Source organism: Victivallis sp. (assembly GCF_048170485.1).
In the GTDB taxonomy this organism is placed as follows: domain Bacteria; phylum Verrucomicrobiota; class Lentisphaeria; order Victivallales; family Victivallaceae; genus Victivallis.
On sequence record NZ_DBEXAY010000105.1, the window covers coordinates 1 to 49,825 of the forward strand.

The window sequence follows — 49,825 nt, forward strand, 5'->3', positions numbered from 1 at the left end:
GCGGAAGTTCGAATATCCGCCTCCGCCCCGACCGCGCACCACAGAAGCCGGAAATTCCCGCCACAGTACCGCCCTCGCCCATCCGAAGAGGCCTGGAGTGCACCCATCTCTCCCGCTCCCCACGCCCGTTATTTCACCGTCGTTTCAGCCGAAAATGACGGATTTTATCGTTATTTCTGCGGAAAAACGGCGGATTCCTGGGATCCGTCAGTTGCGGTTGAGCATCAGAATGGCGGCGCGATCGCCGGCGGCGGCGGCGGCGGAAAGCAGCTTGGCTCCCTCTTCTTCGTTCTTTTCGACGCCGCGCCCTTCGAGAAGACAGCGGCCGAGATCGCGCATCGCTTCCACATTGCCGCGGCCGATCGCACTGCGGAACCAGTAGACCGCTCCGGCCGGATCGGCCGCAATGCCGGTGCCGTCAAGGTAACAGCGGCCCACACGATATTGACAGCGGGGCTCACCGGCACGCGCACCTTTGGAAAACTCTTCGAAGGCGCGCACAGGATTCTTTTCCACGCCGATTCCTTCGGCATAGGCGTTGCCGAGCTTGAAGAAGGCGGGCGGATAGCCCGCATCCGCGGCACGGCGGAAACACTCCACCGCGCCGCCCGGATCGTGCGGCAGATGGTCGCCGGTGAGCTTGTAGTCCCCCAGACGCAGCAGGGCGGGGGGGGACCCCGCCTCCGCCGCCTCTTTCGTCAGCCGGAAGGCCTGCTCCGGATCCGGCCGCCGCCCGTGCCCGTATTCCAGAATCCGGGCGTAGAGCGCTTTCGCATCGGCATCGCCGAGCATCATCGCCCGCTCCACCGCGTCCGCGGCATGCTCCATCGAAGGGGAACCGCCGACGCCGTCGCGACGGCATTCGGCCAGTAGAAGCAGAGCTTTCGGCTCCGGATTCGGTTGCGCCGCGTACTCTTCCAGCCGGGCGCGGAGTTCCGCTGCACAGCTTTTCCGCCGTTCGCGGTCGCTCGCCAGAAGCCGCGCAAGTTCGAATTTAGCCGGAACGAAATTTTCCGCCGAGAGCCGGCGCAGTTCGTCGAGTGCCTTTTCCGGTTCCGCCGGAATTGCCGGACGGGTTCCGGCATCCCCCTTCTCCTCCTTTACGCCGGTGTAGAGCAGCCGCGCCCGGGCAAGGCGCGCTTCCGGGCGGCCCGCTTCCGCCGCACGGGTGTAGAAAGAAAAGGCCTGATTGGCACTCTGCACAGCTCCCCAGCCGCGTTCGAGACAGACCGCGAAGTTGTAGGCCCCCTCCGGACTGCCCTGCTCCGCCGCCTGGCGGAACCAGTAGGCCGCCAGCGTCGGATTGCGCGGACGGTTGCGGCCGAAAAAGAATTCGTTCGCCAGCTGAAGCTGCGCGGCGGTCTCCCCCGTGCGGGCCCGGTCACGCAACGGGTCCGGCGGAAGTTCCTCCTCCGCGGCGGAAAGAGACAAAAAGAGCGGCAATGCGCAGAGTCCGAACAGGAGGTTCCGGATGTGCCGCATTGCCGCCATTTTTCGAAAAACAAGCGTTATTTGGACGCCTTGAGCTCGGCGATCTCCTTCCGGAGCGCCTCCACTTTGGCGGAGAGCTTTTCAAACCGGCTCGGCAGAGTGTGGCGCGCCATGAATTCGCGCTGGGATTCCGCCGGGGTGCCGAGGGCGATCGCGCCGGCCGGCAGGCTCTTGACCACGCCGCTGGTTCCGGCGACCTGAACCCCGTCGCCGAGGGTGATGTGGCCGTTGACGCCCGACTTGGCGGCGAGCACGACGCCGCGGCCGAGTTCGGCACTGCCGGCGATGCCGCACTGGGCGACCAGAATCGAGCTTTCGCCGATCACCACGTTGTGCGCGACCATCACCTGATTGTCGATCTTGACGTTGCTCTTGATCCAGGTCTTGCCGAAACGGGCGCGGTCGATGGTGGTGTTCGCGCCGATTTCGACGTCGTCGTCAATCTGGACGATGCCGGTCTGCGGCACCTTGACCAGCCCCTGCTTGGTCGGGATGAAGCCGAAGCCGTCGCCGCCGATCACCACGCCCGGGTGGATCACCGCCTTGCGCCCGATCACGCAGCGGTACATGACCGTCACGTTGGGGTAGAGCAGCGAACCCGCGCCGATCTTCACGTCGTGGCCGATGTAGCAGCCCGCGCCGATCACGGTGCCGTCACCGATCTCCGCGCCCGCTTCGATCACCGCGTTGGCGTTGATGCTGACCCCCTGACCGAGCTTCGCGTCAGGAGAGACCACCGCCGAGGGGTGGACTCCGACCGGCCACTTCGGCGGCTCCTCCGCGAAGACCGCGATCACCTTGGCGAAGGCGTAATCGACGTTGTCACAGACGATCAGAGTGCGGTCCACCGCCGGAGCATCGGCGAGGTCGGGGCAGACGAGCACCACGCCCGCTTTGGTGCTTTCGAGCTGGTGCTGGTACTTCTTGTTGCCGATGAAGGAGAGCTGATCGCTCTGCGCATCCCGGATACCGGAGACGCTGGAGATGGTGCGGTCGGGCGAACCGATCAGTTTGCCGTTGACCATTTCCGCGATTTTCGCGGCGGTGAGAGTGACGTGGTTCATACAATGCTTCCTTCCTGAAGGTTAAGGTTTGCTGACAGGTTCCGGCGGCGCCGGTTTCGGGGCGGGGGCGTCGACCTTCTTTGTCCTCGTCCGGTTCAGTTCGGTGAGAACGGCGGCGGTGAAGTCGCTGGAGGGCGGGCAGAGCAGCAGAGTCGGCTGTTCGTTCATCGTCTTGCCGGAGCTGTCGAGCACGAACGCATACCCTTCGGCCGCCGCCCGGCGGCGGATTTCCTGGTAAATTTCCGCCATGATCGCTTCGCGCTTCTGCTGCTCGACTTTGCGCAGAGAGGCGCTCCCTTCGGTGGCGTAGAGTTCGATCTCCGCCTCCTTCTGGGAGACCTGGCGCGCCTTGGCGTCCGCCTTGTCGACCGCGGCTTTGCGGTCCGCTTCGGAGAGCGCCAGATTCTGGCTGTTGAGCCGCGCGGCGCGCGCCTCCTCCTTGAGGGTGCGCAACTGGTCGTTGAGCCGCATCAAATAGGTGCGGTACACCTCCGCCTGCTGCTTGATCGCATCTTCGGCAATCCGGCTCTTGTAATATTCGCGGAAGATCTTCTCGAGATTGACCACGCCGATCCGCCCGTTCTCCGCCGCTCCGGCGGCGAGCGCCGAAACGAGCAGCAGCGCGGCCAGAATGTTCCGGATCATTCGCATGAGGCGCCGCCTTTCCGTTCAGTTCGACGCGGTGTAGTTCGGGGCGTCCTTGAGCATGGTCACGTCGTGCGGATGCGCTTCGCGCAGTCCGGCGGCGGTCACCCGGACCATCCGCGCCTTCTCCTGGAACTCCTTGACCGTCCGCGCGCCGCAGTACCCGAAGGAGTAGCGCAACCCGCCGACGAACTGGCAGATCACATTCTTCACCGGACCGCGGAAGGGCACCATCGCCTCGATGCCCTGCGGCACCAGCTTGGAGTCGTCATCGACATCATCCTGACCGTACCGTTCGCGGCTGCCCTTGCCGGTCTTCATCGCCTCCAGACTGCCCATGCCGCGGTAGGAGACGTAGCTGCGGCCCTGGTGGAGGATCATTTCGCCGTTGCTCTCGCTGGTACCGGCCAGCGCGGAACCCATCATCACGCAGTCGGCTCCGACCGCCAGCGCCTTGGCCACGTCGCCGGACTGCTTGATTCCGCCGTCGGCGATCACCGGAACATCCGCCGGAACCGTCTTGGCCACTTCATAGACCGCGGTCACCTGCGGCACGCCGACGCCCGCCACCACGCGGGTGGTGCAGATCGAACCGGGGCCGATGCCGACCTTGATGCCGTCGGCGCCGGCGTCGACCAGCGCCTTGGCCGCTTCCGCCGTCGCGATGTTGCCGGCGACGATATCGACCCGGTCGCCGTAGCGCTTCTTGAAGAGCTTGACCGTCTCCATGACCCCCTTGGAGTGGCCGTGCGCGGTGTCGAGCACCAGCACGTCGACTCCGGCGTTGACCAGCGCGTCGGCGCGGGCCTCGTCATAGGGTCCGATGCCGGCGGCGGCGCGGAGCTGGTGGTGGGAATCGCGGTTGTAGTCCGGCTCGTCCTTTTCGATCAGGGTCTTGACGTCGAGGAAGCTGTAGAGGCCGGTGAGTTTACCGGATTTGTCGACCATCGGCAGTTTGCCCACTTTGTTTTCGACCATGATCCGGTAGGCTTCGTTCATCGAAACCGAATCGCTGGCGGTCACCGGGGTGCGGGTCATCACGTCGCTGATCCGGATGTTGTAGTTGGTGAGGAACTTGATGTCGCGGCTGGTGATGATGCCGACCAGCTTGCCGGAGTCGTCGACGATCGGGAATCCGGAGAAGGAGTACTTCTTGCGCCGCTTCTCCTCCATCATCTCCGCCACGGTCTGATTCGGGTGGAAGACCACCGGGGTGCGGATGACGCCGTTGAGATAGTACTTGACTTTGCGCACCTCTTCGGCCTGCTTTTCGATGGAAAGGTTTTTGTGAATCACACCCAGACCGCCCAGCTGCGCCATCGCGATCGCCATCGCGCTTTCGGTGACTGTATCCATCGCCGCGCTGACGAAGGGGATGTTCAGCGTGACGTTCCGGGAAAACCGGGTCGAGACGTTGGCGTCGTGCGGCAGAAAGTCGGCGTACTGAGTCACCAGGGAAATGTCGTCGAACGTGAGCCCTTCGAACGGAAAAGCGGCCATGAATTGATCGATGTAGCGCATGATAGAATTCCTCAAAGCTGAATTTTGGGTGTTATTTTACTGTGTAATATACCCTCTTCCGGCGGCAGGTTCAACCCGGAATATGAAAAAATCCTCCGCTTTCCTGCGATTTTCCCGCCCTTCCGCCTCTGTTGCCATGGAATTTCCGGAAAAATCTCCGGCACCGCTTTTGCCAAAGTGTCAAAGCGGTGGTATTGTATGAAAAATGTTTTTTCCGGAGGAAACTATGAAAACGATCTTCTCTGCTCTCTTTGCCGGTGCGGCGATGCTTCTGCTCGCCGGGTGTGTCTCTGTTGAAACCGCTCCTGCCGCCGAAACCGCTCCCGCCGCGCCCGCCGGGAACGCGGTGGAGAACCCCGTGAAAAAAGAGGCGGAAAAGGCCGCGCCCGCCCGTCCCTCCCGCGGCGCCGCCGAGGAGGAGGCGATCCGCTTCGCCGGGCCCGGACGCAATCCGGTGGTGGTGTTCGACGCCGGATTCAGCTCGAAACCGGCCGACCCGGAGTGCGGCGGCGCGATGAAGCAGCTGGCCGACGCCGGATACACCGAGCTTTTCCGCTTCTCCTGCGATCCGAAGCTGGACATTCCGGGCAACGCGGCGAAACTGCATGAGTTTCTCTCCGGGCTGCGCGCTCAGCTGCAGAAGAAATACGCTGAAAAGTACCCGAAAACGAAGTGCGACATCCGGTTCGACCTCTTCGCGCCCGGCGTCAGCGGTCTGCTCGCCCGCTACTATCTGCGCTACGGCGGGCAGCTGCTCCCGGAGAACGGCATCTCGCTGCCGCTGCTCGACTGGCGCGGCGCCGGACTGGTGGACAAGGTGATCCTGGTCGGCACGCCCAGTGACGGCACGCTCGGCGTCTTCGCCGAAATGGTCGGTAGAACTCTGCCCGACCCGGCCGCGCCGGTCCTTTCCGGCGTTCCCGCCGCCGCGTCGCCGGCCGCCTATCAGATGTTGCCGGGCGTGAACGGCGGCACGGTCCACTACGCGGATGCGCCCGACGGGCCGGCGCTTGATCTCTTCGACCCGGCGGTCTGGAGCGCCAACCGCTGGGGACTCGCCGATCCGGCCGTGCAGGCCGCTTCGAAGGACGCCGCCGAACGGCTGGATCTCTATCTGCGCCGTGCCAGACAGTTCCGGACCGCGATGGACACCCCCGCGCAGCCGCCGAAAAACGTCGCGCTCTTCCTCTTTGTCGGGAACGGGGTGCCGACGGCCTCCCGGCTGCTGGTCGACCGCCGGACCGGCCGTCTCTCCATCGCCGACTACGCTCCGGGCGACGGCCGCGCCACGGTCGCCAGCGCCCGTTTCGACCGGCGCGGCGGGAAGGCGGAGCCGCCGTTTTCGCAGTCGCCGATCCTCTGGCAGGCGGTCACCCATCTGCCGGTGGGGTATGCGGACTACTTCCGCTCCGACAGCTTCTGGGATGATGTGCGCTACTATCTGCTGATGTTCCCGACCGACCGGCAGCGCGAACTGTATCACCTCAACCGGAAGTGACCGGGAGGCGCGCGTGGACAGAATTTTTCTCTCCGGCCTCCGGGTCAATCCGGTCATCGGCGTCTATCCGGCGGAACGGCTCCGCCGCCAGGCGGTGGTGATCGACGTCGAAATCAGCCTCGATCTCTCCCGCGCGGCGGCGAGCGATGCGCTGGAGGATACGGTCAATTACGCCGAAATCGAAGAACGGATCACCCGTCTGGCTTCGGAATCGAGCTTTCTGCTGATCGAACGGCTCGCCGGCGCCATCGGAGAACTGGTGCTCGAATATCCGCCGGTGGAGCAGGTCCGTGTGCGGGTGGAGAAACCCGGTGCCGCGCGTTACGCCCGCGCCGTCGCCGTCGAAATCACAACCGGGCGCAGCCGTTAGGCGGGGAGAGGTACGATGCTCGGAAAACGTGCCAAACGACCGATCGGACTCGACGAGTTCGATGCCGGAATTTTTTCCATCTGGAACAGAAGACGCATGTTGCTCACCTCCGGGGAGTTCGTCACCGGAATGTTCAACGCGATGCCGGTCAGCAGCGGATTTTTCGGTGAACTGTGGGGCGTGCCGGCGGCGATCGTCTTTGTCCGCCCCCAGCGGCGGACCTTCGAATTTCTCGAAGAGTATTCCACCTTCACGCTCTGCGGATTTTCCGACCGGAAATATCAGGAGGTGGTCGAACAGCTCGGCAGCGTCTCCGGGCGCGACGTGCCGGACAAGATCGCCCGCGCCGGACTCACCCCGGTCGCGGCGAAGAAGGTCGACGCCCCGATCTACCGCGAGGCGGAACTCGCCGTGGAGTGCACCCGGCTCTGCCGCGGCAAGCTCGACGGCCGCAATTTCTTCCTTAAATCCCTGGTGGAGGAGCACTACCCCGACCGCGATTACCACAGCTTCTACATCGGCCGGATCGAAGCGGTCACCGGAATCGGCAAGTACGTGAAGGAATAGAGGGGGAACCGGTCCGGATGGAAGAGAATCTCACCCCGATGATGCGGCAGTACCGGGAGGCGAAGGCGTCGATCCCCGCCGATGCGGTGCTGCTCTTCCGGCTCGGCGACTTCTACGAGGAGTTCTTCGAGGATGCCGAGCGGGTGAGTTCCGTGCTCGAACTCACCCTCACCAAGCGGCAGGGGGTGCCGATGTGCGGCTTCCCCTACCACGCGCTGGAGAACTACCTCCCCCGGCTGGTGGCGGCGGGCGTCAAAGTCGCCATCGCCGAGCAGATGGAGGACCCCAAGCTGGCGCAGGGAATCGTCAAGCGGCAGGTGACCCGCATCATCACCCCGGGCACGATCATCGACAACGCACTGCTCAACCCGGCCTGCAACAACTATCTCACCGCCCTCGTCGCGGGGCGCGACCGCAGTGCGCTGGCCAGTCTCGACATCAGCACCGGAGAGTTCCGGGTCACCGAAACCGCGTCGCCGGAGAAGCTCCGGACCGAACTTGATCGGCTCAACACCCGCGAATGCGTCATCTCCCACAAGCTCGCGGCCGAGTTCCGCGCCAACGACTCCTGGCCGGAGACCCGGAACAAGATCCTCTGGACCGAGCTTGACTCCGACGAATTCGAATTCGAACGCTCGGAATCCTTCCTCAAGGAACATTTTCAGGTCGCCACCCTCGACGGATTCGGCTGCCGCGACCTGCCGCTTTCGGTTGCCGCCGCCGGCGCGGTGCTCCGTTACGCCACCGAGAACCTCCGGCAGGACGCCGCCCACATCAACCGGCTCGAACTCTATTCGCTGGACCATTCGCTCGAGCTGGATTCGATCTCTCAGCGCAACCTCGAACTGGTCGAGACCATGTTCGGCTCCGGCAAGAACGGCTCCCTGCTCGGCGTGCTCGACCACACCGTCACCCCGATGGGCGGCCGCCGTCTGCGCGGCTGGCTGCTCCGGCCGCTCTGCGACCACGACGCCATCGTCGCCCGGCTCGACGCGGTCGAACAGTTCACCCTCGACCCGCTGACGCTGGCCGAACTGCGCGAGACCATCGGCGTCGTCCGCGATCTGGAGCGGATCGTCGGCAGACTCAACGTCGGCAGCGCCGGGCCGCGCGACCTGCAGACGCTCTCGGCTTCGCTCCGGGTGCTCCCCGGCGTCAAGACGCTGCTCGGCGTCTTCGCCGCGCCGCTGCTCGAACAGCTCAACTCCCGGCTCGAACTCTTCCCGGAACTCACCGAACGGATCGATGCCGCGATCGCCGACGAGACGCCGGCACTGCTCGCCGACGGCGGCGTAATCCGGGCGGGATTCTCCCCGCAGCTCGACGAACTGCGCGCCGCCGCCACCGACGGCAAGAGCTGGCTTTCGCAGATCCAGCAGCGCGAACAGGAGCGCACCGGCATCAAGTCGCTCAAGGTGAAGTTCAATTCGGTCTTCGGCTACTACATCGAGGTGAGCAAGGCCAACCTCGCCGCGGTGCCGGAGGACTATATCCGCAAACAGACGCTGGTCAACGCCGAGCGGTTCATCACGCCGGAACTCAAGGAGCTGGAGAGCAAGATCCTCGGCTCCGAGGAGAAGGCGCGCGCGCTCGAATACCAGCTCTTTCAGGAGCTGCGCGAATATGTGCTCGGATTCACCGCGAAGATTCAGAACGCCGCCGACGTGCTTGCCGAGGTCGATGCGCTCGCTTCGCTGGCCGAATGCGCCCGGCTCCACCGCTACTGCCGCCCGCGCATCTTCGAGGATGACCGGCTGATCATCCGCGGCGGCCGCCATCCGGTGCTGGACGCGCTGCTCGGCGCGGAAAAATTCGTCCCCAACGACTGCCTGCTCGACGGCGACCGCAACCGGATGATGATCATCACCGGCCCGAACATGGCGGGCAAATCCACCTACATCCGCCAGACCGCCCTTCTGGTCATCATGGCGCAGATGGGCTCGTTCATTCCGGCGGAATCGGCCGAAATCGGGCTGGTGGACCGCATCTTCACCCGGGTCGGCGCGGCGGACGATCTCGCCCGCGGGCAGAGCACCTTCATGGTGGAGATGGTCGAGACCGCGAACATCCTCAACCATGTCACGCCGAAAAGTCTGGTGATTCTCGACGAGATCGGCCGGGGCACCAGCACCTTCGACGGGCTGTCGATCGCCTGGGCGGTGGCGGAGTTCCTGCACGACGACCCGCAGTGCCGCTGCCGGACCCAGTTCGCCACCCACTACCACGAACTTACCGAACTGGCGCAGACCCGCCGCGGCGTCAACAACTACAACGTCGCGGTCAAGGAGTACGGCGACCAGATCATCTTCCTGCGGCAGATCGTCCCCGGCGCCAGCGACCGCAGCTACGGCATCCACGTCGCCAAGCTGGCGGGGATTCCGGCTCCGGTCATCGAACGGGCCAACGTGATTCTCGAACTTCTGGAGAAGGCCGCCGACGCGCCGCGCGACGCCATCGCCCAGCTGCCGCGCAATACCGTCCGTTCCCGCCGGCGCAAGGGCGCCGCGGAGGAAAACGATGATATGATCCAGCTCCGGCTGCTCTGACCGGGCGGCGGGGAAACGATGTGAGGGGAACCATGGCCAACATTCTGTTTACTCCGGTGAAGATCAACACCATGACCGTGCCGAACCGCTTTGTGCGGTCGGCGACCCACGAAGGGGTGCTCGGTCCCGACGGACTCTGGAACCGGCGCCTCGAAGAGATCCTGATCGGACTGGCCGACGGGGAGGTCGGGCTGATCGTCTCCGGCCACGCCTTTGTCGCCCCCGCCGGACGGGCCGGACGCAACCAGGCTTCCGCCGCGACGGACGCCTGCATCGCCCCCTGGGCGGAGACGGTGGAAAAGATCCACCGGCTCGAGAGCCGGATTGTTCTGCAGCTGGCTCACGCGGGGGGATTCGCACTCGATCCGGAGACCGCCGCCGGTCCGTCGCCGTTTCAGGCTTCGTCGCGCCGCCCTTCCTGCCGCGCCCTTTCCTCCGGAGAGATCGGACAGCTGGTCGAACAGTTCGCCGAGGCGGCGGTCCGGGCGCGGGAAGCCGGATTTGACGGCGTCCAGATCCACGCCGCCCACGGGTATTTGCTGAGCCAGTTCCTCTCGGGCCACTACAACCGCAGAACCGACGAGTACGGCGGTTCGCCGGAAAACCGCTCCCGCTTCCTCTGCGAGGTGGTCGCGGAGATCCGGCGGGCGGTCGGCCCCGCGTTCCCGGTGCTGGTCAAGATCAACAGCGAGGATTTCGTCGCCGACGGCTTTCAGGCGGCCGATTGCGTCGAACTTTGCCGGAAACTCGAAACGCTCGGCGTCGACGCAATCGAACTCTCCGGCGGAGTCCCCGCGGCGCCGCCGGAACTCGGTTCGGTCCGCGCGGTCAATGGCGGCCCCTACTACGTCGACACCGCCTGCCGGGTGCGGAGCGCGGTCCGGATTCCGGTCATTCTGGTCGGCGGGTTCCGGGAGTTCTTCACCTGCATGGAGACCGTGACGAAAGGGGTGTGCGATCTCATCTCCCTTTCGCGGCCGCTGATCCGCGAGCCGGAGCTGGTGCTGCGCTGGCACACCGGAGAGATGGCGCCCGCCGCCTGCGACCGCTGCAACGGCTGCTTCCGGCCGATCGTCGCCGGGCGCTCCTTCGGCTGTCCGCGCCGGAAGTGACCCTTTCGGCTACTTCCGGTTCGCGAGGAAGGAATCCATCCGTTCGTTGACCGGCCACTCGACATCCGCCGGACAGCGGGAGATCTCGTGCTCCAGCCCGTCGTAGAGGGGCATGAGCTCCGCCTGGGTCATTCCGGTGGCGGCGAGGATCTTCGAATTGTCGATGATCCGGTCGAAGAGCCGGTCGTATTCGAGCTGCCACCGGGCGCCGAAGCTGTACGGGTCGGGATTCAGAATCGAAATGTACTCCTCCTTGTCCACCCAGATCGACTGAAGGTTGCAGATCTCCTTGTAGTAGTCGGCGATCTCGCCCCAGGTGCGGTGTTCGGAGGTGGAGACGGTGTAGGTCTCGCCGCGCGCCTGATCGAGGAAGAGCAGTCCGGCGATCATTCGGGCGACGTCGCCGGCCCAGCTCATGGTGGCCTGCACGTTCTTCGCCTGCTCCGGCACCACCGCCGCCTTGCCGGCGCGGGCACGGCCGACGGTGTTCGGGGCCTCCAGCGTCACGAGCTGATAGCGCATGAGCGAATAGGTGATGGCGGGGCGGATGATGGTCCAGTTCTTCCGGGGGAAGCTGCGCAGAATGTTCTCGCCGCGCGCCTTGTAGATCGAATAGTCGTCCGAGTTGCGCAGCACGATGTTTTCGGAGGCGTCGATCAGCCGGGGCGAACTCTCGCGGATCGGATGCTCCTTGTTGTCGTAGATCCGGTAGCTGGAGAGGTAGATGTAGTGACCGGTGTGGTCGAGGAAGCAGGCGAGGCGGCCGGGCAGCTCCCACGAGGAGTAGATCATGAAGTCGACGATGCCGTCGTAACGGTTCTCCAGAAGGCGCGGCAGGACCCCCGGCTCCTTGACGTTGGCTTTGAGGAAGTTTACGCCGGGAACCGGCTCTTTCGGGTCGACCAGGGCGACCGCGTCCACCTGATAGCCCATCGAGGCAAGGCGGGGAACCAGATACTGCCCCATCGCGCCGGTGGCGCCGAGAACGAGAACTTTTTTCGGATGATCCATCTTCTTTCACCTCAAAAACGAATTGAACCGCGCCGGCTGCCGTGTGGCTGGAATTCCGGCTCTTTTTTCAAGATAGCGGCGGAAGCGGTTTTCTCAAATCCGCCCGGCGGCTTTTTCTGTAAAAGAGTGTGCAAAGAGCCGGGCGGTTTCGAAAAAACGGAACCTTTTATGCAAATGAATCAAGCCCGGTTCAGAGGTCGTTGCCGTGCGGTCCTAGGATGCGCCCGCCGTCGATGGTGTAGTCCACGCCGGTGATGAACGAGGCGTCGTCGCCGGCGAGGAAGAGGAGCAGATCCGCCACCTCCTCCCCGAGGCCCGTGCGCCCGATCCAGGTGTAGGGCGTGGATTTGATGTCGTCGCCGATCATGCCGGGGGAGACGCAGTTGACCGTGATGTTCTTTTTGGCCAGCTCCATCGCCATCACCTTGGTCAGCATGATGACGCCCGCCTTGGCGGCGGAATATCCGGCATAGCAGGGCAGACCGACCTCTCCGGCGATGGAGCCGAGCTGGAGGATCCGGCCGTAGCCGTTTGCCAGCATCGACGGCAGAAACGCCCGGGTGACCCGGAAGGTGCCGTTGAGGTTGATGTCGATCATCCGGAGCCACTGTTCCTCGCTGGTCTCGGAGACCAGTGACGGCAGCCAGACGCCGGCGTTGTTGACGAGGATGTCCACCTTGCCGAAGTCGGCCAGCACCTGTTCCGCCATCGCCTGCACGCTCTCGGGCGCCTGCACGTCGAGGGAGTAGGCGCGGGCGTTTCCGCCCTTCTCCCGGAGGGAGGCGGCGACGGCTTCCGCTTTTTCCGCCGCGAGGTCGGCCAGCGCGACGGCGACGCCCTCGGCACAGAGTTTTTCCGCGAGAGAGCGGCCGATTCTGCCGGCCGCGCCGGTGATGACGGCGACTCGATGATCGAACTTCATGATGTCCTGTTCCTTGATGTTTGCCGGTTTTTTTCAGTTGCAGAAGGTTCCGATGTGCCAGGGAATGATCTCCGCCACGCTCTTCATCGACCGCACCGAGGGCTGGGTGAACCCGATGTCCGCTTCGAAATTGTGGACCGCGAAGGTGATCGAAACGCCGAGCTTCAGCCCGAGGTAGCGGTGGAGCCGGCCGAACCGGCCGTTGCAGAGGTGGATGAACGGCGTCTTGAGCTCCCGGTGGAGAAGCATGGTCGCGCGGACCGTCTCGGTGAACTCCTCGTCGGTGTCGGCGGTGGTGACGATCTTCACCACATCGACGCCGCGCTGTTCGAAGGCGCGGAGCTGTTCGAGGATCGCTTCGGCGCTCATCGCCTTGTTCGGGTGGGAGGACATCACCACCTGCGCGCCGATCTCGTGGATTTTGGCGATCAGCTGTTTCTGTTTTGCGATCGCCGCGGGGTTGCGGGTGATCTCGTTGGGGGAGGGGTCGTAGAGGTCGCCCATCACGTCGATCATGCCGCCGCCGGCCTCCGCCGCGGCGAGCAGCAGCCCCTGCCGGCTCTCGTCGTCGTTGGCGATCTTGTGGCGGTCGTTGCGGTAGAAGTAGAACATGAAGGGCAGATTCACGGCGTTGATGACCCGTTCGAGCGACTCCCGGTTGCGGAACTCCGGCCGCAGGTCGCAGAGATCGACGGCGATGGCGTCGGCGCCGTCGAATTCGGCGCCGCGCGACTGGCCGATCAGGCTTTCCGGCGTCTGGCCGGTCATGATTGCGGTGATTACGGTTGCGTTGGGTTTCTGGAAGAATAACCGTCTCATTTCGATACCTCCGGATGCGACAGGTTGAGTTTGTTCCCGCGATTTTCCGCTTCTGCAGACGTAATATACGGTTCTTTTTCCGGAACGGCAATGGCAGAAAACGGTTGTTTTATTGCATTTTTCTCTTATTTTACTTGCAATTCCGCATGGGGGTCGATATATTTTCCCCCATGGGAAACACCGAGATACATCTGCATATGCCGGAACCGTGGATGTGGTATGAAAGTATTTTGTACCCAAAGCCTTATACTACCGCAATCCACCGTCATTCCGCCTGGCAGCTGACCGCGTCGCTGCTGGGGGAATTCCTCTTCCGTATCCCGGATGGGGGGGAGGTGCTGATCCGGCCGGGGGATTGGATTTTACTCTCTCCGGAGCTTCTGCACGACGTCGGGAGCGATTCGCCGCGGTCGCGGGCGATGCAGATCTTCTTCCGCCGCTTTCCGCCCGACCAGCTGCCGGAACCGGCGGAGCGGTTCAATCTGCGGCGGGGAATCTTCCGGACCGGACACGCGCCGGTCGAGGAGTTCGAACGGATTGCCCGCGCCTTTCTGGAGAATGCCGCCGACGACGCGCCGCTGGGCCGTTCGTGGCGGAGCGTGCTCGGGCAGGAGTTCGTCATCACCGCTCTTTCGCACCTCTCCGACCGGCGGGAGCGGGGGCGGAGGATCCATCCGGAGATTGTCCGGATTCTGGAATATATGGAGCTTCACTACTCCGAACCGCTCAGCGTGGCGGATTTCGCCGGCAACGCCGGGTGGTCGGAGAGCCGTTTTTCCGCGATCTTCCGGGAGGAAACGGGCAGTTCGCCGATGCAGTTCTTCAACGCGGTCCGGCTGGGGCGGGCGCAGGGGTTCCTGCTGGACGGGGCGACGGTGGAGGAGGCGTCGCGCCGGAGCGGATTTTCATCGGTGCAGTATTTCTGCCGGATTTTCCGGAAACACACCGGAGTTTCGCCCGGCAGTTTCCGCGCCGCCCCCTTCTCCCACCCGTAGTGCGAAAGAAAAGTGCACTCAGGAGGTGATCCGGTCGTAGACCGCCTGTTCCACCTCGAGCGGTTCGGCCTCGGTGTGGCTGATGAGCTTGATCGTCTTCCATTTGCCGGACTGGAACCGCCAGAGGAAGATCATCGCGTCGATGACGCAGACCATCGCGACGAAGCTCCAGACCACGTAGATGGAGGCGCGGAACACCAGGGTGAGCAGGAGAGTTCCGGGAACCAGCAGTCCCCATGCGGTGAGGGAGTTGAGCAGAAAGATCGCCACCGTGTCCCCGGCGCCGCGCATGGCGCCCATGAAGACGAATTTGATGCTGTCGCAGGCGTTGAAGAGCGCGGCGGCGGCGAGGACGCCGACGCAGATGTTGCTGACCTCGGCGAAATCGACGCTGCTCTGCTGCGCGGGGGAGAAGAATTCCGCGAGGGTGCCCGGCAGGAGCATGTAGACGAGTACGCCGCAGAAGGCGTAGACCGCGGAGATTCTCCAGGCGCGGTAGGCGGCCTGCTGGGCGATGCCGTGGCGCTGCCGGCCGATGTACTGGCCGACGACGATGGCGGTGGAGTCGGAGAGTCCGAGCAGCGGCACGAAGTAGATGTTGTTGATCGACAGGGCGATGACGCTGGCGGCGAGCGCGGCGGGGCCGAGGTGTCCGATCAGGAAGGAGACCATGGTCCAGGCGCCGACGTCGATGAAGGTCTGGAATCCGGCGGGGGCGCCGAAGCGGATCAGTTTCCCGATCAGTTCGGGGCGGAACTCCCACCGTTTGCGGGTGGGGATCTTGCGCTGGTTCTGGGCGTAGAAACAGATCATGGCGGCGGCCATGATGCAGAAGCAGCAGATGCTGGTGGCGATTCCGGCGCCGAAGATGCCGAAGGCGGGCAGTCCGCACTTGCCGAAGATGAAGATGTAGTCGAGAAAGATGTTGAGAAGGCATCCGGAGATGTTGATGACCGCGACCGGAATGGTTCTTCCCTGCCCGGAGAAGAAGGCGAAGCAGGGGGCGGCCATGCAGAGGAAGACGCCGCTGGGCAGGAGGCTGGAGAAGTATTCCAGTTCGCGCGAGATGAGTTCGGCGGGGTGCCCGCTGTGGAGGATGCAGAACCTTCCGATCGGCGGAATGAGGAAGGTGATGATGACGCCGGCGGCGACGGCGAGGGTCTGCCCGGCCCAGACGGCGTGGAGGACGCTGGAGCGGTCGTTGGCGCCGTGGTACTGGGCGACCAGGGCGGAGGTGTAGTTGCAGGTGGACATGAAGAAGGCGAAGAGCGTGAAGTAGAGGATTCCGGCCGGCATGGAGGCGGCGACGTCGAGCGTCGAGTTTTCCGCCAGAAACTTGCGGTCGACGAACTGCATGATGCTGTTGCTCGCACTCATGATGATGAGCGGATAGGCGACGCGGCAGATTTCCAGATAGCCGCCATGGCCGAAAAAATTCCGGCGGCTGAAAGATTTGCGTATTCCGAAGAACTCCATTTTCATCCCTTGTCAAAATTGAAATAGCGGGTAATATACACGCGCCGGAGCAGAAAGCAACTGGATTCCCCCGGAATTGCGGGCTTTTTCCGGGGGGAGACGAGTTCAAAGGATGGCGACGCTGTCGCGTTCGATGAGCTGGTATTCGACCAGAATGTTTTTCTGATGGGGGGTGCCGTCCATCAGGTGTTCGAGCAGATTGAGGCTTTCTGCGGCGAGTTTGGGGAAGTTCTGCGCGAGCGTGGTCTGGCGCGGGCGCAGGAAATTGGAGAGCTGTTCACTCTCCCACCCGACAATCGAGATATCCTCCGGGACCCGTTTGCCGAACTGCTGGAGAATGCCCTGAACCCGGGCGCCGGAACTCTCTCCGTCGGCGGCGAAGATGGCGGTGACGTTCTTGTCGAGCAACGCACCGAGGGCGTTGTAATCGCTTTGCGTGTTGTACAGTTCCACGAAGGCGGTGGATTCCAGCCGGTGTTCCCGCATGGCGGCGAGGAAGCCGGTCTGGCGGCGGATGTCCTTCCAGAATTTCGGGCTGAGGTAGCGGAGAAATCCGATCCGGCGGTGTCCGCGGCTGACGAGGTAATCGACTGCGAGTTTCATCCCCTGCAGTTCATCGGAGGCGACGCTGTAGACCTGGTCGAGGTTGTTGGGGAGGTCGTTGAGGCAGACCAGCGGCAGCGATTTGATGTGGGGCCAGTGCCTGCCGATCCGGCCGAGAAAATCGAAGGAGAGGACGCCGTCGACCAGCGTTTCATTGAGCAGTTCGATATCTTCAAACGAAAGGATGATGGAGCGGTAACCGCGCCGGTAGATTTCCAATGTCAAAGCTTTCTGAAGGGTTGCCGTGTAGGCATCGAACCTGGGGACCTCCACGGAAGGCAGGACGACGCCGATGGTCTTGCGGTGGTTTCCGCTCCGGTAGCCGAGCTCCTCGGCGAGATGGATGATGCGGCTCCGGGTCTCCCTTCCCACTTTGGGCGCGCCGGAGAGCGCCCGGGAGACGGTGGCGATCGAAGTCCCGGCGGCTTCGGCAAGGTCGCGTATGGTGACAGGCTTCATCGTTCTCTCCGTGCTGATTATGTGAATACTATACTGGATGAAAAGAAAAAAGCAACCGGGATTTACATTTTGTTACCCTGATTTTCATCTGTTTTCCTTCAAAAAAATTTTTCCGGGGTTGTTTTTCCAGAGGAGTTCAGGCATAATTATAAGCAGAAAGTTTCACCATGGAAACGGGAAAGGGCAGTGTATGAGAAGAAGAAGTTTTACCCTCATCGAACTCCTCATCGTGATCGCGATCATCGCGATTCTGGCCGCCATGCTGCTGCCGGCACTGAACAAGGCGCGGGACAAAGCCAAAGCGACCGGCTGCATGGCGAATATGAAGCAGATCGCCTTCGCACTCGACGGATACATGAATGACAACGCAACCTGGTATCCCCGTTCGCTGTACTCCTGGGGGAAGCCGTACAATCAGGTGTGGCATGATATGCTGAACTGGCTCGGCTACACCGGATACCGGCGGCAGACCAAGACTCCGCAGGAGACGCCGGAAGGGCTTTTTGTCTGCCCCGCCGATCCGTCTCCCTGCAAGCACGCACTCTCCTGGGGCGGGGATGATTACCAGTCGTTCCGTTCGTATGGAGTCAACGGCCTGCTGAGCGGACACCAGACCTGGTATCCTATGAACGGCATGTCGCTCAAGCAGACGATGAATATCAGAAAAAGCTGGAATCCATCCATCTATGCCGTTGCGGCGGACAGCGCGGGGACGTCGAACAGTGCATCGATTCTGGCGGGATACAATCAGGCAAATTCCATCTTTGACTTGAATGCGCCGCCTTACCACGTTGCAACCCGTCACTCGAAAGGGGCGAATTTTCTGTACGCGGATCTCCACGTGAAATGGATTCCCGCGCCCTACCCGACCAACCTGATCGATGTGCGGTACGGATCACCCTGGAATGTGCCGCACTAATTCGCGTCGGAATCTGTTGTCCGGAAGAAAATTTGTTTTAAGAGAGAAGATGGAATGAAAAGATCTTTCAGCGGTATTGTTTTTCTTTTCGCGCTGATTGCCTGCGCGGAGCTTACTATTGACGAAAAAAAATCTTCGCCGATTGAACCGGCTGCGTCGTGGCGGCACAATCTTTTTCAAATCAGTTTACAGAAACTTATTCCCGGGAATTATGATCTTTCGTTTGAAGTGAAACTGGAAAACGGTACGGAGAAAACCTCGCTGCAGGCCATGTTTTTTGCCGGAAAAGAACAGAATCTGCTCCCCGTACGTTATCGCCCCTGGTTTCAGAAGCTGCGAATTCCGCTCAAGATCACCAGGGAGTCCACCGCCTTGCTCCGATTCAACGGAGTACCGGCCATGAGCGCGCCCGGCAGGCTGCTGCTGCGAAATATCCGGCTCGTCCCTCTCCAACCGGAATCCGCGGAAAATCTGCTGCCGGAGCCGGAGTTCAAGTTCAATCCGGATGGGAGTTGTTCCGGAGGCTGGGACGCGCTCAAACATGCGAAAACCGGCTCTTCCGCCGTTGCGCTCTCTCCCCTGCCGGGGGGAGGAGTCAAAATCCCCGCCAACAGCAGCTATTCCCTCTATTCGCCGATGCTGATCCTTCCGGAAAATTCCCGGTTGAAAACGTCCGTGCAGATCAAAGGGCAGGGCAAGATCAGATTTTATCTCACCTCCGCCCAGTGGAAAAAGGTGGATGGATGGAAGGCGACCCATACCACTTCGCCGGAGATTCACACGACAGATGAGAGCAACGTCTATGAATTCATCTTTCCCGCCTCCGCCGACAATCAGTATTACCGCTGGCGGGTGGATATCGAATCGGCGAAACCGATGGAACTTTCTGCGCCCCGGCTGGTGTCTGCCGGAGCGGCTGACGGCGAAAAAGAGAGGATTCAGAAGGTGGAATTGATTTATGAGAATGACTTCCGGACGCCGCTTCCGAAGAATTCTTTTACCGATGTCCGGGTGAAGGAGGACCCATTTCTGGGGCCGTGTGCCGAATTCTTCTCCGGGAAGAGTGTGCTGAATTTGACGTTTGATGAAAAGAAAAATGTGAGGTCCGGCGCACTCTCCTTCTGGGTGCGCTTTGACCGCGACTATAAATTTGATCCCCGGAGAGAGGGATTCTGGCGTCTGGAACGAACCGGCAACCGTGCGTTTCTCGCACACGCCCGCCTCTATTTTGGCGCGTCGATGTATTGCAGCGTTCCCGCCCAGATGTTCAAAGATGAGTGGCATCATGTCGCCTATGTGTGGGACAACAGTCGGTATCGGAAGATCTATTTCGACGGGAGGCTCGTCTTTTACCGGGAGTGGATGAGCGGAGCGGAGACCCTCCGGTCTCTGCATTTCGGGCGCGAAGAGGCGATGTCGTCGTTTCAGGGGGCCATTGCCCGGATCCGCCTTTACCGGAATGCGCCGACGGCGGAGGAGATCGCACGGCAGTATTGCGAAAAACGGCCGGTCACTCCGTTTCTGCTGGATCTCTCCGCCGTTGCAGGGAAAAAAGCGAGTGTCCGGGTGGGATTTGACAACGGCACGGCGCAGGAGCTCTCCGAGGCACGCCGGGTCTCGGTCTATGCGCCGGATGGTTCCCGGGTGGCGGAGGCGGAGTTGTCCGCCGCGGTGCCGCCCTGCTCCCATGCGGTTCGTGAATTCTCCTGGACCCCGGCGGATGCCGGGGATTACCGGATTGAGCTGAAGAGTTCCCGGGGAGACTCTTTTTCGGCATTGTTTCCGGTGGTTCACGGCGGAAAACTCTCTCGTCAGCGGGCCGGAGACACCATCGAAAAGGAGCTGATCGCGGAGATCGACTGCGCCGCGCCCCCCGTTTCCGGTCGTTATGCTGACGACGGAAACTGCCGGATCGGGACGCTGAATGGAACCGCCTTCCGGGAGACCCTCGGCAGGGCGCCCAACAGCGGATTTACCTACCGCATGGCGCTGAAGAATCCGGGGAAGATGCACTGGCTGGAGTTTGAGTACCCGGATGACCGGGTGCGGACATTCTACTGCGGAATTTCTCAGGTCTCCGGCGATTCCTTCTCCTCGCCGTTCCTGGATGCCTGCGGCGTCATTACCGGCGACAACTTCCCGCTTTCCGGAAAGATTCAGAAGAGAGGATTTCTTTTTGCCACCGCGAAAAACCGTCCGGAGATCGGCGTGATTTTCGGTTCTCACTTCAACCGCAACGGTGAAAGCGGGCCTGCCGTGTCTAAAATCCGGCTTTACGAGATCAAAGGAACGCTGCCGGAAAATCCTCTGAATCCCGCCGGTCGGAAAATCATGAACTGGAACGAGGACCCCACAATGTTTTCCTACACCTGGTTCAACCAGTACCAGTGGAACGCCGAGACGAGCAACTATGACTTCTGGCGGGAGAAACTCGACCTCATGGTACAATACACCCGTTACATCGGCTGGAGTATGTGGAGCACTCTTTTCTATGACTATGGCGGCAACAGCGCGCCCGGGGACCGGCGGCTGCTCGACAGTCTTTACTCGGCTGGCCACTTTCCGCCCGCGTTTCTCGACATGTTCGCCCGGACCGCCGATCGGGAGCAGATTCCCTACTATCTCTCCTTGAATCACCTCTCCGGCTGGAGCAACGGCAACACACCGACCGGCTTCGCCATGGAGATGGGCGAGGTGTATTTGAGCCGGGATTTCGACGAGGCGGAAAAACGGGGGAAGGATGCTCCCGAGCTCTTCAGTGCAGACAATACGCTCGCAATCGTGCGGCACCGGGCCATTAATCCGATTCATCCCCGTTCGATTGCGACGTTCCGGAAGATTTTCCGCGCCTGTCTCGAGCGCTACCAGACTTCGCCGATGTTTCAGGGGATCGATTATCAGGCGACAGAACCGCTTCACTTTTCCAGTCCGAAGTTCGGTTACGGGGATTACAACGCCTCTCTTTACCGGGCGGAAACCGGGTCGGCACTTCCCGAATTTACCGGCCGGGACCGCTTTCAGAAACGGTATCAGTGGCTTCGCGAAAATGAATGGTCCGCCTGGCTTGAGTGGCGCTGCCGGAAGGTGACGGCTCTGACCGCTGAACTGGTGCGGGAACTGAAGGGGCGAAAACTGATCCTCCGGGTGTCCATCGGCAGAGTTGCTCCGGCGATGGCGGAGGAGCTTGCCCGGGGGCTCCTGCCTGATCTCAACCGCCACTACCGCGAACAGGGCTTGGATCTGAAGGCGCTGGCGGCGATTCCGAATCTGATCGTTTTGCCGGATATCCGCCCCAATTACACCCGGGTGGTGAACAGCAGAAATGATGAGCGGGTGCTCAACTTTTCGGATGCGCTCTTTTCTCTGTGGAAAATTCCGGGAATCCGCAACGTTCAGATTACGTTGCACGACAATCTGGAAATGTGGCAGGGCGGCGGCCATGTTCCCACTTCACGCGGGACGGAACCGCGCAATCTCATTTCCTTCTCGACTCCGCTGCCGGATGAGGAATTCGTACTGGAAAACCTTGCCTGGCTCACCGCGCAGTGTGATCCGCTGATGATCAACCACGGCTGGTGGGGCAATCCGGAGACCGGCGCCTATGAGAAGTTCCGCCGTTTCTACCGTGCTTTTTCGGAGATTCCGGAACAGTCGTTCGCTCCTGCTCCCGGGGTAAATGATCCGGTTTTCGTGCGTCAGAACGGGAAAATTCTCTATCTGGTCAACCTCTGTGCCTGGCCCGCCCGGGTGAAGCTCGCCGGAGCGCGGCCGTTCCACCTGACGGATGCCGTTTCCGGGGAGAAGATCGAAGCGGCCGAACTCGAAATCGGCGGTTACGAACTTCGTGTGTTTCATCAGGATCAGGCCGTTCCGGTGACGCGCGTTCTTCAGGAGCCGCCCAGGCAGCTTCTGGAGAAGGTGGAGGAACGGATGAAGCGGCTGCCGAAGAGCCTGCCCGCCGCGCTTCATGCCGCACAGCTCTATCGTCAGAACCGGCCGGCTGCGGTCTGGTATGCGCTGCAGCATGCTACGCTCAAGCCATATTTCGCCGTGCCGGAACTTTCGGTCAAACACCGTTTTTCGCCAGACGGGAAGGCATTGACGCTGTACGTTCGAAACCCCGCCGCTGAACCGGTGGAGAGTACCTTTTCTCTGGTCGATCTGCCGAAGGGATGGCAGGTCGAGGAGAATGAGAAAACGGTGAAACTTCCCGCCGGGGCGGAAAAGGCGTTGCAGTTCCGAATTCAGCGAAAAGAGTCCCGGGCCGGCGAAGCGGGTTTTCTGCGACTTCGCCGCGTGACGACGGGGAAGGAGGAGCTGTTTTCCCTCCGGTTCCAGCCGGTCATCGCAAAACGGCTGCCGCTTGCTTCGCAGAAATTTTCGATTCCTGATTCGGAGGTTCGGTATCCGTTGACCTGTGTTCAATCCGCTCGTGAATTTGACCGGAACGGCAATTTTGCCGCGAACTGTTCCGTCGGCTGGAGTCCGGAGGGAATCGCCGTGACGATCCGCCTTGCCGACCGGGATTTTCTGCCGCCGCCACCGGGAAAGGTGTTCTGGGAGTACGATTCGGCAGTCGTCTATTTCAATCAGAAGGAGAATGCCCGGGAAGGACGCAAATCCTACGATGCGGATGACCTTGTTTTCCGCATTGCCCAGGTGGCGGGGAAGCCGGTTGTTCTGCAGGGGGAAGAGCAGCGCCGGTGCGACCGGGTGAGCGTGCGGATTTCCCATGGGGGCGGCCGGACGGAATATGCGCTCTTTTTTCCGGCGGAACTGTTCCATGACCTGAAACTGCAGCCAGACGCCCGATGCGGATTTTCTCTGGAGGCGATCAACCGCGACCGCAACGGACGGCGCGCGGTCTTTTCCCTCTCGCCGGAGCACCCGCATCAGAATCCGTTTGTCTGGAGCAATCTCATTCTGACGGAGTGAGTGGATATGAGAGAAACAGGGTTGCTGTGTGTCGGAATCGGTACGCTTCTGCTGCTGGCTGGGTGTTTTTCTTCTCCGAAATCGGAGGAGAGGCTTCTCGCGGAGAAGTTCGATTACGACTTCTACCTCGCGGGGAAGAACACTCCGGCCGAATATATGGTCAACCAGATCGCCGCCGCCGACTCCTCCCGGGCCAAGGCGATTCTCACCGGGCGGCTGATCCCCGCCGACCCGGAAGAGGTTGCCCGCGCAGGAGAAACCATCCGGCACCTGGATTCCGAAATCCGGAAGGGGCTGAGCTGGCCGGAGAAAACCCCGCCCGCCGTCGCGATTCCATTTGCCTCCGTCGCGCCGTCGATCGACGGCGCATGCGACGAGACCGCCTGGAACCATGCGCTCACCTTCCGCGATGAGTATCCTATTTCATCCAGAGAGAAGGTGCCGAGCGGAACCGTCTGGCGTGTGATGTGGGACGAGACTTTTTTCTACGTCGGCGTCACCATCCGGCAGAATTCTCCGCGTGCGGAACCCTACAACCCCGCCGGCGGCGGGGCGCCGTGGCACGCCGATGCGGTGGAACTCTTTCTCGGGCCCGGAATCCGCTTCCGTACCTACTGGGAGATCGTCGTCGCTCCGGATGGTTCGGTCTATGACGCACTCGGCCAGAACAACCGGTGGGGTTCCTACCTCGTTACGCCGGAGGAGTCGGTACAGGGACTGCGGGCCGCCGCCCGGCGGACGGAGCAGGGGTACTCGGTGGAGATCGCCGTGCCGTGGCGGGAAGTTCCCGGCTACCAGCGGGGAAATCCGCCGCGGCCGGGAGAGGAGATCAACTTCACACTGGTCCGTTGCCGGAACGGCATCCAGAGCGCCTGCCATCCACTTCTCTATGGCGGACACAACCTCTTCGGGCACCTGCGCGGCACGCTGGCGCGGTAAACCCTGTTCCGGCGGAGAATGTTACTGCATCGGTTCGGCGTCGTCCAGCGGCATCGCCGACTGGATCACCGGGCGCTTCGCCGTCGGCTGGAAGCGCAGCAGATAACCTTTGTTTTCGCTCAGGTCGTTCACCACAATCCCCTCCCGCTTGCTCAGAAAGGTGTAGTAGAAGTTCCAGAGCTTGGCGGTCTCCCGATCCATGTCCGGACGAATTTCTCCGGCGCTGGTGAGCTCATATTTCCCCGCCCAGTCCCAGTAGGACGCCCGGCCGTTGTAAAGCTCCGGCGCCTTGATGTGCAGGAAGATCTTATCCTGGTAGACCACCGCGTAATCCTCCCGCCCGGAGTCCTCCGCCGCGTATTTCCCGGTCGCCATCACCGGAATCGTGCATCCCGTGGCGAGAAAAGCAAGGGCGAGTGCGCCGAAAAGCGCCGTAACATAACGATGAAATTTCATTTTCCGTTTCCTGTCGGTTCGCTGGATTTTGACTTTCCATACTTATAACCGCTTTTTGAAAAATTTCAACGTCCCGGAACGGAATAATCCGCAGATTTCCCCGCGGAACGATTGACAAATCCGCCCCGGTCCGTTACATTATGAGACGACGGATTTTCATCAACCCATTCATCACGGAAAAGCACATTCTGCAAATGAAATACGAAGCGGTTATCGGCCTTGAAGTGCACGTCCAGGTGCGGACGGCGAGCAAGATGTTCTGTTCCTGCCCCAACCGGTACGGCGCGGAACCCAACACCCTGGTCTGCCCGGTCTGTCTCGGCTACCCCGGAACCCTCCCCGTGCCCAACCACGAGGCGATCCTGAAAGCGGTCCGGGCCGGACTCCTCACCGAGTGCACCATCGCCAAATTCAGCAAGTTCGACCGGAAAAGCTACTTCTACCCCGACCTGGCCAAAAACTACCAGATCAGCCAGTACGACCTGCCGTTCTGCACCGCCGGGCGGCTGCGCCTCTCCGGCAAAGGTTTCTCCGGCGCGGAACTGCCGGAGAAGTACATCGGCATCACCCGCATCCACCTCGAAGAGGACCCCGCCAAGCTCACCCACAGCGCCGGCGCCTCCGGGGCGGACTACAACCGCTCCGGCGTGCCGCTTCTCGAAGTGGTCAGCGAGCCGGATATGCGCAGCGCCGACGAGGCCTACGCCTACCTCACCCGCCTCAAGGAGATCATGCAGTACGGCGACATCAGCGACTGCGATATGGAAAAGGGGCAGATGCGCTGCGACGTGAACATCTCCCTCCGCCCGGTCGGGCAGAAGGAGTTCGGCACCAAGATCGAACTCAAGAACCTCAACAGCTTCCGCGCCGCCCACCGCGCGGTCGAATATGAGATCTGGCGGCAGTCCGACATCCTCGACAAGGGCGGTTCGCTCCGCCAGGAGACCCGCGGCTGGAACGACGACAGCGGTGAAAGCTACCTCATGCGCACCAAGGAGCAGGCCCACGACTACCGCTATTTCCCCGATCCGGACCTGATGCCGGTGACCTTCACCGACGAGGAGATCGACGAAATCCGCCGCTCCCTGCCGGAACTGCCGGAGGCGAAGCGGGCCCGGTTCGTCGAGAGTTTCGGGCTGACCGCCTACGACGCCGAAGTCCTGACGCTCGACCGCGCCGTGGCCGCCTACTTCGACGAGGCCGCGCGCCAGAGCCGGGCGCCGAAACTGGTGGCGAACTGGATCATCTCCGAACTTCTCCGGCTGCTCAGCGAGGAGAAGGTCGCGATCAACGAGTGCCGGATCGCCCCGAAATCGCTCGCCGAACTGGTCGATCTCATCGAGAACAAGACGATCAACGGCAAGATCGCCAAGGAGGTGTTCGCCGAGATGTTCGCCACCGGGGAGTCCCCCGCCGCCATCGTCAAGGCCAAGGGGCTGGTTCAGGTCAGCGACGCCGGCGCCATCGCCGCGGTGGTCGCCGAGGCGATCAAAGCCAATCCGGCGCAGGTCGAGCAGTACCGGGCGGGCAACGAGAAGGTGCTGCAGTTCTTCGTCGGCCAGACGATGAAGCTCAGCCGGGGCAAGGCCAACCCGCAGCTGGTGATCGCTGAACTCCGCAAACAGCTTGCCGAATAGGAGCGTGCCGCGCCGTGGTGATTTCGACTCAGCTGATCGTGCTTTCGAAGCAGTCCTACCGGGAGAGCTCTCTGCTGCTGGCCGGGCTGAGTCCGGACTGCGGCAAACTCAGTCTGGTGGCGAACGGCGCGCAGAAGCTCTCGGCGAAAAACTTCCCCGCCGTCGATCTCTTCCGCGAACTGGAGGTGGAGTTCGACGACGGCGGCAACAGCGACCTTCACACCGCGCGCCGGCTGGAAATCGCCACCGAATTCGATGCGATTGCGTCGAATCCGCGCCACTTCCAGATGGCGGGGCGCATCGGCTCCTTTCTGCTGAAGAATGCCGTGCCGAACGTGCCGCTGCCCTACACCTATGACGCGTTCAAATCGGTGCTCAGCCAGCTGTGCGCTCCGCCGGGGACGCCGGATTGCTGGAACATGGTTCAGTGTTCGGTGGTGATCAAGACCGCCTACCTCTATGAAAACGGTCTGCTGCCGGAGGCGACCGATCCCCGCCAGAACGACTTTCTCGAGAATCTCGTCGCCGCCGGAATCGAAAATTCCGCGCTGCCCGCCTGCCGCCCCGATTACTGGAAGTCCCTCAACGAGTGGCTCTCTTCGCTGCTCGACTTCCACCATCTGGCGCGGTGAGGAAGTCGGGGGAGCGTTACATCTCCAGCACCTCCCGCACGGTGATGCGGTCCACCTTCCACCTGTCGTCGATCCGCTTGAGAGAGCAGAAGAGGTCGCGCACCTCCGAAACGGTGCGCCCGTCCTTCATCCTCCCTTCGAGGATGCCGGTGAAGACGGCGCTGGCGGCGTCCGGCGGCTCGACGGTGATCTCCAGCCCGCGCATTTTTACCGAGACGGTGGAGAAGAGCGCCCGGAAGCGGGCCAGCGTCGAGGCGATCTCCGTATCCGAAAGTTCGCCCGAGAACATCTCATGCTTGAAGTTGAAGTGACAGCGGGGGGCGAAGAGCGACTCCACCTGCCGGATTTTCAGCAGTCCGGAGGCGGCTTTCTCGCCCGACCCCTTGGTGGCGAGCGAACAGAGATCCCGCAGCGTGCGGCGGATCTTCACCTCGTCGCTGTCGCGCAGGAAATACCAGGCCGCCGCGCCGCCCGCGGCAAGCACGAGTACGAGGATGGCCGAAATGAGAATGCGCTTGTTGAGTTTCATCGGTGAAATACACTTTCTCCTGCCGGGTCAGAAAAGGGGCGACCCGGCGATTTTGCTCGCGAGCACCTGCCCGAAACGGTGCTGTTCGATCGGCTGACTGCGGTTGTCGCCGACGACGTAATAGTGGCCGGGTTCGACTTTGCGCGGCGGCAGGTTCCAGTCGCTGATGTAACGCACGTACGGCTCCTCCTGCGCCTTGCCGTTGACGTAGAGCGTGCCGTTGCGGAATTCGATCGTATCCCCCGGCAGGCCGACGATCCGTTTGAGAAAGTAGACCCGGTCGGCGTAGCGCAGAATCACCACGTCGCCCCGCTTCGGTTTGCCGAAGAGGTATTTGCCGCGCCAGCAGAAGGTGAACCCCTTCGCCGGATAGGTCGGCACCATGCTTTCGCCGTTGATGACGCACGGAATCAGCACGAAGCCGAAGAGCACACCCGCAAACAGGGCGACCGCGAGCATCCGCAGAAAGAAGCCGCGGTTGAGCCGGGGCAGGAAGAATTCCGTCACCATTCCTGCCCCGGTTTCGTCGTCGGAGCGATGCGCCCCGGCGATCTTCGCCCAGATGCCTGCCGCCCGCCTGAACATGGCTCTCCTCCGGCGTCAGCGCTTCTTCTTGTTGTTGAGCGGAATCCCCTTGGCCGCGGCCTCCTCCTCTTCGAGGAAGGAGAGGAAGCGGGATTTGTCGCTCGCCTTCATGTAGGCCTCTTCGGCGGAGATGTTGCCGGCGTCGAACTGCTCCTGAATGGAGCTGTCCATCGAGCGCATGCCGCGGCCGCCGCCGGAGTCGATGATCGTGCGGATGTTGGAGATCTGCCCTTCGCGGATGGTGTTCGGCAACCCGTCCGCCCAGAGCAGAATCTCGTGGACCGCGACCCGTCCGCCGTTCTTCTTGCGGCAGAGCAGCTGCGAGACGATCGCCTGGAGACATTCCGCGAGCATCGTGCGGATCTGCGCCTGCTCATCCGCCGGGAAGGCGTCGATGATACGGTCAACCGTCTTCGGCGCGTTGTTGGTGTGCAGCGTGGCGAAGACCAGCATGCCCATCGCGGCGCAGGTGAGGCCGAGGCGGATGGTTTCGTTGTCGCGCATTTCTCCGATCAGCACGATGTCCGGGTCGGAGCGCATGGCTCCGCGCAGGGCGCGCGGGAACGATTCGCTGTGGATTCCCACCTCGCGGTGAACGATCGTGCAGTTCTTGTTCTGGTGGACGAACTCGATCGGGTCCTCGATGGTGATGATGTGCTTGTGAAGGTTGTCGTTGATGTAGTCGATCATCGCCGCCAGCGTCGTCGATTTGCCCGAACCGGTCGGGCCGGTCACCAGCACGAGGCCGGATTTGTAGTTGCAGATCTCGACCAGCGTCTCCGGCAGTTTCAACTCCTGCATCGTGAGGATCTTGCTCGGAATCTGACGGAGGACGCACCCCATGCCGTGGTAGTTGTAGAAGTAGTTGCAGCGGAAACGGGCCAGCCCCGGAATTTCGTGCGCGAAGTCGAGGTCGTGCGTCTCCATGAATTTGGTCCACCGCTTGGGGGGCAGGCAGATCTCCTTGAGCATCTCCTCCATCACCTCCGGGGTGAGAATGACGTCGTCCAGCGGCTGGATGTTGCCGTGGACACGCGCTTTGGCCGGGAAGTTGATCGAAAGGTGAAGGTCCGATCCGCCGAGACTGAGCATCTGGCGGAGGTAGCGGTTGATTTTCGGTTCCTGTTCCATGATCGTTCGTCTCCTTGAACGTTACCGGGCTTGCTTGAGTTTGCGGGCTTCGCGGGTCGCCCATTCGGCCTGCAGCTGCGAGATGACCGACTGGTCGCGCATCAGCCCGAGCGCGACCTCATGGTCGATCAGGTTCTGCTTGTATTTTTCCAGCAGGCACTGGTCGAGCGTGCACATGCCCTGCTTGCTGCCGGTGGCCATCGTCGATTTGAGCCGGAACGCCTTGCCTTCGCTGATGATGTTGCTGACCGCCATCGTGTTGATCAGCACCTCGTAGGCGACGGTCAGCCCGCCGTCCGCCGCCGGAATCAGCCGCTGGCAGATGATGCCGCGCAGACTGCCCGCGGTCATCGCGCGGATCTGCGGCTGCTGTGACGGCGGGAAGACGTCGAGCAGACGGTTCAGGGTGTTGGCCGCGTCGCTGGTGTGCAGTGTCCCGATCACCAGGTGTCCGGTTTCGGATGCGGTGATCGCGTTTTCGATCGTTTCGAGGTCGTGCATTTCGCCGATGACGATGATGTCGGGGTCTTCGCGGAGAGCGGCCTTGAGCGCCGTCCGGTAGCTGATGGTGTGGCGGCCGATTTCGCGCTGGGTCACCTGGCAGTTCTTCGACAGCTGGAGGATTTCGATCGGGTCCTCGACGGTGATGATGTGGTCGGTCCGCTTGTCGTTGATGATGTTGACCATCGCCGCGAGCGTGGTGGTCTTGCCCGACCCGATCGGGCCGGTGACCAGCACCAGGCCGTTGTGGTAGTCGAGCAGCCGCTTGATGTGGGTGATGTCGGAATCCATGAATCCGAGTTCCTCAAGCGTGCAGATGTGGTCCGGAACCAGCCGGTAGCTGCCCTCCATGCCGTCCTTGTGCATCATCAGGCAGACGCGGAAGCGGTCCTTGCCGACCTCGAGCGCGAAGTTGATGTCCATATCCTCGTAGAAGCGCGCCTTGCGTTCGGGCGAGAGGAGCACGGTGTTGAGCCGTTCGGCGTCCTCGGCGGGGAGGACGTAGTCGTCGATCCGTTCGATGTTGAGCATCCGCCGGACGAACGGCTTGGCGCCGGCGGAGAGGTGCAGGTCGCTGCAGCCGAGGGCGCGCAGACAGGTGAGCAGCAGGATCATCCGTTCGGCGACCTGTGCATCGTCGAGCTGGGAGATGTCGCGCAGGGTCGGCAAATCGGCGTAGGAGTGGATCTGGGAGAGATCGATGTTCGCCCCTTCGAACCGGGTGGCGGAGTCGGCGACCAGGCCGGTCCGCTGTTTTCTCCGGCGGCGGGAGCTGTCGTCGTCGTCCTCCTCTTCCTCGCGGGGGGCGGCCGCCGGAGCCGGAGTTGCCGGCGTCTCGTATTCCGGCGCGATGCCGGTTTCCGCCTGTCCGACGGCGTAGTCGATGACGGCCTGAATCTGCTCGAGGACGCTCTGGGCATCCTCCTGCGAAAGGCCGGCGACCAGCCGGTCGAGGACGCTCTGGGCGTAGGCGGTCAGATCGGGAGAACCGAGCGAAGCGTAGAGCTGTTCCGCCTCCGCCCGGGTGAGCGCGCCGTTGGTGACCAGCGCGAAAATGAACCATTGGATATCAAGCGGCATTTCTCTTCTCTCTCTTGATGAAAACTTGGATTTTTGTATTATAGCCCGTTCTCGCCGATTTTTCAAGGAATTTCCCGGAAATTTCAATCCGCAAATCCGGGCGGTTTCATTTTCTTTTTCCGGAAATTCCGGGGAAAATTGCAAAATTCCTTTCGAGGTGCTATGTTAAGCGAAACGCTCCCGTAGCTCAGTTGGATAGAGCGAACGCCTCCTAAGCGTTAGGTCACCAGTTCGATTCTGGTCGGGAGCACCATGTCAAACGCAGCAAGGGCCGTCGATTTTGGAACAGCGTGAGAAAGAGAGCCAGGTGAAATACCGCCAGATCGCCGATATCCTGCGGGAACGCATCCGGCGCGGCCGCTACAAACCGGGCGAGACGATCCCCTCCTATCCGCGACTGCGGGAACTCTTCGAAGTGAGCGACATCACCGTGCGCAAGGCGGTGGCGCTGCTGGTGAACGAAAATCTTCTGCGCATGGAGCGCGGCCGCGGCAAGGGATTCTTCGTCATGCCCCCCGCGCCGGCGCGCAGTTCCGGGCGGCGGCTTCACCGCCTCTGCATCCTGCCGGTGAACCTGCCCCAGAGCGACGACCCCGCCATTCAGAAGGGGATCACCGCCGCGGTCGAGGCGGAGTTCGGGAGCCTCATTCTGCTGCCGGACTTCGCCGACGCCGACAGCCGATTGCGCTGTCTGCGGAGCATCACCGCCGCCGAGGCCGCCGACGGATTTCTGATCAACGGCCAGCTCTTCGCCTCCGATCGCGAGGCGGCGGGGGTGACGGAGTATTTCGACTCCTGCGGGATGAAGTATGTGGTGATCTATTCGTGCGAATGCCGTTCCGCGTCGGAGTTTTTCGCCGCCGGGCGCCCCGGCGTGTTCATGAACGAGCGCGACGCGCTCCGGCGGGCGCTGCTCCGGGCGGAGAGCCGCGGCAACCACCGGCTGCTCTTTCTCGGCATCGACGGATTTTCGGTGCGCCGCTCGATCGAAGTGGCCCGCGCCCTCGATCTCGCCCAAAAGTTCGAATTTGCGGAAATCATCCTCGACGAGCTGGAGGTCAAGAACCTCTTTCACTCCTTCGAGCGGGTGCTGGAGGAGGCGGTCCGCCCTGGAACCACCGTCGTGCTGGAGGGGAGCAACCTGCCGCTGAGCTATTTCGACAGTCTGCTCGCGGCGCGCCGCCTCCGGCCCGGCCGCGACGTCTCCTGTTTCTTCTTCGAGCACTACTGCAACCTCGAGTCGGTCTTTTTCAGCAAGTACTCCTCGATCAGCCGCCCCTATTTCGACCTCGGGTTCAAGGCGGGCGAACTGCTCCGGCGGATGGTCGCCGCCGGAACGCCGGGCGAGACCATCACGCTTTCCGCGGCCTTCAACGACCTCGGCACGATCTGACGGGCGCGCCGTCTCCGCCTCAGGGGAGGGGTTCGGCGATGACGAAGGCGGGCAGCCCCGGAATCTTCCAGTGCTCCAGCACCCGCCGGATCGCCGGGTCGTTGAGATTCTCCGCCTGGAACTTCACCACGACGAATTTCTCCAGCGCCTTCTTCACCTCAGGCTGCGGGAAGACCTCGCGCTCCATCGCGCGGCAGTTCTTGCACCAGGTCGCCCAGAAGTCGATCAGAAGCGGTTTGCCGGAGCGGCGGGCTTCGGCGATTCCGGCTTCCAGCTGGGCGGCTTCGGCTTCGGGGGAGAACTTGCCGGGCAGCAGGGTGTATCCGGTCCAGCCGTAGTAACAGGCCGCGGCGAGAATGATGACGCCGAAGAGGGTTTTGACCGCCACCATGAAGGCGCCCGGTTTCGGCAGGACGCCGAATCCGGCGCCGGCCAGCGGCCACGGCAGAGCCATGCCGACGCCGAGCAGGAAGGGGAGCGCCAGCGCGAAGTAGTTCCCCGCCTGGTACCGTTCGGCGGCGAAGAGCAGCACGCCGATCACCACCGGGGCGACGCAGGCGCCGGCCAGCAGTGCGGCGAGCGCGCCCATGACGAAGGCGACGACGGTTTTGCCGCCCTTGATCCGGCTCGGCTTCACATTGAGTTTTCCGGAGAGGTCGACGTTGAACACCCCGAACATCGCCAGTGCGAGAATCAAAAAGACCGCCGCAATGACGAAGTTGAACCAGCTCGAGGCGTTGAGCGAGCCGAAGCGCGCCCCGGTGAGGATGACCGCCAGTCCGAGGATGCCGTAGGCGGCGGCCATGCCGGTGCCGTAGGCGAGGCCGCGCCGGAATCCGGTGCCGCGCCCGGCGCCGTCCGCGCCGATGATGGCGAGGTTGACCGGAATCATCGGCAGTACGCAGGGGGTCAGGTTCAGCCCGAGCCCGCCGAGCAGGGTGAGGAGGATGATCCACCAGATTCCGGCGCCGTGGAAGAGCGGCTTCTCCTCCGGAGCCGCCCCGCCTTCGGCGCGGTCGAGGAAGCGCAGAAATCCTTCGGCGGAGAGGGTGCCGGTGGTCTGGCGGAGCGTCTTCAACCGGTCGAGTGCGAGCGGCGCATCGACGGCCTGGTCGAGAAGTGTTTCGGCGGGCGGGGTGCCGCCGGCGAGGGTGAGATCCTCCGGCATGTAGCACATGGCGGGTTCCCCGCCGTTCGCGCTCCGGCATCCCTGGTAGGAGACCGTCGCCCGGAAGGGCGGGACTCCCTCGAAGAGCCAGACATGTTTCCCGGCAGGGTAGATCTGTGTCGCGCCGAAGAACTCATCGTCGTGACCGACCGGTTTCGGCGCCGTTTTCGGCGAGAGGGTTTTGCCGTCCGCGCCGGAGACCTGAATCTCCAGCGTTCCGGCGTAGAAGTAGTGCTGCGGGGCGACGGTCGCGGTGATCGTCAGCCGGGATCCCTCCGTTTCCGCCTTCCACTCGAAGGGGGCGGCGGTCACGGCGGCGGCGGCGAACAACGCGCCCAGCAGGGAGAAGAAGCGGTACAGCATGCAAAGCTCCCGGGATTATTTTTTCGCCTTGTCCAGCTTCTGGACCTTTTTCGCCAGCTGTTCGATGTCGCGGATGTATCCTCTGGCGTTGCGGGCGGTCACTTTGCCGATCGTTTTGCCCTGTGCGTCGAGCAGCAGCGACGTGGGGTAGCCCCTGACGCCGTATTTCTCTCTGAGCTTCTTATTCTGCTCGGTGAGCTTGGCGTCGAGCTGTTTTTTGCGGGGGAAGTCCAGATAGAGCAGTACGACGTTCTTCTCCGCGAACTTCTGGAACGAGGAGTCCTTCAGCACCTTCTTCTCCAGCTGGACACAGTAGGGGCACCAGTCCGAACCGGTGAAGAGAGCGAGCACCGGCCGCTTCTCTTTGGCGGCGCGGGCGAGTGCCGCGTCGTAGTCGGTGCCCCACCCTTTGGGCACATCCGCGGAAAAGAGCGGCAGCGCCACGACGGAAAGCAGTGCGAGCAAAACAGGGAAAACCATCTTCTTCATGTTCATCTCCTCCTGATGTTGGCTTGTAGCGATGAGAAAGAAAAATACTCTGTTCACACTGTAGCATCGGTTTGCTTTTTTTCAAGATACAGTTTGCCCGGGATGCGAAAATAAGCTATATTACGCAAGAGCGTGCAGAGGAGGGCCGCCCACGCGCTTTTTCGGGGAATGACGGAACAATGACGGATAAAGAACGGAAAAGTGACGGATGGGTCTGTTTTTTTCTGCAAGAACTTGCTGCAAAACAAATTCCGATATTACAGGAGGCCGTTTTTATGAAAAAACTTGATTCACTTTCGCCCGCGCCGGTATGGGAAATTTTCGAGCTGATCTGTTCGATTCCGCACCCCTCCGGGCACGAGGCGGCGCTGGCGGAGGCGCTCTCCGCCATGGCCCGCGAACGGGGGCTCGCCGTCCGGCGCGACACGGCCGGAAATCTCCGGATCGACCGTGCCGCCGCGCCGGGATTCGAATCGGCTCCCGCCGTCCTGCTTCAGGCGCACCTCGACATGGTGCCGCAGACGGCGCCGGGGGTGAAGTTCGACTTTCTCACCGACCCGATTCTGCCGGAAATCCGCGGGGAGTGGGTGGTCTCCGGCGCCGGAACCACCCTCGGCTCCGACAACGGAATCGGGGTCGCCGCCGCGGTGGCGCTCCTCTTCGACCCGGCGTGGCGCGGCGGCGCGCTGGCGGGGGTGTTCACCGTCTCCGAAGAGGTGGGGCTCAACGGCGCTCTGGCGCTCTCGCCGGAGATGCTCGAAGGGACCTATCTGCTCAACCTCGACTCCGAAGAGGAGGGGGAGCTCTACCTCGGCTGTGCCGGCGGCGCCCGGCTGACGCTCACCTTTGACGCGGCGTTCCGGCCGGTTCCCGCCGGGATGACGGGAGTCCGCTGCACGGTCGGCGGCATGGCCGGCGGACACTCCGGCTGCAACATCGCCGACCGGCGCGGCAACGCGATCCGCCTGCTCGCCCGCCTGCTGAAAGAGTCGCCCGAACTTCAAATTGCCTCGTTCGACGGCGGCACCTGCGACAACGCGATTCCGCGCGAAGCGGTGGTTTCGGGCGCTCTCCCGGCGGAGACGTTCGAGAGCTTCCGCCGCCGGGCGGAGGCGTTCGAACGCGAGGCGGCCGGGGAGTTCGACGCGCCGCCGGAGTTCCGGATCGAGGTGGAATCCGCGCCTCTGCCGGAGCGGGTCTGGACCGAGGAGTTCCGCGACCGGATGCTCGATGCCCTCACCGGCTGCCCCGACGGTCCGACGGCGTTCGATTCGGCGCTCGGCGTGGTGCGGACCAGCTCCAACCTCGCCGCGGTGCGGAGCGAAGGGGAACGCCTTGTCGTCGCCACCAGCCAGCGCAGTCAGATCGACGCCGAACGCGCCGCATTGACCGAAGCGATTGCGGAACGGTTCCGGGCGGCGGGGGCGACGGCGTCGGTGAGCCACGCCTATCCCGGCTGGGAGCCGCGGCTGGATTCGCGGCTCTTCTCGACCGCGGCGTCGCTCTATCGCGAACTCTTCGGGAGGATGCCGGAGCCGAAGGTGATCCACGCAGGGCTGGAGTGCGGCATCCTCTCCGGAATCAATCCGAAGCTGGAGATTCTCTCCTTCGGCCCGACGCTGGAGAATCCGCACAGTCCGGGCGAACGGCTCGACATCGCGTCGGTCGGCCGCTTCTGGAAATTTCTGCGCGAACTTATTTTGCGGTTGCAGAGCTCGCCGCGGCCTTGAGCTCCTTCTGGAGTTCGGGGAGCCCCTCGGAGAAGCGCCGGTTGGTGATCTCCGAGAGGGCGGCGCCGATCCGGGCGTCGGCCTGCGCCTTCTTCTGCCCGAGCGGGGTGCGGTAGAAGGCGATCAGCGCGCGGAGTTCGTCGGTGGTGTAGTTTTTGAGGTAGATCCCGGCCAGCTCCCCCTTGAGCGCGTCGAAGGCGAAGCATTTGCGCACGAACCGCTCCACCGCCGGACGGGTGGGATCATCCGGCGCGGAACCGAGCTGGCGGAGCGACGCTTCGACGGTCGCCTCCAGCGCCTGCCGGGTGCCGTTGATCTGCAGCAGCTCTTCGGCGAGGGCGCGCGCGTCGCGGCCGGCCGCGGCGGCACAGCAGCAGAAAAACAGCGCCGCCGGAAGGAAAAGAAGTCGTTTTTTCATAAGTTTCTCCCGATGATCTGAATCGAGCCGAGCGGACGGTTGAGCCGTTCGGCGACCACTTTGCACTTGACCCGGAGCAGGAAGTAGACCGGGCGGGTGAACTCCTCGTCGAGCGATTCGAAGTTCCCCTGCCCCTTGGAGATGACCAGGTCGGCGCGGGAGAGCGCGTCGAGGATCTCCGGCGAACTGTGGCGGAGCGACACCCCCGGCGCGCAGTCGCCGGTGTCGATGATCGGCGCGAAGTCGATTCCGGAGAGTTTCGCCTCCCGCCGGGTGACGTCGTTCAGCACCGGAAGCCCCCGCACGCCGATGGTCAGCTTGTCGGCGTAGGGCTCCATCAGCAGCCGGTCGACCACCGCTTCGCCGCAGTTGTCCAGCATGTAGAAGATCGACTTCGCCCAGTCCATCCGGCGCTTCAGATCGGCGCATGCCTCGCGGTCGAACGGCAGGTCGAACACCTCGCGGATTCCGGCCTCGGCCTCCAGCAGATTGAATTCCGGGTTGACGCCGTAGTCGATGATGTTGCCGCCAATCGCCAGGCGCACCGCCGCTTCGAAGGGGGCGCTGCTTTCGGCGACGAGCTGCCGCAGTTCGGGCAGAAGCTCCAGCCCGAGCTGTGTGGATCTGTCCTTGACCTCCCGGTAGGCGTCCTCGATGCCGGAGACCTCGTTGACGATCCGGTTGAAAAAGCTGGCGAACTCCGGCGGGGTGGTCCGGTCGTCGGCGTCGACCACCTTGCGGAGCATGCGGCGCACCAGTTCGTACTGCCGGTCGAGGTCGGGCGTGGCCATCTTCGCCAGGCGGGAGAGCTGTGAAAGAATGCAGGGGTAGCAGTCGATTTGAACTCGCATGGTCACGCCTCCGGCCAGTGTTGTTTCAGCAGTTCCGCCGTCGCCTCGAGCGCCTCCGGCACACAGCGGATGTCGGCGAGGACCGGCATGAAGTTGTTGTCGCCGTTCCAGCGCGGCACGATGTGCATGTGCAGGTGGTCGGCCACGCCGGCTCCGGCCGCCTTGCCGATGTTGCAGCCGATGTTGAACGCTTCCGGCGCCATCGCCCGGCGGAGCGCCTCTTCGGCCGTCGCGCAGAGATCGAGAAGTTCCGTCCGCTCCTCCCGGGTGAGCAGTGCGAGGTCGCCGACGTGCCGGTAGGGGGCCGCCAGCAGATGCCCGGTGTTGTAGGGGTAGCGGTTGAGCATGACGAAACAGTGTGTTCCGCGATGGAGGATCAGCGGCTCCTCGGGCCGGTCTCCGGGCTCTTCGCTGCCGCAGAGAAAACAGCGCTTCTCCTTCGGGCCGCGGATGAATTCGATGCGCCACGGCGCCCACAGCGGTCGGTTCTCTTCTCTCATGATGTCGATCCTTGTTGCCTGGCAAGTCGCAGGAGGCGCTCCTTGCGTTTCCGGTATTGAATCAGCGCGACGGCGGCGTGGAAGACCACGAGCGCCGCCAGCACTGCGATGAACCATTCGCCGTGCCGGACGAAGAAGGTCTCCGCCGGTTCCGGCTCGACGCCGACTCCGACGGTGGCGATGCCGCGGCCGCGGCGGAGTTCGAGCCGCGCTTCCGGACCGGGCACCTCCAGAATCTGGGTGAACTCTCCCAGCGGCGTCACCACGCCGGAGCCGCCGTTGTTGCCGCAGCGGACCATCGGCAGGCCGGTTTCGACCGCGCGCATGACCGCGTTGGCCAGGTGCTGTTCCGGCTCGCTGCTGACGGGGTACCAGGCGTCGTTGGAGAGCACCACCAGTACGTTGGCGCCGCGCCGGGCGAACTCGCGGGTGAGGTAGCCGAACACCCCTTCGTAACAGATCGCCGTTCCGGCGCGGACGTCGCCGCGCAGCCGGACCGGATTCGGGTTGACTCCCGGCGTGAGGTCGCGGTTCATATCCACCGCCCGGATCAGGAACTCCGGCAGCAGCGAACGGAAGGGGATGTACTCGCCGAACGGCACCCGGTGAATTTTGTCATATTTGTGACGCAGTTTCCCGTCGGCGGAGAAATAGAGCGCGCTGTTGGTCACGCCGGGAGGGCCGCCGCCGGGGAGCGTATCTTCGAAATCGATCGAACCGATCAGCATCGGCAGTCCGGTCCGGGCGATCAGCCGGGCGACGCCGAACCGGAAGGAGGCGCTCACCGGATGGGTCGAGCGGAACGGCACCGGCACCGCGCTCTCCGGCCAGACGATCAGCTCCGGTTTCGGCGCGAGCTGCGGCGCCCGGCAACTGAGGGCGAGGTAGACGTCGAGCGCCTCCTGCGCCTCGGCGAGCGAGGCGTTGCGCCGCTGGGAGATGTCCCCCTGCACCAGCGCCGGGAACCAGTTCGGGCGGACCGGTTCGTACTGCACGATTCGCAGGAGGCCGCCGAGCATCGTCAGCGTGAGAAGGAGCAGAACTGCGAGCATCACCCGCAGTCCCGGCCCGCGGAAGCGGGTGCGGCAGGCGGCGAAGATTCCGGTGTTGGCCAGCGCGACGAGAAAGTTCACGCCGTAACTGCCGGTCAGCGCGGCGATCTGGAGCATCGCGGTGTTGCGCCACATGGTGACGCCGAGATCGTTCCAGGTGAAGAGGCGGGAGCGGGTCCACTCCAGCAGCGTGAAGAGCGCGGCGCTGCCGGCGGCGAAGAGAAGCAGCCGGAAGAACGCCGCGGAGGAGTGGAGAAACTTCTCCCGCGCGGCAAAGCCGCCATCCTCCGCGCCGGCCGGGAAGAGGCTGTTCCGCCAGAGCCACGGCAGCGCCGCCGCCCAGACCGCCGGCCAGAGCGAAATGACCGGCGCGAGCAGCCACGGTACCGCCGGGTGGATCTCCCGCAGGAAGCGGAAGGCGAAGAGCGCCCACCCCAGCCCCCAGAGCCATCCGGCGAACGCCGCCGCGCGCCAGGAGCTGTTCACTGCGTAGAGCAGAAGCGGCACGAGAGTGAGGAAGGCGAGGAGATTCCAGTTGAGAGGCGGCAGGGCGGCCGCGTAGAGCGTTCCGCCGAGAAAAACCAGCAGGAGCCGCAGCAGGCGGCACTTCCGGGAGACCCGCGCCGATTCGTCGGGCGGATCGCCGGCGCCGGCGGGGGGCGAAATCATGAAAATATCGGGTAAATGCGTCATTGCGATTCAAAAATTATTGAAATCATGGTGCTTTTGGTGTAATTTACTACACATTTACAACCGAGGCAATTTCAAAAGCCGGTTTCGCATACATTTTTTTCCGGATTTCGACAGGCGCGGAGCCCGCTTTTGAAAGTTGCCTCACAACTGCGGGAATTGGAAAAATGAGAATCAACGAAACGGTGCAGTTCGACCACATCGTGGTCGGCAGCGGTCTGGCGGGGCTCTCCAGCGCCCTCCATCTGGCGCGCTCCGGGCGGAGCGTGGCGGTTTTGACCAAGCGGGAGATCTACGAGTGCAACAGCCGTCTCGCCCAGGGCGGCGTCGCCTGCGTCATGGACCGGCTGGATTCCTTCGATGAACATGTCAAAGATACTCTCACGGCGGGGGCGGGGCTCTGCGACGTCGGCGCGGTCCGCACCATCGTCGAAGCGGGGCCGGCGGCGATTCAGGAGCTGATCGAGCTCGGGGCGAAGTTCACCACCCGCGGGGAGCTCGGCTACACCGACGAGGCCGAGGAGTTCGACCTCGGCCGGGAGGGCGGCCACCACAAGCGCCGGATTCTCCACGCCGGAGACATCACCGGCGCGGAACTCGAACGGGTGATGATCGAAGCGGTCCGTTCGATGCCGAACATCAAGGTGTTCGAATACCACGTCGCGATCGACCTGGTGGTCAGTTCGCGGCTCGACCTCGGCGGCCCGAACCGCTGCTTCGGAGTTTACGTGCTCGATGTGAAGAGCGGGAACATCCTCACCTTCCTCGCGCCCTCCACCACCATCGCCTGCGGCGGCGCCGGCAAAGTCTATCTCTACACCAGCAATCCGGATGTCGCCTGCGGCTCCGGCATCGCGATGGCCTACCGGGCCGGGGCGAAGATCGCCAATATGGAGTTCATCCAGTTCCACCCGACGATTCTGTACCATCCGACCATCCGTTCGTTCCTGATCAGCGAGGCGCTGCGGGGCGAGGGCGCGGTGCTCAAGTGCCGCGATTCGCGCGACTCCGAGCCGGTCGAATTCATGCAGAAGTACCACCCGATGAAGAGCCTCGCGCCGCGCGACGTGGTCGCCCGCGCGATCGACTCCGAAATGAAGCGCACCGGTGAGGAGTGCGTCTATCTGGATATCCGCCACCTCGACGAGACGACGCTGCGCCGCCGGTTCCCGAACATCTTCGCAAAGTGCCTGGAGGCGGGCATCAACATGGCGCACGATCTCATTCCGGTGGTGCCGGCGGCCCACTTCGTCTGCGGCGGCATCAAGACCGACGTCAACGGCGCGTCGAGCATTCAGGGGCTCTACGCGGTCGGCGAATCCGCCTGCACCGGACTGCACGGCGCGAACCGTCTGGCGAGCAACAGTCTGCTTGAAGCGCTGGTGGTCTCGCGCTTTGCGGCGGCGGACATCAACGCCCGGTTCGAGGAGTTCCGCCAGGCGCGGCCGAACACCGACGCCGCGCTCAACTGGATGACCGGCAACGCCACCGACTCCGACGAGCAAGTGGTGATCGCCCACAACTGGGATGAGATCCGCCGCTTCATGTGGGACTACGTCGGCATCTACCGCACCAACAAGCGCCTGGAGCGCGCCAAGAACCGGATCAAGCTGATCCGCAAGGAGATCGAAAAGTACTACTGGGACTTCCTCGTCACCGCCGACCTGGTCGAACTGCGGAACATCGCCACCGTCGCCGAACTGATCATCGACAGCTCGCTGAAGCGCCATGAGAGCCGGGGACTTCACTACAACGCGGACTACCCCTACCGCGATCCCGAACTCGACTGCGTGGACACCATCATCCAGAGGGAGCTGTGACGTGCCTGCGATGAAACATGAACTCCCGGTTGAGAACCGGGTGATCGAACTGATTTCCACCCTGCAGGGGGCCGGGTTTGAGGCCTATATCGTCGGCGGCGCAATCCGCGATCTGCTGCTGGGCCGCCGCCCCAAGGACTACGACATCTCGACCGCGGCGACGCCGGAGGAGGTGCGCAACGTCTTCGGCCGCCGCTCGGCCCGGATCATCGGCAAGCGGTTCCGGCTGGTGCACGTCCGCCACGGCGGCGAACTCTTCGAGGTGAGCACCTTCCGTCGGGCTCCCTCTCCGGAGAGCGCGGCGGTGGGGCCGGACGGGCGGAAGCACGAGGAGCTGCCGGAGCACATGATCCTCTCCGACAACTCCTTCGGCACCGCCGAGGAGGATGCCTGGCGGCGCGACTTCACGGTCAACGCGCTCTTCTACGACCCGGTCCGGTCGGAACTGATTGACCACACCGGGCAGGGGATCGACGACATCCGCTCCGGGGTGGTGCGGGCAATCGGCAATCCGCGCCTCCGCTTCGAGGAGGATCCGGTGCGGATGCTCCGCGCGCTCAAGCTGGTCGGGCAGTATGACTTCTCCTTCGACGCGGCGACGGAAAACGCGCTCTTCGCCATGCTGCCGCTGATCCGTCACGCCGCGCCTTCACGCCTTTCGCTGGAGCTGGAGAAGATCCTGAGCTCCAGCTACGGCGACAAGCATCTGCTCGCCTTTCACGACTATGGCCTTCTGGAGTATTTCCTGCCGGAGATCGACACGGCGTGGGGCAGCCCGGTCTGCGAATATGCGCTCAACCTCTTCAACGAGCGGAACTGCCGGGTGGCCGAGGGAATCTACCGCAACAGCATCTCGCTGGCGATGGCGACGCTCGCGCTGCCCTTCGTCGAACAGCAGTGCGGCAGTCCGGTCGGCACGCTGTGGAAGAATTCGCCCGACGCGCGGGCCGCGATTGCCGGCGTGCTGGACCGGCTGTTCCGGCCTCAGACGATGATGAACCGCATGACGCTTTCGGCGGAGCGGGTGCTTCAGCTGCAGGCGCTCTTCGGCGAACCGAAGAGCCGGCCGGAGCAGTTGATGGAGAGCCGCTCCTACGCCCATTCGCGCGAACTTCTGCTGATCCGCACCGCGGTTCAGGAGGGCGACGTGGCGGAGCTGGAACGGCTCTGGCCGCCGGTCGGAGCCCGCCGTCGCGGCGGTCGTAACGACGGCCGGAATGCGGAGGGCGAAGGGGGCGGAGGGCGCCGGCCGCGCCGCCGCCGCCACCGTTCCCGCCGGGGGAAGGAGCCGGAATCGTGAGGCGGCTCCGGCGGTTTGCCGCACTGGTGCTGCTGCTTTCGGCGGGGCTGTTCCCCGTCCGCGGCGGCGCGGAGGTGCTGAACGACCCGACGACCGGGCGTCCGGTCCGTTACGCCGGGAAATTCTCCTCTGCCAGAGTGACGCTGCCGGACCACTACCGCGCCAAAAGCCGGGAGTTCCGCGGCGTCTGGGTGGCGACGGTTGAGAACATCGATTTTCCGCGCCACGCCGACGCGGCCTCCTTCCAGCGCGACTTCATCCAGCTGGTGGAGAATCTGCGCAAGGCGAACTTCAACGCGATCTTCTTTCAGGTGCGGCCGATGTGCGACGCCTTCTACCCGTCGAAACTCAACCCCTGGTCGCGCTGGATGACCGGGCAGGAGGGGCGCAGTTACGGGTCGTTCGACCCGCTTGCCTTCATGGTGGAGGAGGCGCACCGCCGCAATCTTGAATTTCATGCGTGGATGAATCCCTACCGGGTGCACGGCGGCACGCCGCTGCGGCGGAATGCCTATCTGCGGACGCTTGCCCGCGGCAGTTTCGCCCGGCGGAATCCCGCTCTGGTGCTGGAGTCGAAGCTCGCCAACGGCCGCTATTCGCTCTTTCTCAACCCCGGGGAGCCGCAGGTGGTCCGCCACATCGTCGATTCGGTGAAGGAGATTCTGGCGCGCTACCCGGTCGACGCGATCCATTTCGACGACTATTTCTACTTGTACACCGACATCGGCAACATCGACCAGGCGACCTTCCGGAGCCGGAATCCGCGCCGTCTTTCGCTCGCACAGTGGCGGAGGAGCAACGTGGACAACGTCATCTACGGGGTGCGGCAGGCGGTGGATGCGAGCAACCGCGCGACCGGACGGCGGGTCGCCTTCGGGGTCAGCCCCTTCGGCATCTGGGCGAACAAAAGCCATCTCGCCTCCGGTTCGCTCACCGGCGGGAAGGAGTCCTATTTCGCGCAGTACGCCGATTCGCGCGGCTGGGTGAAGAAGCACTGGGTGGATTACATCGTGCCCCAGATCTACTGGCCGTTCTCGCACGACGTCGCGGCCTACGCGGCGCTGACCGACTGGTGGAGTTCGGTGGTCGCCGGAACCGGAGTCAATCTCTACATCGGCCACGGCGTCTACCGGCTCGGCTCCGGCAGAAGCTGGCCGGCGCGGGAACTGGCCGATCAGCTCCGCTACAACAGCGCCCGCCCGGAGGTTTCCGGCTCGGTGCTCTTCTCCTACCGCAGCGTCTTTCTGCCGGCCAATGCGACGATGAAGGAGGGGGTGAACCGGGCGCTGCGCACCTACTGGAGAGCGCCCGCTCTGCGGCCGCTCTACCGCAATCTGCGCTGACGGCCGCGGGCGGTCGGCTATTTGTGGTGTTTGCTGAGGGCGTGTTCCACCATGGCGGCGACGATTTTCTCGGTGTTTTCCGCACGCTTGTTGAGTTCGGCTTCCAGCCGGATGGCGCGGCGCTTCATCTCCTCGAGCTGGCGGCGGTTTTCATTGAGCCGCTGTTCGAAATCGGTGCGCGCGTGGGCGGTGAGTTTCGCTTTGACGGCCTCCTTTTCCTCCTGGGAGGAGGCGGCGTGATAGGCGGCGATCAGACGGCGGAACTCCCGGTGCCGGGCCTGCTCCACCTGCCGCATCGCCTCCGCCTTCTCCTTGAGCACGGAGCGGAATTTCTCCGGATCGGAGCTCTGGAGCCGGAGGAGCTCCTGACGCTCCTTTTCGCTCAGGTTGGCGAAGACGCGCCACATGCGCGGACCGCCGAAGCGGGGACCGCCCCCTTTCTTGGGTTTTTCCACTTCCGGAGGCGGAGGCGGCGGAGGGCCTGCCGGTTCCTCCGGCGGAGTTTCCGGCGCAGGAGCCGCCGTCGCTGTTCCGGCGAAGAGGATCAGGCCTGCCAGGAGAAGCAGGAGGCGGTGAAATTTCATATTCAGTTTCCTTTCATCATGTTGAGACCGGCAAGTTCCGAGAAGGCCTGCCGCCCGCAGTAGAGTTCGAAATTGAGGTTGTAGTTCTCCTGCTCGACTTTGCTCCAGTCGTTGAGGGCGAGCAGCTCCTGCGTTTCGGCGGCGCGGACGTCGTCCGCTGCCGGCTGGAACCAGAAGATGCCGGAGCCGACGAGCAGTGCCGCGGCGGCCGCCGCGGCTCCGGAGAGGCTCCAGCGACGGAAAACCCGGCGGAAGCGAAGTTTCTTCGCCTCCTGGCGCGCCGCCGCAAGAATCCGCCGGTCAAGGGCCGCCGGAACCTCCCGGCGAATCAGCGATTCGTAGTGTTCAAACTCTTTCATAGGACACCTCCCCGGTCGATTTCCCGGATCAATTTTCTCAAATTCCGGATCGCGTACTGCATTCTGCCGAGCACGGTATTGATCGAGCAGTTCTGAATCTCCGCGATCTCCTTGAACGCGAGATCCTGCTGCCGGAGCAGGAAGACTTCGCGCTGCTCCTCCGGCAGCCGGGCGACAGCATCGGCGATCACCTTGCCCACCTCGCCGGAATCCAGTTCGCTGACCGGCTCCATCGCCGCCGGACCCGGCATATCCGGGGTGGTTTCGGCGTCGAGCGGAACCGCCCCCTCCCGCTCCGGCCGGAGTTTCCGGATCCGGTCGATGAAGATGTTGCGGCCGATGCGGAAGAGCCAGGCGCTGAACCGGCCGTCGTCGCGGTATTTCGGCAGCTTTTCAATCACCCGCAGCCAGGTCTCTTCGAAGACCTCGTCCACCTCGGCGGAGTTCCCCGGAATCAGATTGTTCAGGAACCCGTACAGCTGGCGGCGGTATCGGTGATAGAGAACTTCAAACGCCGCTTCATCGCCGCCGGAAAACGCCCGGATCAACTCCATGTCTCCGGCTTCCTCGACCGTCTTCATCTGGTTGTTTTCTCTTGTCTGTTTCATTGGTTTAACGGATGGGCGGGGCGGAAAATTGTACGGGCCGCTGGAAATTCGTCAAAAAATTCCACACCGGCCGGTCCGGAGCAAGCAGCTCCTCCGGCGGCGGTCCGGCGAGTTCCACCCAGCGGTACTCCTGCCCTTCGCGGCAGACCGGAACCGCCCCCGGGGCGAGCAGGGCGCGGAGAAAGATCAGCTCGATGCCCCCCCGTTCCGGCGCCGTGACCAGCCGGTAGAGTTCGTCGCCGGGAGTGATCGCAACGCCGAGCTCCTCCTCCAGTTCGCGGCGCAGCGCCTCGGCGGGAGTTTCGCCCGGTTCGATTTTTCCGCCGGGGAACTCCCAGCCGGCGGGCGGCTTCCCGGCGGGACGGGAGGCGAGCAGCACCTTCCCTGCTCTGCGGATGACGGCGGCGGCGACGTGAATTCTGCACATGATTCTACCCCGGAAAGTGTTCGGTAAGCGATTGCAGCAGGAAGAGCAGATTTCCCACCAGAAACGAACCGATCGCATAGAGCTGGTCGATGAAGACGAAGAGCAGCATGATCATCACGAAGAAGGCGCCGCGCACCGCCTCCGAACTCTGCCGGACGAAGCGCGGGAAGAAGTTTTCGAGGATGTACCAGCCGTCGAATCCGGGCACCGGGAAGAGGTTCAGCAGAAAGAGCACCACATTGAGTTCGCCCGCGTAATAGAGCATCTCCCAGGTGAATTCGGTCCCCAGCTGGAGTTTGAAGCAGACGAAGCAGAGCACGGTGAATCCGACGGCGAGCGCGAGATTGGTCGCGGGCCCGGCGAAGGCGACCAGCGCCGGGCCGTGACGGTGACGCATGAGGTCGTGCCGCACCGGCACCTGCCCCCACGCCAGCCCGAAGAAGGCGAAGATGATGAGCGACCACAGCCCCATCTGGCGGAAGGGGTTGAGCGTCAGGTGCCCGGCGTCGGCGGCGGTGGGATCCCCCTCCTTGAGAGCGATGTAGGCGTGCATGAATTCGTGACAGCAGATCGAGAAGATGACGATGAGGGCCACGGCGAAGAAGAACGGCGGGTTCTCCCAGAGCTGTTGGATGAAGAGCGACATGACTGGTTACACCTCCGATTCGTCGAGCGCGACCGGCCAGAACTGGAACGCGGGCGTCTCGTAGGGGTGGCTGGCCCGGAGCGCGGCGATGACGGCGCGGAGATGCTCGCGGGCGCAGATGGTTTCGAGCTTGACTTCGGGAACGGTTTCCAGCGTGCCGACCGAACCGACGGCGGGCGAACTGCCCGGCAGGGGCCGGAACTGCCCGGTTCCGGCGGTGGACCAGATGCAGCTGTCGTAATTGCCGAGGCGTCCGGCTCCGGCGGCGGCGATGGCGGCGCGGAGGGGTTCGGCGTGAGTGGCCGGCACGTAAATTTCGATCTTGAAAAACATGGGTTCCCCCGGTTGAAAAATGAAACATGCGGAATTTAGCACCGCACCGCCGGAAAATCAACTGGAATATTCTCCATAAATATGGTATATTACGAAATTCGACACGATTTTCGACGGTAATGCGGAGGAGAGCAACACCATGAGCCTGTTTGACCGTCCCTACATGCAGAACGGCGGCCGCCCCGCCGACAACGGCATGAACATGATCTGGACGCTGATCGCGATCAACGCGATCGCCTATCTCTTTGTAGCCCCGCCGGAATCGGCGGGATTTTTCCGGCTGGCGCTGACCAGCGGCGGCATCCGGGACTTTCACCTCTACCAGCTGCTGACGGCGGGATTCCTGCACGGGAGCTTCTCCCACATCTTCTTCAACATGTGGGGCGTCTACCTCTTCGGCACGCTGGTGGCGCCTCACATCGGCGGGAAGCGTTTTCTCGCGCTCTACCTGATCGGGGCGATCACCGGCAATCTGCTCTTTCTGCTCTTCAACTGGAACACACCGGCGATTCTCTGCGGCGCCTCCGGCGCGGTCTGCGCGATCATGATGGCGGCGGCGATGCTCGAGCCGAACCGGCGGTTCGTCATGATCTTCATGCCGTTCTTCCCCTTGAAGACGGCGACGCTGGTGATCTGCTACACCATTCTGGAGATCATCCTCGAAGTGAGCGGCGGCCAGAGCGGCATCGCCCACCTCGCCCACCTCGGCGGATTTCTCGGCGGATATTGCTTCTTGAAGGTGCTCTTCGGCAGTTCTCTGCCGTGGGATCCGTTCCGTCGCCGGGTGCGTCCGGGGGAGTGGAAGCGTCCTCCGGCGTGGAACGCCTCCCGCCCGGCTCCGGAGCCGCCGCCCGCGGGCGGGCGCGTTTCGCCGCGTGAACTGGATGCCCTGCTCGACAAGATCTCCCGCGAAGGGATCAACAGCCTGAGCGAATATGAACTCGCCCGGCTCCGGCAGGCGCGCGAAGAGATGCGCGGCGGCAGAGGATAATATTATGCTCAGCACTTCATTGTTCGACTACACGCTCCCGGAGGAGCTGATCGCCCAGTATCCGACGGAGCGGCGCGACGGCTCCCGGATGATGGTGCTCGACCGCCGCAGCGGAGCGTTCAAAATTCTCCCGTTTCCGGCGATCCGCGACTATCTCGAGGCCGGGGATGCATTGATCTACAACGACACCCGTGTTCTGCGCGGGCGGATGTACGCCCGGCGGGACGGGGATCCGGCCGGGGCGAAATTCGAACTTCTGCTGGTCGAGGCGCTCGACCCGGAGCGGCGGCGGTGGAACGTGCTGCTCCGGCCCGGCCGCCGCGCCCATTGCGGCACCCGCGCGGTGCTGCTCGACCACTCCGGCGAACTCAACGCCGACGGAGACAGCTTCACGGTCGAGGGGAGAAACAGCGACGGATCGTTCCGGGTGGAGTTCTCCAGCGCCGACTCCGACCGGTTGCAGATGCGCTACGGGCACATTCCGTTGCCGCCCTACATTTCGCGCGGCGACGAGACGGCCGACTCCGAACGGTACCAGACCGTCTACGCCGAGAAGGCGGGCGCGGTGGCGGCGCCGACGGCGGGGCTGCACTTCACGCCGGAGATTCTTGCTGACATCGCCGCGAAGGGGGTACGCGAGGCGGCGGTGACGCTCCACGTCGGGCCCGGCACCTTCAAGCCGGTTTCGGTGGAGAACGCCGAGGAGCACCAGATGCACTCCGAGGAGTACTTTCTCACCCCGGCGACGGCGGAGCTGGTCAATGCGACCCACCGGGCCGGGAAGCGGGTGCTGGCGGTCGGCACCACCACGGTGCGGGTGCTCGAAAGCTGTGCGGCGGAGGACGGAACCGTCGTCCCCGGGCACGGGAAGACGGAGATCTTTCTCTACCCGCCGCGGAAAATCCGGGCGGTGGACATGCTTCTGACCAACTTTCACCTGCCCAAGAGCACGCTTCTCATGCTGGTTTCCTGCTTCTGCGACCGGGAGAAGGTGCTGGCCGCCTACGCCGCGGCGATCGAGGCGAAGATGCGCTTCTACAGCTACGGCGACTGCATGCTGCTGATTTGAGCCGCTAAAATTCCTGTGCGGACTTGAGATCGACGGGAAAACGTGCTATATTGCCGTCTTGAGGAAAAGAAAAAACTCTTCGGTGGCGGCATGAAAATCGGTTGGCATATTCCGGCGTTTCTGGCCATGCTCGCGCTCCCGGCGGCTGCCGCGGATTACGAGCTGCGGCCGGACAGTAAACTGCAGATCAATTCCGTTCTCGCCTCGGTCAACGGCGAGCCGGTCAGTCTGGAAGACATTCTCCCCGCGACGCGTCAGCAGGAGTATCAGGCGTACGCGGCCTATTCCGGCGACCGGCTCTACGAGGCGATCCGGTCAATTCGCCGGAAGGCGGTGGACGACCTCATCAACCGCAAGCTGGTAATTGCGGACTACCGGCAGCAGCCGTTTGCGATACCCAACCAGCAGATCGAGGAGGAGCTGGACAACGTCGCCGAGCGGATGGGATACCGTTCGCGTTCGGAATTCATCCGGCAGGCGCGGCAGTCGGGCAGTTCGATCGAGCGGCTCCGCCGGCAGGTGGAGGAAAATATGATCTACCAGCTGATGCTCTACCGCCGGTATCAGATCGAGCAGAACATCACGCCGCGGGAGGTCTATGAGTACTATCAGCAGCACCGCGGGGATTTCGTGCGTCCGGAGAGCCTGGAGCTGGGGATGATCCTGCTGCCGGCGGATTCTCCGGAGCTGGAGGCGACGGCGGAGAAGGTCGGCGGGGAGCTGAAGGCGGATTCCGGCCGGTTTGCCGAACTGGCGCGGCTGTATTCCGCCGGGCCGGGGGCGGAGAACGGCGGCACTCTCGGGCGGATTGAGCGGCGGCGGCTCCGGCCGGAGTTTGCGGCGGCGATGCCGGATCTATCGCCGGGCCGGGTCTACGGGCCGGTGCGGACGGCGGAAGGGATTTTCTTTCTCAAGGTGATTGCGCACTTCCCGGAGGAGCAGTCGGATTTCCGCAAACTGGCGCCGGAAATCCGGGCCCGGCTGGAGGAGAACCGGCGCGAGAAGAGCCGGGAGCGTTATTTTGAAGAGTTGCGCAAGGACGCGGTCCTTCGTTACTTTTTCGGAAAGTGAATTGATTTTCCCGAAGCACGGGTTATATTCCGAATGAACATAGAACCAGAGAAGCAGAGCAGCCGGAGCGACGGATACGATGAAAATTTATTGTGAAGCATGCAAAAGCGTCTTTGAGGCGGAGCGTCCGGAAAACGGAACGCAGGTCGCCTGCCCGAAGTGCGGTGCAATGGTGAA

At 63.2% G+C, this 49,825-nt stretch carries 45 protein-coding genes and 1 tRNA gene; 20 read left to right on the forward strand and 26 right to left on the reverse strand.

Features of this window, described 5'->3' with window-relative positions:
* Positions 1–207 precede the first annotated feature (207 nt).
* Genes ACMLHG_RS05465 through guaB form a run of 4 tightly spaced genes read right to left on the reverse strand, consistent with a single transcriptional unit; the run spans position 208 to position 4,721 of the window.
* Entirely contained in the window at positions 208–1,482 is a 1,275-nt protein-coding gene (locus ACMLHG_RS05465) for a hypothetical protein (RefSeq protein ID WP_417169830.1), read from the reverse strand.
* 26 nt (positions 1,483–1,508) lie between these two features.
* A complete protein-coding gene (lpxD, locus tag ACMLHG_RS05470; RefSeq protein WP_294434649.1) occupies positions 1,509–2,555 on the reverse strand; it encodes a UDP-3-O-(3-hydroxymyristoyl)glucosamine N-acyltransferase in 1,047 nt (348 codons plus the stop codon).
* Between the two features lie 21 nt (positions 2,556–2,576).
* Positions 2,577–3,206 carry an OmpH family outer membrane protein gene (locus ACMLHG_RS05475; protein ID WP_295808362.1) on the reverse strand — a complete coding sequence of 210 codons (630 nt, stop codon included), beginning with the start codon at positions 3,204–3,206 and terminating at the stop codon, positions 2,577–2,579.
* Positions 3,207–3,224: 18 nt separating this feature from the next.
* Entirely contained in the window at positions 3,225–4,721 is a 1,497-nt protein-coding gene (gene guaB / locus ACMLHG_RS05480; RefSeq protein WP_294434653.1) for an IMP dehydrogenase, read from the reverse strand.
* Between the two features lie 226 nt (positions 4,722–4,947).
* On the opposite strand from guaB, the gene ACMLHG_RS05485 reads away from it, so the two are divergent.
* The 5 genes from ACMLHG_RS05485 to ACMLHG_RS05505 are packed head-to-tail and all read left to right on the forward strand — an operon-like array spanning position 4,948 to position 10,814.
* Positions 4,948–6,219, forward strand: coding sequence for a hypothetical protein (locus ACMLHG_RS05485; protein WP_417169831.1), 1,272 nt, complete (start codon positions 4,948–4,950; stop codon positions 6,217–6,219).
* 13 nt (positions 6,220–6,232) lie between these two features.
* Positions 6,233–6,589 (forward strand): dihydroneopterin aldolase, encoded by a 357-nt coding sequence (folB, locus tag ACMLHG_RS05490; protein WP_294434657.1) that lies wholly within the window; start codon positions 6,233–6,235, stop codon positions 6,587–6,589.
* Positions 6,590–6,604: 15 nt separating this feature from the next.
* Entirely contained in the window at positions 6,605–7,156 is a 552-nt protein-coding gene (locus tag ACMLHG_RS05495) for a flavin reductase family protein (protein WP_295808359.1), read from the forward strand.
* 17 nt (positions 7,157–7,173) lie between these two features.
* The gene (gene mutS, locus ACMLHG_RS05500; protein ID WP_294434662.1) at positions 7,174–9,702 is read left to right on the forward strand and encodes a DNA mismatch repair protein MutS; all 2,529 of its coding nucleotides are present in this window, start codon (positions 7,174–7,176) and stop codon (positions 9,700–9,702) included.
* A 32-nt stretch (positions 9,703–9,734) separates the two neighbouring features.
* Positions 9,735–10,814, forward strand: coding sequence for an NADH:flavin oxidoreductase (locus tag ACMLHG_RS05505; RefSeq protein ID WP_417169832.1), 1,080 nt, complete (start codon positions 9,735–9,737; stop codon positions 10,812–10,814).
* A 9-nt stretch (positions 10,815–10,823) separates the two neighbouring features.
* Here ACMLHG_RS05505 and ACMLHG_RS05510 read toward each other — a convergent pair whose 3' ends face one another.
* From ACMLHG_RS05510 to ACMLHG_RS05520, 3 genes are all read right to left on the reverse strand, one after another.
* A complete protein-coding gene (locus tag ACMLHG_RS05510; RefSeq protein ID WP_417169833.1) occupies positions 10,824–11,825 on the reverse strand; it encodes an NAD-dependent epimerase/dehydratase family protein in 1,002 nt (333 codons plus the stop codon).
* Positions 11,826–12,015: 190 nt separating this feature from the next.
* Complete coding sequence (locus ACMLHG_RS05515) at positions 12,016–12,747, reverse strand: SDR family NAD(P)-dependent oxidoreductase (RefSeq protein WP_417169834.1); 732 nt, start codon at positions 12,745–12,747, stop codon at positions 12,016–12,018.
* A gap of 33 nt (positions 12,748–12,780) precedes the next feature.
* Positions 12,781–13,566, reverse strand: a complete 786-nt coding sequence (locus ACMLHG_RS05520) for a type I 3-dehydroquinate dehydratase (protein ID WP_295808351.1) — start codon at positions 13,564–13,566, stop codon at positions 12,781–12,783.
* A gap of 212 nt (positions 13,567–13,778) precedes the next feature.
* Between ACMLHG_RS05520 and ACMLHG_RS05525 the strand changes: the two genes are divergently transcribed.
* Positions 13,779–14,561, forward strand: coding sequence for an AraC family transcriptional regulator (locus ACMLHG_RS05525; protein ID WP_294434671.1), 783 nt, complete (start codon positions 13,779–13,781; stop codon positions 14,559–14,561).
* A gap of 18 nt (positions 14,562–14,579) precedes the next feature.
* Here ACMLHG_RS05525 and ACMLHG_RS05530 read toward each other — a convergent pair whose 3' ends face one another.
* Positions 14,580–16,037 carry an MATE family efflux transporter gene (locus ACMLHG_RS05530; RefSeq protein WP_417169835.1) on the reverse strand — a complete coding sequence of 486 codons (1,458 nt, stop codon included), beginning with the start codon at positions 16,035–16,037 and terminating at the stop codon, positions 14,580–14,582.
* Between the two features lie 105 nt (positions 16,038–16,142).
* Positions 16,143–17,099, reverse strand: a complete 957-nt coding sequence (locus ACMLHG_RS05535) for a LacI family DNA-binding transcriptional regulator (RefSeq protein ID WP_417169836.1) — start codon at positions 17,097–17,099, stop codon at positions 16,143–16,145.
* Between the two features lie 190 nt (positions 17,100–17,289).
* On the opposite strand from ACMLHG_RS05535, the gene ACMLHG_RS05540 reads away from it, so the two are divergent.
* The 3 genes from ACMLHG_RS05540 to ACMLHG_RS05550 are packed head-to-tail and all read left to right on the forward strand — an operon-like array spanning position 17,290 to position 23,892.
* On the forward strand, positions 17,290–18,018 hold the full coding sequence (locus ACMLHG_RS05540; protein ID WP_417169837.1) for a prepilin-type N-terminal cleavage/methylation domain-containing protein: 729 nt from the start codon (positions 17,290–17,292) through the stop codon (positions 18,016–18,018).
* A 54-nt stretch (positions 18,019–18,072) separates the two neighbouring features.
* A complete protein-coding gene (locus ACMLHG_RS05545) occupies positions 18,073–22,953 on the forward strand; it encodes a LamG-like jellyroll fold domain-containing protein (protein WP_417169838.1) in 4,881 nt (1,626 codons plus the stop codon).
* 6 nt (positions 22,954–22,959) lie between these two features.
* Positions 22,960–23,892, forward strand: a complete 933-nt coding sequence (locus ACMLHG_RS05550) for a carbohydrate-binding family 9-like protein (protein ID WP_417169839.1) — start codon at positions 22,960–22,962, stop codon at positions 23,890–23,892.
* A 21-nt stretch (positions 23,893–23,913) separates the two neighbouring features.
* On the opposite strand, the gene ACMLHG_RS05555 is transcribed toward ACMLHG_RS05550, so the two are convergent.
* Positions 23,914–24,348: a hypothetical protein gene (locus ACMLHG_RS05555; protein WP_294434682.1), complete on the reverse strand. Its 435-nt coding sequence runs from the start codon at positions 24,346–24,348 to the stop codon at positions 23,914–23,916.
* Positions 24,349–24,542: 194 nt separating this feature from the next.
* Here ACMLHG_RS05555 and gatB point away from each other — a divergent pair, with 194 nt between their 5' ends.
* Both gatB and recO read left to right on the forward strand, forming a co-directional pair.
* Positions 24,543–25,985: an Asp-tRNA(Asn)/Glu-tRNA(Gln) amidotransferase subunit GatB gene (gatB, locus tag ACMLHG_RS05560; RefSeq protein ID WP_295808339.1), complete on the forward strand. Its 1,443-nt coding sequence runs from the start codon at positions 24,543–24,545 to the stop codon at positions 25,983–25,985.
* 14 nt (positions 25,986–25,999) lie between these two features.
* Positions 26,000–26,617 (forward strand): DNA repair protein RecO, encoded by a 618-nt coding sequence (recO, locus tag ACMLHG_RS05565; RefSeq protein WP_417169840.1) that lies wholly within the window; start codon positions 26,000–26,002, stop codon positions 26,615–26,617.
* A 16-nt stretch (positions 26,618–26,633) separates the two neighbouring features.
* Here the strand turns inward: recO and ACMLHG_RS05570 are convergent, their stop codons facing one another.
* The 4 genes from ACMLHG_RS05570 to ACMLHG_RS05585 are packed head-to-tail and all read right to left on the reverse strand — an operon-like array spanning position 26,634 to position 30,443.
* Positions 26,634–27,146, reverse strand: a complete 513-nt coding sequence (locus tag ACMLHG_RS05570; protein ID WP_295808333.1) for a hypothetical protein — start codon at positions 27,144–27,146, stop codon at positions 26,634–26,636.
* 27 nt (positions 27,147–27,173) lie between these two features.
* Positions 27,174–27,731 (reverse strand): signal peptidase I, encoded by a 558-nt coding sequence (gene lepB / locus ACMLHG_RS05575; RefSeq protein WP_295808331.1) that lies wholly within the window; start codon positions 27,729–27,731, stop codon positions 27,174–27,176.
* A gap of 15 nt (positions 27,732–27,746) precedes the next feature.
* The gene (locus tag ACMLHG_RS05580; RefSeq protein ID WP_294434691.1) at positions 27,747–28,862 is read right to left on the reverse strand and encodes a type IV pilus twitching motility protein PilT; all 1,116 of its coding nucleotides are present in this window, start codon (positions 28,860–28,862) and stop codon (positions 27,747–27,749) included.
* A gap of 21 nt (positions 28,863–28,883) precedes the next feature.
* A complete protein-coding gene (locus ACMLHG_RS05585; protein WP_417169841.1) occupies positions 28,884–30,443 on the reverse strand; it encodes a type IV pilus twitching motility protein PilT in 1,560 nt (519 codons plus the stop codon).
* 176 nt (positions 30,444–30,619) lie between these two features.
* On the opposite strand from ACMLHG_RS05585, the gene ACMLHG_RS05590 reads away from it, so the two are divergent.
* Together ACMLHG_RS05590 and ACMLHG_RS05595 are read left to right on the forward strand one after the other, a co-directional pair.
* Positions 30,620–30,696: transfer RNA gene (locus ACMLHG_RS05590), tRNA-Arg, on the forward strand.
* Between the two features lie 54 nt (positions 30,697–30,750).
* On the forward strand, positions 30,751–31,836 hold the full coding sequence (locus ACMLHG_RS05595) for a GntR family transcriptional regulator (RefSeq protein WP_417169842.1): 1,086 nt from the start codon (positions 30,751–30,753) through the stop codon (positions 31,834–31,836).
* Positions 31,837–31,855: 19 nt separating this feature from the next.
* Here the strand turns inward: ACMLHG_RS05595 and ACMLHG_RS05600 are convergent, their stop codons facing one another.
* Positions 31,856–33,367: a protein-disulfide reductase DsbD family protein gene (locus ACMLHG_RS05600; protein ID WP_417169843.1), complete on the reverse strand. Its 1,512-nt coding sequence runs from the start codon at positions 33,365–33,367 to the stop codon at positions 31,856–31,858.
* A 15-nt stretch (positions 33,368–33,382) separates the two neighbouring features.
* Positions 33,383–33,856 carry a thioredoxin family protein gene (locus ACMLHG_RS05605; protein ID WP_417169844.1) on the reverse strand — a complete coding sequence of 158 codons (474 nt, stop codon included), beginning with the start codon at positions 33,854–33,856 and terminating at the stop codon, positions 33,383–33,385.
* A gap of 275 nt (positions 33,857–34,131) precedes the next feature.
* On the opposite strand from ACMLHG_RS05605, the gene pepD reads away from it, so the two are divergent.
* The gene (gene pepD, locus ACMLHG_RS05610; protein WP_417169845.1) at positions 34,132–35,586 is read left to right on the forward strand and encodes a beta-Ala-His dipeptidase; all 1,455 of its coding nucleotides are present in this window, start codon (positions 34,132–34,134) and stop codon (positions 35,584–35,586) included.
* On the opposite strand, the gene ACMLHG_RS05615 is transcribed toward pepD, so the two are convergent.
* From ACMLHG_RS05615 to lnt, 4 genes are read right to left on the reverse strand one after another with little or no spacing between them, the layout of a single operon-like run.
* Positions 35,552–36,004: a DUF2059 domain-containing protein gene (locus tag ACMLHG_RS05615; protein ID WP_417169846.1), complete on the reverse strand. Its 453-nt coding sequence runs from the start codon at positions 36,002–36,004 to the stop codon at positions 35,552–35,554. The genes pepD and ACMLHG_RS05615 overlap by 35 nt on opposite strands.
* On the reverse strand, positions 36,001–36,855 hold the full coding sequence (locus ACMLHG_RS05620) for a damage-control phosphatase ARMT1 family protein (protein ID WP_417169847.1): 855 nt from the start codon (positions 36,853–36,855) through the stop codon (positions 36,001–36,003). The genes ACMLHG_RS05615 and ACMLHG_RS05620 overlap by 4 nt, the downstream gene beginning before the upstream one ends.
* Before the next feature lie 2 nt (positions 36,856–36,857).
* The gene (locus ACMLHG_RS05625; protein ID WP_417169848.1) at positions 36,858–37,355 is read right to left on the reverse strand and encodes an HIT family protein; all 498 of its coding nucleotides are present in this window, start codon (positions 37,353–37,355) and stop codon (positions 36,858–36,860) included.
* The gene (gene lnt / locus ACMLHG_RS05630; protein WP_417169849.1) at positions 37,352–39,076 is read right to left on the reverse strand and encodes an apolipoprotein N-acyltransferase; all 1,725 of its coding nucleotides are present in this window, start codon (positions 39,074–39,076) and stop codon (positions 37,352–37,354) included. Before lnt ends, ACMLHG_RS05625 begins: the two co-directional genes overlap by 4 nt.
* 188 nt (positions 39,077–39,264) lie before the next feature.
* Here lnt and nadB point away from each other — a divergent pair, with 188 nt between their 5' ends.
* The 3 genes from nadB to ACMLHG_RS05645 are packed head-to-tail and all read left to right on the forward strand — an operon-like array spanning position 39,265 to position 43,560.
* Complete coding sequence (gene nadB / locus ACMLHG_RS05635) at positions 39,265–40,917, forward strand: L-aspartate oxidase (RefSeq protein WP_417169850.1); 1,653 nt, start codon at positions 39,265–39,267, stop codon at positions 40,915–40,917.
* A gap of 10 nt (positions 40,918–40,927) precedes the next feature.
* On the forward strand, positions 40,928–42,217 hold the full coding sequence (pcnB, locus tag ACMLHG_RS05640) for a polynucleotide adenylyltransferase PcnB (RefSeq protein ID WP_295808307.1): 1,290 nt from the start codon (positions 40,928–40,930) through the stop codon (positions 42,215–42,217).
* Positions 42,214–43,560 (forward strand): glycoside hydrolase family 10 protein, encoded by a 1,347-nt coding sequence (locus ACMLHG_RS05645; RefSeq protein WP_417169851.1) that lies wholly within the window; start codon positions 42,214–42,216, stop codon positions 43,558–43,560. Before pcnB ends, ACMLHG_RS05645 begins: the two co-directional genes overlap by 4 nt.
* 17 nt (positions 43,561–43,577) lie before the next feature.
* Here ACMLHG_RS05645 and ACMLHG_RS05650 read toward each other — a convergent pair whose 3' ends face one another.
* Genes ACMLHG_RS05650 through ACMLHG_RS05675 form a run of 6 tightly spaced genes read right to left on the reverse strand, consistent with a single transcriptional unit; the run spans position 43,578 to position 46,517 of the window.
* Complete coding sequence (locus ACMLHG_RS05650; RefSeq protein ID WP_294434710.1) at positions 43,578–44,144, reverse strand: hypothetical protein; 567 nt, start codon at positions 44,142–44,144, stop codon at positions 43,578–43,580.
* Between the two features lie 2 nt (positions 44,145–44,146).
* On the reverse strand, positions 44,147–44,503 hold the full coding sequence (locus ACMLHG_RS05655; protein ID WP_294434712.1) for a hypothetical protein: 357 nt from the start codon (positions 44,501–44,503) through the stop codon (positions 44,147–44,149).
* Positions 44,500–45,084, reverse strand: coding sequence for a sigma-70 family RNA polymerase sigma factor (locus ACMLHG_RS05660; protein ID WP_294434714.1), 585 nt, complete (start codon positions 45,082–45,084; stop codon positions 44,500–44,502). Before ACMLHG_RS05660 ends, ACMLHG_RS05655 begins: the two co-directional genes overlap by 4 nt.
* Positions 45,085–45,115: 31 nt before the next feature.
* The gene (locus ACMLHG_RS05665; RefSeq protein ID WP_417169852.1) at positions 45,116–45,538 is read right to left on the reverse strand and encodes an NUDIX domain-containing protein; all 423 of its coding nucleotides are present in this window, start codon (positions 45,536–45,538) and stop codon (positions 45,116–45,118) included.
* Positions 45,539–45,542: 4 nt separating this feature from the next.
* Positions 45,543–46,184, reverse strand: a complete 642-nt coding sequence (locus tag ACMLHG_RS05670) for a site-2 protease family protein (protein WP_417169853.1) — start codon at positions 46,182–46,184, stop codon at positions 45,543–45,545.
* A 6-nt stretch (positions 46,185–46,190) separates the two neighbouring features.
* On the reverse strand, positions 46,191–46,517 hold the full coding sequence (locus tag ACMLHG_RS05675) for a hypothetical protein (protein ID WP_295808296.1): 327 nt from the start codon (positions 46,515–46,517) through the stop codon (positions 46,191–46,193).
* Positions 46,518–46,656: 139 nt separating this feature from the next.
* Here ACMLHG_RS05675 and ACMLHG_RS05680 point away from each other — a divergent pair, with 139 nt between their 5' ends.
* The 3 genes from ACMLHG_RS05680 (at position 46,657) to ACMLHG_RS05690 (ending at position 49,648) form a co-directional block, all read left to right on the forward strand.
* Positions 46,657–47,508, forward strand: coding sequence for a rhomboid family protein (locus ACMLHG_RS05680; protein ID WP_294434721.1), 852 nt, complete (start codon positions 46,657–46,659; stop codon positions 47,506–47,508).
* A 4-nt stretch (positions 47,509–47,512) separates the two neighbouring features.
* Positions 47,513–48,577, forward strand: coding sequence for a tRNA preQ1(34) S-adenosylmethionine ribosyltransferase-isomerase QueA (gene queA, locus ACMLHG_RS05685; RefSeq protein WP_417169854.1), 1,065 nt, complete (start codon positions 47,513–47,515; stop codon positions 48,575–48,577).
* A 90-nt stretch (positions 48,578–48,667) separates the two neighbouring features.
* A complete protein-coding gene (locus ACMLHG_RS05690; protein ID WP_417169855.1) occupies positions 48,668–49,648 on the forward strand; it encodes a peptidylprolyl isomerase in 981 nt (326 codons plus the stop codon).
* The last annotated feature ends 177 nt before the right edge of the window (positions 49,649–49,825 follow it).

Bases quoted from the DNA above. Each gene is read 5' to 3' on its own strand.
- ACMLHG_RS05465 (WP_417169830.1), bottom strand. From the start codon at position 1,482: ATGCGGCACATCCGGAACCTCCTGTTCGGACTCTGCGCATTGCCGCTC.
- lpxD (WP_294434649.1), bottom strand. From the start codon at position 2,555: ATGAACCACGTCACTCTCACCGCCGCGAAAATCGCGGAAATGGTCAAC.
- ACMLHG_RS05475 (WP_295808362.1), bottom strand. From the start codon at position 3,206: ATGCGAATGATCCGGAACATTCTGGCCGCGCTGCTGCTCGTTTCGGCG.
- guaB (WP_294434653.1), bottom strand. From the start codon at position 4,721: ATGCGCTACATCGATCAATTCATGGCCGCTTTTCCGTTCGAAGGGCTC.
- ACMLHG_RS05485 (WP_417169831.1), top strand. From the start codon at position 4,948: ATGAAAACGATCTTCTCTGCTCTCTTTGCCGGTGCGGCGATGCTTCTG.
- ACMLHG_RS05495 (WP_295808359.1), top strand. From the start codon at position 6,605: ATGCTCGGAAAACGTGCCAAACGACCGATCGGACTCGACGAGTTCGAT.
- mutS (WP_294434662.1), top strand. From the start codon at position 7,174: ATGGAAGAGAATCTCACCCCGATGATGCGGCAGTACCGGGAGGCGAAG.
- ACMLHG_RS05505 (WP_417169832.1), top strand. From the start codon at position 9,735: ATGGCCAACATTCTGTTTACTCCGGTGAAGATCAACACCATGACCGTG.
- ACMLHG_RS05510 (WP_417169833.1), bottom strand. From the start codon at position 11,825: ATGGATCATCCGAAAAAAGTTCTCGTTCTCGGCGCCACCGGCGCGATG.
- ACMLHG_RS05515 (WP_417169834.1), bottom strand. From the start codon at position 12,747: ATGAAGTTCGATCATCGAGTCGCCGTCATCACCGGCGCGGCCGGCAGA.
- ACMLHG_RS05520 (WP_295808351.1), bottom strand. From the start codon at position 13,566: ATGAGACGGTTATTCTTCCAGAAACCCAACGCAACCGTAATCACCGCA.
- ACMLHG_RS05525 (WP_294434671.1), top strand. From the start codon at position 13,779: ATGTGGTATGAAAGTATTTTGTACCCAAAGCCTTATACTACCGCAATC.
- ACMLHG_RS05530 (WP_417169835.1), bottom strand. From the start codon at position 16,037: ATGGAGTTCTTCGGAATACGCAAATCTTTCAGCCGCCGGAATTTTTTC.
- ACMLHG_RS05535 (WP_417169836.1), bottom strand. From the start codon at position 17,099: ATGAAGCCTGTCACCATACGCGACCTTGCCGAAGCCGCCGGGACTTCG.
- ACMLHG_RS05540 (WP_417169837.1), top strand. From the start codon at position 17,290: ATGAGAAGAAGAAGTTTTACCCTCATCGAACTCCTCATCGTGATCGCG.
- ACMLHG_RS05545 (WP_417169838.1), top strand. From the start codon at position 18,073: ATGAAAAGATCTTTCAGCGGTATTGTTTTTCTTTTCGCGCTGATTGCC.
- ACMLHG_RS05550 (WP_417169839.1), top strand. From the start codon at position 22,960: ATGAGAGAAACAGGGTTGCTGTGTGTCGGAATCGGTACGCTTCTGCTG.
- ACMLHG_RS05555 (WP_294434682.1), bottom strand. From the start codon at position 24,348: ATGAAATTTCATCGTTATGTTACGGCGCTTTTCGGCGCACTCGCCCTT.
- gatB (WP_295808339.1), top strand. From the start codon at position 24,543: ATGAAATACGAAGCGGTTATCGGCCTTGAAGTGCACGTCCAGGTGCGG.
- ACMLHG_RS05570 (WP_295808333.1), bottom strand. From the start codon at position 27,146: ATGAAACTCAACAAGCGCATTCTCATTTCGGCCATCCTCGTACTCGTG.
- lepB (WP_295808331.1), bottom strand. From the start codon at position 27,731: ATGTTCAGGCGGGCGGCAGGCATCTGGGCGAAGATCGCCGGGGCGCAT.
- ACMLHG_RS05580 (WP_294434691.1), bottom strand. From the start codon at position 28,862: ATGGAACAGGAACCGAAAATCAACCGCTACCTCCGCCAGATGCTCAGT.
- ACMLHG_RS05585 (WP_417169841.1), bottom strand. From the start codon at position 30,443: ATGCCGCTTGATATCCAATGGTTCATTTTCGCGCTGGTCACCAACGGC.
- ACMLHG_RS05600 (WP_417169843.1), bottom strand. From the start codon at position 33,367: ATGCTGTACCGCTTCTTCTCCCTGCTGGGCGCGTTGTTCGCCGCCGCC.
- ACMLHG_RS05605 (WP_417169844.1), bottom strand. From the start codon at position 33,856: ATGAAGAAGATGGTTTTCCCTGTTTTGCTCGCACTGCTTTCCGTCGTG.
- pepD (WP_417169845.1), top strand. From the start codon at position 34,132: ATGAAAAAACTTGATTCACTTTCGCCCGCGCCGGTATGGGAAATTTTC.
- ACMLHG_RS05615 (WP_417169846.1), bottom strand. From the start codon at position 36,004: ATGAAAAAACGACTTCTTTTCCTTCCGGCGGCGCTGTTTTTCTGCTGC.
- ACMLHG_RS05620 (WP_417169847.1), bottom strand. From the start codon at position 36,855: ATGCGAGTTCAAATCGACTGCTACCCCTGCATTCTTTCACAGCTCTCC.
- ACMLHG_RS05625 (WP_417169848.1), bottom strand. From the start codon at position 37,355: ATGAGAGAAGAGAACCGACCGCTGTGGGCGCCGTGGCGCATCGAATTC.
- lnt (WP_417169849.1), bottom strand. From the start codon at position 39,076: ATGATTTCGCCCCCCGCCGGCGCCGGCGATCCGCCCGACGAATCGGCG.
- nadB (WP_417169850.1), top strand. From the start codon at position 39,265: ATGAGAATCAACGAAACGGTGCAGTTCGACCACATCGTGGTCGGCAGC.
- pcnB (WP_295808307.1), top strand. From the start codon at position 40,928: ATGAAACATGAACTCCCGGTTGAGAACCGGGTGATCGAACTGATTTCC.
- ACMLHG_RS05650 (WP_294434710.1), bottom strand. From the start codon at position 44,144: ATGAAATTTCACCGCCTCCTGCTTCTCCTGGCAGGCCTGATCCTCTTC.
- ACMLHG_RS05655 (WP_294434712.1), bottom strand. From the start codon at position 44,503: ATGAAAGAGTTTGAACACTACGAATCGCTGATTCGCCGGGAGGTTCCG.
- ACMLHG_RS05660 (WP_294434714.1), bottom strand. From the start codon at position 45,084: ATGAAGACGGTCGAGGAAGCCGGAGACATGGAGTTGATCCGGGCGTTT.
- ACMLHG_RS05665 (WP_417169852.1), bottom strand. From the start codon at position 45,538: ATGTGCAGAATTCACGTCGCCGCCGCCGTCATCCGCAGAGCAGGGAAG.
- ACMLHG_RS05670 (WP_417169853.1), bottom strand. From the start codon at position 46,184: ATGTCGCTCTTCATCCAACAGCTCTGGGAGAACCCGCCGTTCTTCTTC.
- ACMLHG_RS05675 (WP_295808296.1), bottom strand. From the start codon at position 46,517: ATGTTTTTCAAGATCGAAATTTACGTGCCGGCCACTCACGCCGAACCC.
- ACMLHG_RS05680 (WP_294434721.1), top strand. From the start codon at position 46,657: ATGAGCCTGTTTGACCGTCCCTACATGCAGAACGGCGGCCGCCCCGCC.
- queA (WP_417169854.1), top strand. From the start codon at position 47,513: ATGCTCAGCACTTCATTGTTCGACTACACGCTCCCGGAGGAGCTGATC.
- ACMLHG_RS05690 (WP_417169855.1), top strand. From the start codon at position 48,668: ATGAAAATCGGTTGGCATATTCCGGCGTTTCTGGCCATGCTCGCGCTC.